We start from the raw sequence: 57,671 nt of genomic DNA on the forward strand, positions 1-57,671 counted from the left end.
TGGAGCAACCGATAAATGATGAAAATGTGGCTTTGTTGTATAACCACTTAAATAATTAAAGAAATTGGTTGCATCGACCCCAAAATCTTTTCTTGATGTAATATATCCAAAATCAGTATATAACTTCGCTGTTGCATCATTATAGTTCCCAGTTCCGAGATGTACGAATCTTTCGATTTTTCCGTTTTTTCTCCTTACAACTAGCGTAATTTTACTATGTGTTTTCAAGTGACTGACACCGTAAATAACATGACAGCCTGCCTGTTCCAATTCTTTAGCCCAGTGAACATTGTTTTCTTCATCAAACCTTGCCTTTAATTCAACTAATACCGTCACTTGTTTTCCCTTTTCAGCCGCTATCTTTAACGCCTGAATAATCGGTGAATCACCACTTACACGATATAACGTTTGTTTAATCGCAAGTACATTCGGATCGTCTGCCGCATCACGGACAAAATCAACTACCGGCTGAAATGATTCAAAAGGATGATGTAATAAAATATCATGCTCAATTGCTTTTTCAAATACATCTTCTTCATCACCTAAATCTTGAGGCGGTTGCGGAATAAGAGCTGGATATACAAGATGTTCATATAAAGGAGCTAGTTTTTTATATAAAGAAAACAAACATGTCAAATCTAATGGGCCATCCATTATATATACATCTTCATCTTTTACTTCCAGAACCTCATATAATAACGCTAATACTCTTTCATCAATGTGTTCTTTCCCAACTTCTAAACGTACAGCAGCCCCCCACTTACGCTTTTTTAATTCTTTTTCAATTACCTTTAATAAATCTCTCGCACCTTCTTCATGAATCGTTAAATCTGCATTGCGTGTAATACGGAAACGAGTAACAGATGATACTGTATATCCCGTAAATAATTTATGAGTAAAGCTACTAATTACGTCTTCTAATAAAATAAATTTATGCTTTTGCCCTTCGCTCGGTAAAATTATGAAGCGCTCAAGTAATGAAGGAACTTGTACAATCCCTAACTTCGTCCTGTTTTCTTCTTCCGCTTGCTTCTCATCATATAAAAGAGTAGCCAAATTCAAACTTTTGTTTAATAACATTGGAAATGGGCGATATGCATCAATAGCTACAGGAGTTAACACCGGAAAAATTTGCTCGTCAAAATACTCTTCTATAAATTCTCGCTGCTCTTTCGTCAAATCATTGAATGTTAAACGTTCAATTCCCTCTAACTCAAGCGCTGGTAATACATAATTTTTAAATGTATCATATTGTACTGTCATTAGTGCATGGGCTTTTATCGCAATTTTATTTAATTGCTTTTTCGGTGTTAAGCCAGCTTTATTTTCTGGTTGATTAAATCCAGCACTCACTTGATCCTTTAATCCCGCTACACGTACCATAAAAAATTCATCTAAATTCGAACTAAAAATACTAATAAATTTCAATCTTTCCAAAAGTGGATTATTTGCATCTTGCGCTTCTTGTAAGACACGTTCATTAAATGCTAACCAACTTAACTCTCGATTATTGTAATAAGCTGTATCATTTAAATTTACTGCATTCCCCTTCAATAATTCCATTCTCTTCACACTTCCCCTTGAAACTTTTTTACTATAATTTAGTTAATTTCATTTTATCAAATTACAATATTACAAAGTGTAAATTTTTCGTAAAGACATCCGTACAACCTAATGTTTTAGTTCAAATAATAAATTAATATTCGTTTTTAATACTCTTTCTAACTGTTTTTTTTGTTTTTCAGCTTGTACTTTTTCTGCTAATGCCGATTGTTCACATAAAACTTTAAACGTTAATCCCTCTTCGCTTTCTGTTATAGATATGGTATCAATAAGCGATCGTTGCCTTACATTTAAAGTAGCTGAAAACTGTAAAACAGCTCCTAACAGGCGGATTTTTTTTTGTTCGCTTTTATCAAACCAACCTTCAAATGGAGATAAATGTTGTTTAAATAACATTTTTGATTTATACGATGCAATAAGCGCTAGCCTTACTCGATCTTTATGCATCATGCCATCAATTGTCTTATTCGCTAATAAATAAAACGTATGTAAACGGCTCGCTTCTTCGTCTATATATTTGCCTATATTAAATACTTTCGCAGCTTGATGGAACACTTCCCAGTCTTTTACTGACATAGAAATAAGCCCTATTTCCTCAAGTTGTTTGCAAATTAGTCTTCCATGTTTAATAAGTTGAATAACAAATTCCATGTCCATTTCGTATTCATGTGATAGTAAATGCAAACTTTCTTCAACTACGTTCGGATAATATGAAATCCCCAAATCTTTTGTCAACTCTTCATAGAAAACACCTTCTCTTAACCCTTTTCTACTTAATACAAATGCCGGTGCCTCTATAACATGAACAAGTGTATGAAATACTTCAACCGCTGGAATAATCGTATCTGCTCGATCTTTTGCTAATCCTTCCAATTTCTGAAGTTCTATGAACGACAATTTTTCCAATTCCTCTTTTACACTTTCAACATCTTCTTCTTTCATCTTGTATAAATGTAATCCTGCTATAGGATAACATATTAAATTTTGATGGATTTTTACTAAGTTCCTAGCACTACCACCAATTGCAATAAGAGGCAATTTCTTATTGATTAACCATGGTAACGTTCGAAATTGAAACTCTAAATACTGTTGCATTCCCTCTAACTCATCTTTAGTAGGAATATCACCTTTAATAAATTGTTGCTTTAAAGAAAGTGCCCCAAAAGGAAAACTATGGTACTCTAAAATCTCTCTATTTCTAAAGTATGTAACTTCCGTACTCCCCCCACCAATATCTACCGTTATTCCTTCTGAAAACGATGTAGAATTCATAACCGCCAGGTATCCGTAACGCGCTTCCTCATACTCTGATAATACTCTAAGAGTAAAGTCCGTTTGTCCTTCAACAAGCTTTTTAATTTCCTCTTGATTCTCCGACTGTCTAATTGTTGCTGTTGCAACACAAAGTACATGATGCAACTGATGGAATCTTGTACTTTCTTGAAATTGAAATAATGTCTGTAATAATACTTCTATTCCCTCTTCATTCAATACACCATCAATTAAGTAATTCCTTAACCTAGCAACAACTTTCGTATTTTCAATCTCTTTATAAAAACCTCCATTTTGCTTTTCATAAATAACTAAACGCATTGTATTAGATCCAATATCTATAATGGCATACTGTTGTTTTAATATTTCTTTCAAACTTCTCACTCTTTCATTATCAAATTTCAAAAACATATTCTATTACTATTATACAAAATAGTTGTTTTTTGTAACAATATTGCTTTAATATTGAAAATATATACAATCACTTTTTGCGTATAATAAATACCTATTTTATTTATGGTATAATAATGAAAAATTGAAAGGAGATTCAATATGAAACCTTCACAACCACAATCTCAATTACAAAACCAACATTCTATTAATCGACTAGCTCAATCTATTTTCGTTGTGAATCGTCATGCTAAAGCAGCTACTAATCCTAAATATTTATACTGGTTAAAAAAGACAGCTTTAGAACGTTTGATTGCTGAAAAAAAAGCAATTAAAGAAGGATTGCATTTTTCTAGAAACCCACGTTTTAGCCAACAACAATCTGATGTCCTTATACGTTTAGGCGATTATTTTTTCCACATCCCTCCTACGAAAGAAGATTTTCGAATTCTACCGCATCTTGGTCATCTTGAATCCTCCTATCGAAATCCGAAAACAACCTTATCTTTAACAGTAGCAAAAAAAACACTTCAAGATTATATTGGTCCTGAAGCATTAAAACAAGAAAAAAAATTAAGTGAGCCTGTTCCATGGTATAGTCGTACTTATACAAAAAAATAAAACAGTTTGGCCAAGTGTAGGCCAAACTGTTTTATTTTTTCTCTTCTTTAATTTTAATATTTGCTTGTTTATAAAAAGCTACTTTTTCTGTATTATAAGACTTTGTAAATTCATTAAATTTATCTTTTTCTGACTCAATATCCTTATAAGATTGATTTACTACTTTTACTTTTTCACTAATATCTTTTAATTTAGTACCTTTATCTTGTAACATTGTATATAACTCTTTTTCTTGTTTTAAAGATTTGTTATAGCTGTCATACATTTTATTAAATGAATCGTGGCGTTTCTCATACGTGCTTTTCACTTTATCAGCTTGATCTTTCAATTTCTTATCTTCAATTTTCTTCACATACTTATCAGCTGACTTCACTTCTTCTTGCGCTTTATTTAAAACTTCTTTTTCTTTTGTAAGCACTTTTTCTCGTTCAGTTGTATTTTTCACTGCTTGATTCAGTTTTTCTTTAACAGTTTGATTATTATCTTTTCCTTCTTGAACAATCTGGTTATATAATTCTTGTCCTTCTTTCTCTAAAGTCTCAAGTTTTTTTGCATCTTCAAACATTGTTTTTTCTTGTTTAGCAGCGTTTTCAAACGCTACATATAATTCTTCTTCTGGTTTCGGACCGAAACAACCGGCTAATAAAATCATTGATAATGTAGTTACAATTGCTAATTTACTATATTTCAACATCTCTTCCTCCTACTTATAAACGACCATCGTGTAATATAAAAAAGTTATAAAATATGTAATTGTTCTATACACTCGCATCTTTTTTACGAAGATCATTAATATTGTTTGTACAAATTATTACTTGATATTACATTATTCTTTTTGAATTATTTAGCAATTCCATATCCATCTTTAAGTATACTACTTCGTGTTTTTTAAGGCCTGTTCACACTATGTATTACTTTAATATCCACGGAATTTCACCTCAGTCTTAATAAGACTATAATAGTTCACCTGATAAAAGGTGATCGCTCCGCTCTCACGTCTATCATTCCCTTTCCAGCTTTCTATCAATTAATCTCTTTGTTCATTTTACACAGTACAATCGATATCTCGCAACAACTTACAAATATTCTTTTCATTTCCTAAAAAGGAAAAGTGTAGAGCTTGCTTTCCTCTACACTTTTAAAATAAAACACACTGTGCAAATTGCATTGGCACTACCATCATAATTATATGCTTATTTCATATATTTTTAAAGACTTTTATTACAAACGTGGCGTTTTTTTGTAATAAAAGTCAAAAAAATGTTACAAATAAAACATCTTCCTATCATATATCTTCAAATCAAAGCTTCACTCATTTTCTTGCAAATTTCTATACTGGTACAATTGATTTTGCGACTTTCTCAACAGTTCTTCAAACGTTTTTCCTTCTACTGGATAGCTAGCTGCTCCAAATAAAAGAGTGATACTGAGTAAATCACCTTCTATTTCACTTTCAATATTTTTCATTAATCGTTTTGTTATTGTTGATGTTTCATGACCATTATCAATTGCTACAATAACGTACTTATTTTCATCCCACTTTGTAACAACATCGCCCTTCCGAATTGTCTTTACAATGGTACTCTCTAATTTTTGTACTAACACTCCCAACTTTTTTTCTTGCAACGTGTCTTTTAACCCTTCCCATTCTTTTACAGAAAGAATGTACACTGTAATATTACGAGAATCTCTTTCAGATAAAGCAGCTACTTTCCCAAAAAAATCAACAACAAAATCATTGCTTGCCATTCCTCCTACTTCCATACCCATACGCTCGTTTGTTCTTTTATCGTACCAATGTCCAAAATAATAACTTAGTATCATTTGCAATATATAAATAATAAAGACGGTATAAAATGATCGTGAATCCAGTTTTGCAATTACATCCTGAAGTGCAATCCATTCTGTAACTGCCACAGTATTGCCAAGCAATAATCCACTAATTTTTCCTTTATGTTTCATACTTTTCCCCCTTTTATACCAATATATGTTTCTATATCAATAATGTTTTTCTACAAAATAAAAAATGTACATATGCAATGTACATTTCTGCTTAAGCTTGTATACCTTTTCTACTCTATTTCATATATATAATATATAACTTTTATAGAAAGGAGTAATCTATATGCTACAAAAAGAGAATCTATCAGATGCTATGCGTTTGCTAGCTGGTTTTCTATTATCATTAAAATTATTATTTACCTCTTTCGGGATACACTTTATTACAAACGATCAAATCGACGCTATTGTTAATGTTGTTTCATTTTTATTTATTCTATACTTTGGCTACAAAAATAACTATGTAGGAAAAAAAGGAATGGAGCAAAAGAAAATACTCAAAAAACACAACCTTCACTAAAAAAGGAACCTTTTGTACAGGTTCCTTTTTATCATTGACGCACAACAACTTCATTTGTTTGCAGTGGGCCATATGATATCTCTTTATCTTGAAATGTATATGTAGCCTGAAAGAATGTTTGTTTAAGAGCTTTATCTTTATTAGCTTTTATTTTACAACGTAGTTCCACCTTCTCATTCGGTAACAAATCATCAATTCGCCATCTAACAAGCTGGAATAAAAACTCACTTATCCCCTTATCAACTTTTAAAGAATTAGGAATATAAGCAAAGTAATCTCGAATCATATGACTTACAACAACTCTCGAAATCATTTCTACCCCTTTATTTTCCACTTCAATTCGCATAATAAGTATGTCGTTTACATCGTAGGTCAATTCATACGAAAACTGTTCTGTATACATACTACCAATTTGTAATGTAACGGCTACTTGAGGAAATTCGTTTTCCTTTTTCGATCCGTCAATCCACAATACTGGTTGTAGCGGTATTGAATACTTTCCTGTATCCGAAATTCGTCCCCATATTTTCATAATATATATTCACCTCATTTCAGATGTAACATACACACAATGAATTCCCCAAATTACTAAAGCTTGCTACAAGCAATGTTTAATATTTCTCTTCCTTTTATCCTATTCGACAATATGAAGAAAAAACCATTTTTCATCTATTAACAGAAGGTGTTCTTTATGAAATTTTTTTACAATTTACTTCATTCCCTTCATAGCAATATTCAGTATGGCTTACTCGTTCTCTACTCATACGAAAGAATATTTTGACGTAAGAAAAAGTTTGCCTTATAGTCAAATTTGACTATAATATTCTTTATGGCATATCAGTGCACTTATGGAAAAGAAATTAAAATCAACTATACATTAAAATTTTTTATCCACTGCACTCAAAACTTAATATAGTTTACTTATTTCTAAAGGAGGGTTATATTTGGAAACTCAACCATTAAAAAAAGAAGCCAACAAGACAAAATTTGTTGTTGCTGGTTTACTGCTTGGTATATTAATGGCCGCAATGGATAATACAATCGTTGCAACCGCAATGGCAACAATCGTTGGAGACCTAGGAGGATTTGATAAGTTTGTTTGGGTCACATCAGCTTATATGGTAGCAACAATGGCAGGGATGCCTATCTTCGGGAAACTTTCTGATATGTACGGGCGGAAACGTTTTTATATTGGGGGCCTCATTCTTTTCTTATTCGGTTCTGCTCTTTGCGGAACAGCTTCAAGTATTGAGCAATTAAGTATTTATAGAGCTATTCAAGGGATCGGTGGTGGTGCCCTTATGCCTATCGCCTTCACAATTATGTACGATATCTTCCCACCAGAAAAACGCGGGAAGATGACAGGACTATTCGGTGCTGTTTTCGGGACATCTAGTGTATTCGGTCCTTTATTAGGTGCTTATATTACAGACTATATAAGTTGGCATTGGGTCTTCTATATTAATATTCCATTAGGACTTATCTCCTTTTTCTTCATTACTAAATACTACAGTGAGTCTCTAGAATTTAGAAAACAAAAAATTGATTGGGCTGGTGCTATTACACTTGTCATAAGTATCGTTTGCTTAATGTTCGCATTAGAACTTGGTGGTAAGGAATATGCCTGGAATTCTACTGTAATTATTGGCCTATTTACAACAGTAGTTATTACGCTTATTATTTTCTTCTTTGTAGAACGAAAAGCAACCGAGCCTATTATTTCGTTCCATCTATTTAAAAAACCTTTATTCGCAGCTAGTCAAGGAGTTGCCTTTTTCTATGGTGCCGCTTTTATTATCTGTACAGTTTATATTCCAATCTTCATTCAAGGCGTTCTTGGAGGTTCCGCCTCTAATGCTGGATTAATTTTAACACCAATGATGGTTGGTTCTGTAATTGGAAGTCAAACAGGAGGACAATTAGCTTCTCGAACAAGCTATCGTAACATTATGATGGTATCTGGTGTCTTCTTCGTTCTTGGTATTTATTTATTAAGTACTTTAACAATGGACACACCTCGTTTACTCGTAACACTATTTATGATTCTCGCTGGGCTTGGTGTTGGCTTCTCATTCTCAGTATTAAGTATGTCTTCTATTCACAAGTTGGAAATGCGGGACCGTGGTTCGGCGACATCAACAAACTCATTCTTCCGATCACTCGGTATGACTCTTGGTGTAACGATTTTTGGTACAATTCAAAATCATATTTTTACAGATAAACTAAACTCTGTATTCCCCCCTGAACTAGCAAAATTAGCTCCAAAAGGCGGAGACACAAGTTTCTTATTATCACCAGGCGCTACCGCAAAAATTCCTGCTGAAATATTAGCGGGTATTAAGGAAGCTCTCGCTACATCTATTGCGAACACATTCTTCTGGGCACTCATCCCGGCTGTACTAAGTATTATTTGTATTTTACTTATGGGAAATGAACGCCTCTTTACAGGCCCTAAAAAGAAAGAAAAACAAAAGCAAGTTAGTTAATATAAAAAAGAAGCGGCATATCCCTTTATGAAAAAGGATATGCCGTTTATAATATGTATAAAGTTTTTATATACAGGAGTTGAGACAGCATGAGCATGAAATTAGTCATTCTCGGCTTACTACTCGAAGGAGATAAACATCCATATGAAGTGCAGCATATTATGAAAGAACGACAAATGGATTGTTACATTAAATATGCTAAAGGATCACTTTATTACGCCTTCGAGCAATTAGAAAAGCAAGGGGCAATTCATATTACAAATGTAATTAGAGACACAAATCGACCTGACAAAACGATTTTTCATATAACAGAAGAAGGCAAAAAACTATTCCACACTTTACTATTAAAACAATTCGAAGCCAAAAACCAAATATATAAACCTATTTATTCAGCCTTATCTTTCGCTCACTTTAGCAATGATCACGAATTAGTTCCTATTTTAGAAAAAAAGAAAAACGATACTCTTCAATATTTACATACTATGCAAACGATATATGATTGTAATAAAGGAAAGGTTCCACGTGCACAACTATATATTTTGCAAAGTGTAATTGAGCATATTACAGTTGAATTACAATGGCTAAACACCCTCCTTAAAGATGCTATAGCAGGCCAACTTTCAGAAGTTGCTATAGATGAAGATTGAGCTATGAAAGAAGACATCCCTACTTCTTTCATAGCTCAATTTCTCTTTTCATACTGTAATATTATTCGTTACTCCAGAATATAAAAAGTCAGAATACTAAGAAATAAAAACTTTAGAATTTTCTTATTTTAAAACAGTAGACAAAATTCCAAAAATTATGTTAAAATTTGTTTCAATATCATATCGCTTGTTAAATTCCTTTCAAAAGGAAAATAGGTACACGAAAGTTTCGTTTCGTGTTTAAAAGGGAAGCTTGGTGAAACTCCAACACGGTCCCGCCACTGTAAATGCTGAGATTTCTTTTTGGTGCCACTGTGAAAACGGGAAGGTGAAAGAAATTATATGAAGCATAAGTCAGGAGACCTGCCTGTTTTAACAACACTGATAGATTCACGGATGATGATGAGGTGTTAAAACAAAAAGGAAGGCTTATTTTCTATGTCTTTGTACTTTTTGTTATAGGTATTTCCTAGTAAACGGAAATGCTTACTTTCAATTAGGGAGGAATTTAAAATGGCAATTCAAACAAGTAACTTAGGTTATCCACGTATCGGACTACAACGAGAGTGGAAAAAAACATTGGAAGCTTTTTGGTCCAATAAAATCGATGAAGAACAATTTTTAACAACAATGAAAGAAATTCGCCTTCAACACGTAAAAGTACAGCAAGAAAAAGGGATTGAACTCATTCCAATTGGCGACTTTACATATTATGATCACGTTTTGGATACTGCCTATATGCTAGGATTTATTCCATCACGTTTTTCTGAGTTTACATCTTACCTTGATGTATATTTCGCAATGGCGCGTGGCTCTAAAGATCACGTAGCTTCCGAAATGACAAAATGGTTTAACACAAACTATCACTATATCGTTCCTGAATATGAAGAGGGATTACAAATCTCTTTAAAAGATAATCGTCCACTTCGCTTATACGAAGAGGCAAAACAAGAATTAGGAGTAGATGGAAAGCCTGTTATTTTAGGACCATATACTTTCTTAAAATTAGCTAAAGGTTATACACAAGAACAATTTCCTACCATTTTAAAACAGTTAGTTGCACCTTACGTACAACTGCTTTCAGAACTACATGCAGCTGGTGCACCAGCCATTCAAGTTGATGAACCGATTTTCGCTTCTTTAACTAAAAAAGAAGTTCAACAAGCAAAAGAAATTTATGAAGCTATTCGTAAAGAAGTTCCAAATGCGACTCTTCTTTTACAAACATATTTTGATAGCGTAGAAGAAAATTATGAAGAAATTATTACATTCCCGGTATCCGGTATTGGATTAGATTTCATTCATGGTAAAGAAGGTAATCTAAATGCTATTTCAAAATATGGATTCCCAGCTGATAAAACTTTAGCTGTCGGTTGTATAGATGGCCGTAACATTTGGAGAGCTGACCTTGATGAAGTTCTTGAGTTATTTACAACGTTACAAAAACAAGTCCAAACGAAAGATATCATCGTTCAGCCTTCTTGTAGCTTATTGCATACACCAATCGATAAAACAGAAGAAACTCACTTATCGACTGAGCTGTTTGATGCGTTAGCATTTGCAAATCAAAAATTAGAAGAATTAGTTCTTATTCATTCCGCTCTCACTCAAGGTACAGAAAGCATTAGTAATGAGCTGGAAACATATCGAAACGTACATCATACAATTCGTTCATCTGCTGCACGTAACCGAGAAGATGTCAAAGCAGCACGAACAGCACTAAAAGAAGAAGATTTTTCACGTCCTCTTCCATTTGAAAAACGATACGAATTACAACAAGTTGCTCTAGAGTTACCGCTATTACCAACAACGACTATTGGTAGCTTCCCGCAAACAACTGAAGTTCGTCAAACGCGAAAAGAATGGCGTAACGGTGTTATTTCAAATGAACAATATGAACAATTTATTGAAAAAGAGACAGAAAAATGGATTCGTTACCAAGAAGAAATTGGGCTTGATGTCCTTGTACATGGTGAATTTGAAAGAACTGACATGGTCGAATATTTTGGTGAGCGCCTTGCTGGTTTCTCATTCACTAAAAACGGTTGGGTACAATCATACGGTTCCCGCTGCGTAAAACCACCTGTTATTTATGGTGATGTAGCCTTTATTAACGGCATGACTATTAAGGAAACAGTTTATGCGCAAAGCTTAACAGAGAAAGTTGTAAAAGGAATGTTAACCGGACCTGTTACAATTTTAAATTGGTCCTTCGTTCGAAATGATATTCCAAGAAAAGAAGTTTCGTATCAAATTGCACTAGCTCTTCGTCACGAAATTGAACTACTTGAATCTTCCGGAATTAGAGTAATCCAAGTCGATGAGCCCGCACTTCGTGAAGGAATGCCACTAAAAGAAAAAGATTGGGATGCTTATATTACATGGGCAGTACAATCCTTCCTTTTAGCAACTTCTTCTGTAGCAAATGAAACACAAATTCATACTCATATGTGTTACAGTAACTTCGAAGATATTGTTGACGCGATTCGCGCATTAGATGCAGATGTAATTTCTATCGAAACATCAAGAAGTCACGGAGAATTTATTGATACATTAAAACATACAACATATGAAAAAGGCATCGGCCTAGGTGTATATGATATTCATAGCCCACGTGTACCGAGTAAAGATGAAATGTATAAAATCGTAGAACAATCTTTAGAAGTATGTGATCCTAAATATTTCTGGATTAATCCTGATTGTGGTTTAAAAACGAGAAGAACAGAAGAAGTTATTCCAGCTTTAGAACATATGGTGCAAGCAGCGAAAGATGCTCGTTCCCTTTTAAAAACAAACGCATAACAAAAATGGGTTATCCTTTTCTCAGGATAACCCATTTTTTATTCTTTACTTTCAAAAAAGAATTCATATTGTATTTTATATAATTCATCATCCGTTGGCTCTTCAAGAGGAATTGCTTGTAATACAACTGTATACTCACCATTTGGAATAGGTATTTGAAATTTATTAGAAAGAATACTCGTTATAACGATACTTTCATTTTCAACTGTAAAAGGAACCGTAATCGTTCTAACTACTTCTTCTTTTTCAATATGTTTCCCTGGGGTCACTTTCACTTCACAAGTATAATCAGAAAGTGCTTCAAAAATAACAGTTCCATCTGCCTTAGCATAACCTCTTTCAAAATCTTCATCAGTCCAATCTACATAAGGCTGCTCACCGTCATAGTTCATCAACATTAATTGCGAATAAGAAATCGTTAACTCCATAGTTCCCCTTCTCCTTCATTATGAAATATACAACTACTACTTCACTTCAAATTTTACTCGCGTACCATCTGGGTATTTATCTAACTTATTCCCTACCCAAGAACCTGCTCCGCGGTTATCCGCCGGACTTATATATTCAATATGTGCTCCTTTTCCGCCTTCCTTGCACATCGCCATTGGCCATTCATCACGATCATACCCTTTTTTTGATGGATATGGTGCTAACGACAATTTCCTTCTATCTGCAGCACCACCACGATCGATTGTACAAACTTCTGAATGCCCTTCTTTTATAGCATCCGTAATATGTTTTCCTGTCTCTGGATAACGTTCTTTCGGAAATTCTAACACTTGATCATACGTATTCGTTTTCTTTACACTTGTTTCCTCTGGCACAAGTACTTCATAAACTGCTACTAAAATAGACAGAATTGCGATAATTGAAATGATAATACCTTTTAATTGCTTCATGTATACCTCCATGTTTCTACCAGTTTCTTTTCCTCCGTTATTATAACAAACTTCTCCTGTATATGTTTTCAGACATTATTTTAGTTATTCCTTGCCATTCCGCCAAAAATTTTCATTTTTTCACTAATGCTGTAGAAAACTAATAGCCTTCCGACATTCTTTTTCAAAGGAAGTCCTCATAAAAGATTGAAATGATATATACGATACTTTTTGGGGAGGAAATATGATGGAAGCTACCTATAAAACGAAAGATGTCACGAATAAAACAGGCATCCCAAAACATATAGTTCGCAAATATAGTCAACTGTTAGAAGAACATGGTTATATGATTTCCAAAACAGCTGATGCTCGTATTTATAAACTTGATGATTTAAAATTATTGAAATCTATACACGAAAGAGCTGCTACATTACAAGAAGATATTTCAGAAACGATACCGATTATTTTAAAAGAAAAAGAGGCCCCACCTGTACCAGTTATACAAGATAAGCAAGAGATACAAACGAAAGAAAAAGAAGATGGGCGTAACTTTGAGGAGTTCATGTTAAAACTTGAAATGCTAGCTCAATTAAATGAGGCAATTATTCATCAAAATTCTACTTTAATTACACAAAATCGTTTAAAGGATGAGAAACTAGACGAATTGATGCAACAAGTTTATGTAAAAGAAGGCTCTCAAGAAAAAATGCTTCAAGAGTTAGTCGATCACGCCGCTCAAACAGATGCACTGCAAAAAGAAAAGATGGACTTATTAATGAATCATATGTATAAACGAGAATCCAAACAGGAAGAAAAAATGAATAAACTTGTTAGTCAAATTTATAATAAAGACAGTAACCGTGATGCACAGCTTATGCAAGTTATTCGAGAAATTCAAGAAACAAAAAGAATGGTTGCTGCCTCAAAAGAGCAAAGCTTCTTTCAATCATTTAAAAGTTTATTTAGCCGAGCAAAACAAGAAAAAACAAATGAATAAACAATATAAAATAAAAAGTTACCTTTCATCGGTAACTTTTATTCCTTATTTTGTACAGCTGGTAATATAATAATTGCTTCAGTGCCTTTTCCACTTTCACTCTTATATTCCAATGTACCATTATGCGCTTGTAAAATACTAAATGTTACCATAAGTCCTAATCCTGTCCCTTTTTCTTTTAAAGAATAATATGGTTGCCCAAGCCTTGCTAACTGTTCATTCGTCATACCAACACCACTATCTTTAACTCTTATTATGATTGTTTCGTCTTTTTGAATAGCTGTTACTTTTAAATATCCTTTATTTCCTTGAATTGCTTCAATACCATTTTTAACAACATTCATAATAGCTTGCTTCAATTTTGTCTTATCACCAATCGTATAAAGACTTTCTGAAATTTCAACTTGTAAATATACACCTTGCATCGCTGCAAATGACGACATGAGAGTGGTCATTTCTATTAATTGGGCTGATAAACAAATGTGTTCTTTTTTCTCAATTTGCGGCCTTGCTAAATTTAAGTAATCTGAAATAATTTGTTCCGCCCGATCCAATTCAGCTAATACGAGACGCATATAATCCTTATTCTTCACATCTTCCGTACTTTCTAGCAATTGGATAAATCCACGAACAACAGTTAGTGGATTTCGAACTTCATGTGCCACACTTGCTGCTAACTCACTTACAATATTAAGCTTTTCTGATTTTTGCATCTCTGTACGTAGCAATGCATTTTCATTTAAATATTCAGTTAAATACACCTGAAATACCATTGTCATGACCATGATAAGCGAGGCAAATATAAATCCGCTATATATTTGCGAAATATACGGTGTAAATCCTGTTTCCAAAAGAACATTAATCATGCCTAATACTAAAGAAACAAGCACATAAAATGATGAAATCATAAATGCTAAAATTAATTTCTTATCCCTTGAAAAAAGAGACCATTTCTTTGATAAAAATAGCGGAACTATCAATAAAAATATTACTTCTAAAACTGGAAGAAAGCTCATTCCCTTTAGTAACCATTCATACGCAACAAAAATAACCGCTGGGATTAAACCAACAATCCCACCATATAAAAAACCACTGACAATTGGAATGGGGTGAAAGTTATACCCACACACATTGCCAAAACAAATAGAGTATGTCATGGAGAGAACGAGCGTAACGCTAGATAAAAACATAATAAAGTAACGATTTGGCTTCGGAGGCATTTCTTGATAGCGATTTAAACGAATCGCTTCATATAAAAATAGTGGCAAAATTATGATGGCAATTTGAATCAATAAATCACGGATAAGCTCCATAACCTCTCATCCCCTATATGTATTTTGATATGATTATATCATTTTATAGGTGTATTTGTTTTAAAATTTTGATTTTTCTTAACATATTTGTTAATTCTTTGTTAACAACTCATAATAATTGTTACAGATTTTCGAAATGATTGTAAACCCTGTACCAAATTTCCTTCGTGCAGTATACAATGAATACGGATTACAAAGAAAATATAAAAATACTTTTTTAGACGGACAACTATAGCAAAATACAGCATATAATCCATACTATCTATGTTTACAAATAAGTGATCATTACTTTAGTAGGAGGAAGATAAATATGGCGGGTACTACGCTTGTTTTAAAAGAAGAAAATTTGGTTGTTCTAGAAAATGTTGAAAAATCAGTATATGAAGAGTTACAGCATAAAGCGGGAGATGAAAACTGCACATGTGCTGTGAACCAATCAGTCGTTCACCTTGGCAAGGTATCCTCTGTACTCTGGAATGAAGATGAAATAGATTGGGAATACGGATATTAAAAAGTCGCTTATAGCGGCTTTTTTTCTCTTTTCTCTCTCTTTCTAAATTACATATACAAAGCGTAATCATAGAAAATATGATAAAATGAACTTAATTTTCAAACGGAAGAAAGGGAGATACAATGGAACAATTCATTAACCCTAGAGTGAAGGACATCCAAATTTCTGGAATCCGTCAATTCTCTAACATGATTCAAAACTATGATAATTTGATTTCTTTAACAATTGGACAACCCGATTTCCCTACACCTTCTCTCGTAAAAGAAGCGGCAAAACGGGCGATTACAGAAAACTATACAAGCTATACACATAACGCTGGTTTACTAGAATTACGTAAGGCAGCTTGTAACTTTGTAAAAGATAACTACGATTTACATTACTCACCTGAAAACGAAACCATCGTTACAATCGGTGCTAGCGAAGCAATTGATGTTGCATTCCGAACGATTTTAGAGCCAGGAACAGAAGTAATTTTACCTGCTCCTATTTATCCAGGTTACGAACCCATTATTCGATTATGCGGTGCAACGCCTGTTTTTGTAGATGTTCGTGAAACTGGATTTCGTTTAACAGCTGAAGCGCTTAAAAATGCTATTACAGAAAAAACAAGATGTATCGTACTACCGTATCCTTCTAATCCAACTGGTGTAACTTTATCAACAGAAGAGCTAAAAGATATTGTAGATGTTTTAAAAGATAAAAATATTTTCGTCCTTTCAGATGAAATTTATAGCGAGCTTGTATATGAACAAAAGCATACATCTATCGCTCATTTCCCAGAAATGCGTGAAAAGACAATTGTCATTAACGGTTTATCTAAATCACATTCTATGACTGGCTGGCGTGTTGGACTTTTATTTGCACCAAGCTATTTAGCAGGACACATATTAAAAGTTCATCAATACAATGTAACGTGTGCTACTTCAATCGCTCAATACGCTGCAATTGAAGCATTAACAGCAGCTAAAGACGCACCAAAAATGATGCGCCACCAATATAAAAAACGCCGTGATTACGTATATAATAGACTCACTCAAATGGGATTAACAGTTGAAAAGCCAACAGGTGCATTTTACTTATTCCCATATGTTGGTCATTTGACATCTTCATCATTTGATTTTGCACTTGATCTTGTCAAAGAAGCGGGACTAGCTGTAGTTCCTGGGACAGCATTCTCTGAATACGGTGAAGGCTACCTTCGCTTGTCCTATGCGTATAGTATCGAAACTTTAAAAGAAGGCTGCGACCGATTAGAAGCCTTTCTAATGAAAAAAGCTAAGAGTTAAACTCTTAGCTTTTTTATGCATAATGATCACAAGTTTGACGTTTTAGTAATTTATGAGGAATAATGATACACTTTGCAGTGGATTCTGCATTCTCTACTTTATCAACTAAAGCTTTTGCCGCCTCATATCCTAGCTGATAAATATTCACATCAACTGTCGAAAGTGGAGGGCTCGCAATTTCCGATAATAAAGCATTATTAAAGCTTACAATAGAAACATCTTTCGGTACAACAAATCCTTTTTTAGAAAGAGCACTTAACACACCAAGTCCAATTAAGTCATCCGTTGCCATAATTGCCGTTGGCGGTTGCTGCAGTCCCATTAATTCCTCAACAGCTTGTTGACCACTTTCCCTCGAAAAATCAAAATGTAAAATATATTCTTTTGGTAATACAATGTCTGCTAATTTCAAGGCATCACTCATACCAGCTAAACGATCTCTCGTTACAAGTAAATCTGATCCACCACCAATGAACGCGATTTGTTTATGCCCTAATGAAATTAAATATTCTGCCACTTCTCTTGCAGCTGTATAATTGTCATTATCTACATATGTAATTTCATCTTTTCGATCATATGGTTTTCCTATTAAAACAAACGGGAAATTTTGTTCATGTAAATATTGAATAATCCGATCATTCTCCCTTGAATATAAAAGAATAATGCCACCAATTTGGCGTCCTTGTACCATCTTTACGACACCATTAAAAATTTCTTCTTCCGTTTCACCTGTCGACATGTAAAGCGCATAACCTTCTACGTGTGCAAATGAACTAATCCCTCTTATAACTTCTGGGAAAAATGGATTTTGAAAAGCTTTACTTGCAGAACTTGGCATAACAAGACCAAGTGTTTTCGTCGTTTGGTTCGCAAGATTTCTCGCATTTAAATTGGGATGATACCCTAATTCACTCATCACTTTCCTAACACGGCGCTTTGTCTTTTCACTTATACTTGGATTATCAGCAATTACACGAGAAACTGTTGATGGTGCAACATTCGCTTGCTTCGCCACATCTTTAATTGTAACTGTCATAAAAATCCCCCTCCTCTCATTTCTCTGCCATTTTTCATATATTTTATCTCGCACTCATTGCAAGTCATAAACTTTCATTTCTTATATCTTGCAAAACTAATCCTATTCTCCCTCTTCATGTATTGTAAGGGATATAGCTATTTTTTCCTATACTATAATATACTATTTATTTCACTTCTTTTCACATGTGATGTCAAATCTCTTTTCATCTCCCTATAAACTTATTTATAGGGAGATGAAAAGAAAAATGGGACGTAATGTCCCATTTTTCATCCTTTTGTACCTCCAGCTGTTAAACCAGAAATAAAGTATTTTTGTAGTGATAGGAATAAAATTGAAATTGGGATCGCAATTAACACAGAACCCGCTGCAAACGTTGTAAATTCATTACCGAATTTCTTCGCAACCATTTCATATAATCCAACTGCTAAAGTATAATTTTCTGGTGTTCGCAAAATAATACTCGCTAAAATGAAATCTGTAAATGGACCAATGAAAGTAAATAACGCTACAACCGCTACGATTGGCTTTGCAAGTGGCATAATGATTTGCCAAAAAATACGAAAATGCCCTGCTCCATCCATTCGAGCTGATTCATCTAGTTCTTTCGGAATCGTATCAAAATACCCTTTCATAAGCCATGTATTCATCGGAATAGCCCCGCCTACATAAATTAAAATTAATGCAAGGTGTGTATCAATTAATCCTGTTAATTGAGCTAATACGTATAAAGCAATTAACGCTGCAAAGTTTGGAATCATTTGCAGAATTAAAAATGTTAATAAACCATTTTTTCTTCCAACAAAACGATATCTCGAAAATGCATAAGCAGTAAAGCTAATTGCTAACACTGAGAAAATCATCGTTAAAACACTTACTTTTAATGTGTTTTTATACCATAGTAAGTAATTACTATTCTCTAGATCTAATAACTTACGATAATGATCTAACGTTGCATTTTGTGGAATAATACTTGATCCAGATAAACTATCACCCGGATTAAACGATGAGCCAATAATCCATAATAACGGATAGAAAATGATGGCACACATTACGAAAATAACTAAATAACTTAATGAGAGACGTAACATCTTCTGTCTTTTAATATTCATTTACATCATATCCTCTTCTTGGAATGATTTTGTTCTCTTAAATTGCCATAACGCAACTGTAATAACGATTAACGATAATATCATTGTAAGAGCTGCTGCTTTTCCGTACTGCGCTGAAGTCATCGTTAACTTATAAATCCATGAAATTAAAATATCCGTTCCACCTGCGTCTTGTCCAGCTACAGCAGGACCTCCACCGTTAAATAGATAGATGATACTAAAGTTATTAAAGTTAAACGTATATTGCGTAATTAATATTGGTGCTGTTGCATATAACACAAGTGGCAATGTAATTTTACGAAACTGTTGCCAAGCTGTCGCTCCATCTACTGTAGCCGCTTCATATAATTCTCCCGGAATCGATTGCAGTATACCCGTTGTCATCGCAAAGATAAACGGGAACCCAAGCCACGTTTGAATCATAATTAAAGCAATCTTCGCCCAAAATGGATCTGTCATCCAAGCAATTTTTTCAATTCCGAATAAAGCTAATACTTGATTGTTAATCGCTCCGAATGTTTCATTAAACATACCAGAGAAAACAAGAATAGATACGAATGCTGGAACCGCCCACGGTAAAATGAAGATTGTTCGAATAATTGCCTTTCCTTTAATACCGGGCTGATTTACGATAATCGCTAAGAAAATACCAAGCGCAACTTGTAATGTTGTTGCAACGAATGTCCAAATGACAGTCCAAGAGAATACACTTACAAATGTCTCTCTCCACATCGGTAAAGTGAAAATATCAATAAAGTTTTTAAAGCCCACCCAATCTACTAATTTTGCTGGAGGAGAATGATATAAATCATAGTTTGTAAATCCAATTAAAATTACGAAGATGATTGGAAATACGACAACAAAGATAAGTAGTAGAAAACCTGGTGAAACCATTAAATAAGGAAAACCTTGATCTAACAAATTACGGTATTGCTCTTTTACAGAATTTAACGGTGTTCCGATATCACGTTTCTTTCCATTTTGGTATGCATCGTATAAGTTAAATGCATATATGCCGAGCCCAAAAGCGATAACGATAAGGGCCAAGATTCCTTCTACTAATAGAAAGACAGAATGGTCACGTGGAACTTCTGTACCAAGCGTTACAATACCCCATAATCCCATATTTAATAAATCAGCAAAGGCTACAATAAATGAACCTGTTAATACTAGAAAAATAAGACCTTTTACAAATTGTTTATTATACATTTGGCCCACGCCTGGAATGATTGATAACATGGTTGCCATTTTTCTATGCTTTGAATGGTTTAACCCATTTGCTGGTTCCATAGATGTTTGCATGTTCCTTCCCCCTTTTTTCTTCCTACATGGAAGGGAGAGAATTCGTGCCTCTCATATTCGAGGCACGAATTTCACCTTATTTTTTCTTGTTATGATTTTCCTCAATATTACCTTTAATTTGTTTCACTGCACTATCAAGCGCCGCTTTTGGTGCCTCTTTATCTGTAACAACTAATTGAAGCGCATCTCCAGCTGGTTTCCAAACTTCTTGCATTTCTGGAATGTTTGGCATTGGAATTCCATTTTCAGATTGCGTTGCAACTGCTTTTGCAGCTTCGTTATCTTTAATAATTGGATCTTCCATTACTGATTTTACTGGAGGAATTTCTTTTGTTTTCTCAAATCGAATTTTTGCGTTTTCTTCATTTGTTACCCACTCAGTGAATTTTGTAGCTAAATCATTTTGTTTAGAGAAACTTGTTACATGCCATCCTTTAACCCCAACAAACGTTTTCATTGGTTGACCATTTGGTAATTTCGGCATTGGAGCAACGCCATAATCAATCCCGTTCTTTTCCATTGCTTGGAACGCCCATGGGCCATTCATGATAGAAGCTGCTTTTCCTTCATTGAATAGTCCATCAGCAGCAGGCCCACCTGATTCACCGATAATACCTTTTGGGAATAATTTTTCCTTGTACCATTTTTGAAGATATTCAGCACCTTGTACTGCTCCGCTATTATTTAATCCAACATCACTTGCATTTGGCTTTCCATCTTTTTCACCAAATACATAACCGCCCATACCTGCCATGAATGCATTAGCAAAGTAGAAGTTATCTCCTAATGCTAAAAATCCGTACTTGCCATCTTTCGTAAATTCTTTTGAGAAGTTAAACAGCTCGTCCATCGTTTCTGGCGCTTTTGGCATTAGTTTTTTATTGTAAATAAAGACTGGTGTCTCAATTGCTTTTGGTAAACCATATAATTTTCCATTATATGTCTGTGCTTCTATTGATGAATTAGTAAATTTACTCTTTACAGCATCATCTGCTTTCACTTCAGAAAGTAAACCTTCTGTTACTGCATTTCCGATTTGATCGTGTGGCAATGTTACAACATCTGGTCCAGTCCCCGCTGGTCCATCAAGGCGTAACTTCTTCACTTGATCTGTCATTTGCATTTCAACAACTTTTACTTTTACTTTATATTTTTCCTCAAAGCTTTTCACTGCTGGTTCTAAACCAACACCTTTTTTATCATCTTCCCAAACAAGAAGATCATAGTCTTTTTTCGCTTTACTTTCCTCTTTTTTCCCTGAATCTTTCGGTCCACATGCAGATAACATACCAATAAATAATGCTGAAACCGTTAATAATGATAATGCTTTCTTCATCCCAAAAACCTCCCTAAATTGTCTATGTACCTCAGTAACTGAAAACGTTTGCATTTAATAGTTTAATTGAAGCGCAAACAATATCTCAATCTATGAAAACGTTTGCGCTATTTGTCTATCATTATACATTCTTTTATTCATTTTGCAAATATTAATTTAAAAATTATGTCATTATACTCTTTATACATTGACTTTATATGAAATGAATACTACTCTTATAAGCAATATTAAAGCTACGAAAAAGGCAATCGTTTGCAATATAGGCTTTATTATTACACTTAAGGGAATACTATGTATAGAGATATTGAAGGGGGATTTTCTATATGTTTAAAGAAGCTATTTATCATAGGCCGAAAGATAATTATGCATACGCTTATGATGAACAAACAATTCACATCCGAGTACGTACTAAGAGAGATGATATTCAAAGCGCCGATCTTATTTACGGTGATCCTTACGAATGGAAAGACGGGAAATGGATATCAGCAAGTACACCCATGAAAAAAACGGGTTCTACTGCATTATTTGATTATTGGTCCATTTCAATCGAACCAAAATTTAAGCGCTTACGTTATGGGTTTGAATTAAAATCTGAAACAGACACTCTTATTTATGCAGAGCGAGGATTCTTTTCTAGCATTCCAAATGATGATGTTGGTAACTTTTTCTGTTTTCCATTTATTCATGCAGATGATGTATTCAAAGCACCATCTTGGATTAAAGACACCATTTGGTATCAGATTTTCCCTGAGCGATTCGCTAATGGCGATAGTACGCTGAATCCAGAAAACACCCTTCCTTGGGGAAGTGCGAATCCAACTCCAACTAATTTTTTCGGCGGAGATTTTTCTGGTGTTATTCAAAACCTTGATTACCTTGTTAAGCTTGGCATTTCCGGAATATATTTCACACCTATTTTCAAAGCTCATTCAAACCATAAATATGACACAATTGACTATATGGAAATTGACCCACAATTTGGGACGAAAGAAACTTTTAAAGAGCTCGTTGAAGAATGTCATAAGCACGGTATAAAAGTAATGCTCGATGCTGTGTTTAATCATAGTGGATACTTTTTCGAGAAATTTCAAGACGTACTAGAGAATGGTGAGAAGTCCGTATATAAAGAGTGGTTCCACATTCATGAATTTCCGATTATAACCGAACCACTTCCAAATTATGATACTTTCGCCTTTACACCGTATATGCCTAAATTAAATACAGCTCATCCAGATGTAAAAGAATACTTACTTGAAGTAGGACGTTATTGGGTACGAGAATTCAATATAGATGGCTGGCGCCTTGATGTCGCCAATGAAGTCGATCACAACTTTTGGAGAGAATTCCGAACTGAAATAAAGACACTAAATCCTGAAGTATATATTTTGGGAGAAATTTGGCACGATGCCCTTCCGTGGCTACAAGGCGATCAATTTGATGCTGTCATGAGCTATCCTGTTACAAACGCTCTACTTTCTTACTTTGCTAACGATTCCATTAAAGCAAGTGAATTCATGAAGCAAATTACAGAATCTCTACATTCCTACTCTATGAATGTAAATGAAGCAGCATTTCATTTATTAGATAGCCATGATACTCCAAGAATTTTAACAACATGCAACGGAGATAAAAATAAGTTGAAATTGCTCTATGTATTCCATCTTTCTTTCATCGGCTCTCCTTGTATTTATTACGGAGATGAAATTGGTATGGATGGCGGCATGGACCCTGATTGCCGTAAATGTATGATTTGGGATACTAAAGAACAAGATCATGCATTATTTACCCATATACAAACATTGATTTTATTACGGAAACAACATAAAGCATTTGGAGGACATGGTACTTTTCAATTCATCGAAGCAAATGATGAACATAATTATATTTCTTATACGAAAACATATGAGGATGAAACTATCTTTTTCGTTTTAAACCCTACTAATAGTGAAGTTACAGTTTCACTCCCTCTTCATGTTACTGGTAAGAAAATAATTAACATTTATACAAACGAAGAATTTTCAGCAGAAGCAAGTGTATTACAAGTTACACTTCCTCCATATGGATTCTCCATATTAAAATGGTAATCCAAAAAAGCCTTATGCCAAGTTTGAAGTGGCATAAGGCTTTTTCTTATTTCAATTTGAACACTATCGCTTCATACGGACGTAATGGAATGTTATCTATTGATCCGATTTCTACATCGTAATTGTGTATAAATAACTCTGATTCACTATAACTAATATCCTTAGGCATTTCAAATACACTTTCATCCGCAGTAAAGTTTGCAATGACAAGTAGTTTTTCATCTCCATATGTTCTTACATAAGCAAAAATAGAAGGGTCATTATTTAATATTAAATCATATGATCCATACACAACTATTTCATTATTTTTGCGTAGTTCAATTAATTTCTTATAGTAATAAAAAATTGAACCTTCATCTTGGATTGCTTGTTTCACATTAATCTCTTTATAGTTAGGATTTACAGTAATCCAAGGTTCACCTTTTGTAAATCCAGCGTGATTCTGATCATTCCACTGCATCGGAGTTCTAGCATTATCACGACCCTTTATATAAATAGATTCCATTACTTTTTCTATATCTTCACCATGGTCTATCACTTTTTCTTTATACATATTTAACGTTTCAATATCTCGATATTCATCAATTGACTCAAATCGGACGTTCGTCATTCCGATTTCCTCTCCTTGATAAATATATGGCGTTCCTTTCATCATATGAAGAACTGTCGCTAACATTTTTGCTGATTCAATGCGATACATTCCATCATTACCAAAACGAGATACAACGCGAGGCTGATCATGATTATTCCAATAAAGGCTATTCCATCCGGTATGCTCTAATGCTTTTTGCCACTTTGTTAAATTCTCTTTTAAAGTAAGAAGTGAGCATGGTTTTACATCCCACTTTCCACCTTCTCCTGAATCTAAATCCATATGTTCAAATTGGAATACCATTTGCAATTCTTTTCGTTCTTCTCCAGTATACAATTTCGCTTCTTCTGTCGTTACACCAGGCATTTCACCAACCGTCATAATATCATAATGCGATAATACTTCCTCATTCATTTCATGTAAATATTTATGAATGTTTGGACCGTTCATAAAATGCTTATGACCTGAAACATACCCCCCTTCTTCTGTTTCAACAGCTGGTAATCCCTCTTCTTTAGAAATAAAATTAATAACATCCATACGGAAACCATCAATTCCTTTTTCTAACCAAAACTTCATCATTTCATAAACATCTTGTCTTACCTTTTCATTATCCCAATTTAAATCCGGCTGTTTTTTAGAAAACAGATGTAAATAATATTCATCTGTCATTTCATCATACTGCCATGCTGATCCACTAAACGCTGCTCCCCAGTTGTTCGGTTCTTTTCCTTCTTTCCCAGGGCGCCATATATAGTAATCTCTATATTTATTATCTTTTGATTTACGTGATTCAATAAACCAATTATGTTCATCAGATGTATGATTAACAACTAAATCCATCATCAATTTCATATTACGTTCATGCATTTCATGTAATAGCTCATCCCAATCTTCCATTGTTCCGAACTCGTTCATAATTTTACAATAATCGCTTATATCATAACCATTATCATCATTTGGAGATTCATAGACTGGTGATAACCAAATCACATCAATCCCTAACTCTTTTAAGTAATCTAGCTTTGAAATAATCCCTTGAAGATCTCCTATACCATCACCATTACTATCCATAAAGCTACGAGGATAAATTTGATATACTACACTTTCTTTCCACCATTGTTTTTCCATTATGCTACCCCATTTCATTCATCATTCATTTTTCTCTTTTTTAAGGCGCAAACGTTTTCATTAATGAATGATAACAGATTCTATCTCAATTTAAAATAGCGCTTACAATTTTTATTGTCTTTTTCTAAGAAAACATATGAAAACCACTAATAAATCTCCAATAAATGAAAACGTTTTATTTTTTTATTTATTTTTTGAATCTATTCGTTTATAATGAACTCAAAGAAAACGTTTGCATAATTATTTCTAGGGGGAAATACCATGGCAGAACTTAAATTAGAAAACATTTATAAAATATATGATAATAACGTAACAGCTGTAACTGATTTTAATTTACACATTCAAGATAAAGAATTTATTGTATTTGTCGGTCCTTCTGGATGCGGAAAATCTACAACATTACGAATGGTAGCTGGACTTGAAGATATTTCAAAAGGCGAGTTTTCAATTGATGGTAAACTAATGAATGATGTTCCTCCAAAAGATCGAGATATCGCTATGGTATTCCAAAACTACGCTCTTTATCCACATATGAGTGTATATGATAATATGGCATTTGGATTAAAACTTCGAAAAATACCAAAAGATGAAATCGATCGTCGTGTGAAAGATGCAGCAAAAATTTTAGGACTTGAACAATATTTAGATAGAAAACCGAAAGCATTATCAGGTGGACAGCGCCAACGTGTTGCGTTAGGTAGAGCAATCGTTCGAGATGCAAAAGTTTTCTTAATGGATGAACCATTATCAAACTTAGATGCTAAACTCCGTGTTGCAATGCGCTCAGAAATTTCTAAGCTACATCATCGTCTTGGAACAACAACAATTTATGTAACACATGATCAAACAGAAGCAATGACTATGGCTTCGCGTCTTGTCGTTATGAAGGATGGAAAAATCCAACAAATTGGAACTCCAAAAGAAGTATATGAAACACCAGAAAACATCTTCGTGGGTGGATTTATCGGCTCACCAGCTATGAACTTCTTCCGTGGTAAATTGACTGAAACCGATTTCGTTATAGACAATACTATAAAAATTAAAGTATCTGAAGGAAAAATGAAGATGCTACGTGAACAAGGCTATGTAAATAAGGAAATTGTTTTAGGTATTCGTCCAGAGGACATTCATGATGAACTACTATTTTTAGAAGCTTCACAATCTACTGCCTTCACAACAAAAATTGAAGTCGCTGAGTTATTAGGTGCTGAATCCATTTTATATATGAAACTTGGGAATCAAGATTTTGCGGCACGTGTAGATGCAAGACATACGTTTTCACCTGGTGACCAAATTAAATTAGCATTTGATATGAATAAAGCGCATTTCTTTGATAACCAAACTGAACAACGTATTCGCTAAAAAATTTATCTTTACTATACACATATAAAAAACCGTCCACATATATTGAGGGCGGTTTTCATTATTATACTAGGGCTTCTACTGTATGAAATGATTGTCCTTTCGTGCCAATAATACCGAAAATCGGTAAATCACTAAGCACCACTTCTTCTTGCTGTTTCATAAAAGATGACGTTAATTGTTTTATCTCTATCCAAACGTCATTAATACAAAGTACATTGGAATCGTTCTCTTGTTGGCGAGAAAAAATAGAATCTATTTTATATAAACCAGCATTTTGAAAAAGCATGTCAATGCGACTGAATGCATTCAAAGTAATGCTAATAACGCGTTGCCAATCTCCTTGCTTTTCCATATCATAGAATACAAAAAGGGCTTCTCCGCCTAGATTCGTAATTTCCTCCACTGTTGCTTGTCCACTCTCTTGATCAATGTCCGTCACAATAACTTTTGCGCCTTGTTTAGCCAACAAAAGAGCTGTATTACGTCCAATACCGATGCCACCGCCAGTTACGATAGCAACTTTTCCTGCAAGCTTCATTTTCATTACCCCTTCTATAAGTCTTACCGTCATTCAGTATACTCCTTTATGAGATTATTCTGCAAGCAAGAAAAATTGCCATTCGATTTGTAAACGTTTACTTTTTATCCTTCTTTTTTCTTACTCTTACGCTGATCAAGAACTAGACCGATAAAAATGAGAATGCCCCAAAAAATTATGCTACCTCCTGTCATCTCAACTTCCCCCTTATTATATAAAGTAAAACTTTAATCAGCCCCAAATGGTGAGATAAAGATATTATTTTTAATCATTATACCATTATCTTAATTTTCAATCTATTATAAATAGAAATGACACATTTTAGTTTTTCCTTACTGTAAATATTCACAATATACTTATAAAATAAAAAAAGACCCTTTTATATATAAAAGGGTCTTTTTTTATTTTATTATACAAGACTTATTATTTTCGTCTTTGTAATTAAGTCCTGAAAACCGCAATTATCTTTGCGGAACAACATCATATATACGTTACATATTAATGGAATTCCTAATAGCAATACGTTCGGTAATAACACTACAAAAAATCTTATAATTAATGTTTGCAACGTTAGCTTTTCACTCTTCAATGAAATTAATTTTATTCTCGTTACCTTTTTGCCAAGTGTAACACCGTTCCAAATAAAGGGTAATACAATAAAATATATCGCCATTAATATGAAAACTACTGCGAAATCATATCTAAAATCACCTAAGCTTATATTAAAGCGCTTAAACATAGCACTATAGTTTCCGGTCATAATAGCTACTACTGCACCATACATAACCGAGATTAAAAACATGTCAATTAGGGAAGCACCTATGCGATTCATTACAAGCGCTGGACGATGCATCTTTAACTTCATTTTATGTCGACTCCTTCATATCCTTCTTTACCCGTCTCATCGTACCACTTCTAAAAAACATTGTAAACTAGCGTTTCTCTTACTTTTCTTGTACAATTTGTTACAATAGCATTATAAAGGAGGTTCCCATATTGAAAAAATGGATAATCCTATTCGTCGCCTTCCTATTAACTGGTTGTGCAGGAAACACAAGTCACTTAACTTATACGGTTAACGATGAATACGAACTCATACGTACTTCTGGAAATGCATTTGAACTTTTCCCCTCGCAAGATGCTGTATATGCCACACAATACATCCCTGCAAAAATTACAGACATTGCTTGGGATGATAAATACATTATTGCAAAACAAACTGAGGAAAAATCAGATCCAAATAACCCTGACGCAGCAATTGCAAATAAAAAAAGTGAACATTATTGGATTATTGATGTAAAGCACAATAAACGTTTCGGTCCCTACAATGAAAAGCAATTTAATGAACAAAAAGATGCGTTTAAAATTAAGGTGCCTTTTCAAAATGTAGATTCATACATAAAAGAAATAAAAAAACAGTCAGCATAATATTTGTATGCTGACTGTTTTGTCTTACATTATTTTAGTGAGATGTTAAACGTTTGTGGCTCTTTTACAACATCTTGTGTTTCTGAATCTCCTGCAAGTAAATCATCAGTTGTAAACTGAATATCCTTTACCTTGTCTTTTCCATCGTCAAGTATTAAACCAATAATACCATCTCTTATTTCACCAGGCTTATAGTCTTCTCTTGATACATTTTTTGTACCAACTAACGTATCTTCGTCATATAAAAAGTTTTGAGTGGCTACTTTAAAATGTTGCTTACCATTAATCATAACATCATTCATAGAGAAAAATTGCATATTTTTATTTCCGCTATTCTCCACTTTATATGTAATCTCAACGTAACGAATTGTATTACTAATCTCTGTTCCACTTAGCGATGCATATAATTCTGCATCTTCTTGGCTTACTTTATCCCCTAATCTACGTTTTACTTCTTCAGGAGTTAGTGCCGTGTATACTTTCAATGTATTTTTTGCCTTTTCACTCATTTGTGATAAAGAGATTACTTTCACATCTTGTACGTGAATTTTCATTGGCGCTACTTCAAATGTTTGATTCACAGAATGCATCTGCTCTAACTTGAAAGTACCCCATCCTGTTTCTTTCACTTTTTGTCCTACTTTTTTCAGCTCACGCCCACCATATTCTTTCGTTTCAGGAATAGATTCTTTCTTCTTCGGTTCAGCTTTCTTTTCTTCTTGATGGAAGCAACCACTTAACATAAGAAGAAAACTACATAAAACAAAAATACTTTTCCATGCTTTCATCATTTCATTTCTCCTAACGCTATCATTCATGAATATAAAATTAGTCCCTTGCTTTGTAAACTATAGAAACAATGACAATTCCACAAAATGAACTTGTCAGTCCAGATACTATTATACCTCCAATTTGGAAAATATGAAAATAAGGATCTAGGAACGCATGCACGATAAATATAAAAGCTGTCACAATGATTATCGAAACCCAATACTTTCTTTTTTCTAAAGCTACAATCATATCTTTCCCTGTTTCATCTTTATACTTCCATAGTACGTATAATAGCAATAATAAGCCAACACATGTACTCCCATGTTGCATATATTTATACAATGGAATACTGCGTAATTCAATTTGTAACAATGCTATTTTCATAACGAAATAGCCTGTATTATGAGTAAATGCATCCAAAACGACATGCGTGAGCATACCGAATAATGCAGAATAGCAAAATACAAAGAATTCTTTCCAGGTATGTAGCCCCCACCTCTCATCTATTGCATATGAATAATAACCAGCAAACGGTTTAGGCAAATGCGTTATAAACGGCTTTTTTAAAATGTAATGATATATGTATGCGATTAGAAATACAAGCGGTAAATTTAAATATAAGAACCCAAGCCATGTATGGCCAATAACACCATAGGGTCTAAAGTGCAAAAAATATTCAAAGTCAGGCGCCATACTACCTAATATAAGAGCCGTTACTGAAATATGTTTAGAGTGCTTTTTCGCAAAAGGAAGAACTGCTGCTGGATGTGCAAATGTAAACGGCATACTTTAACTCCTTCTCACATTTTCAATAGAATACCATATATCATAACGAGAGAATGGATCTTCATGCAATATTTATTTTCACATTGGAATATGATAGTTTAAATGATATAATCCACATAAAATATTCAGAAAACAAGAAGGGATTCAGGTGTCATTAACACTTGTATTTGCTGCCTTTTTAAATTCAAAATCCGTTATGAATTGAGGTTTATATATTGATTGACGTACCCTTTTTACAAAATGTCACATTAAAAAAAGAAAATATCCCTAGTTTTTCCGCATATCCTTACTGTTTACCCGCTATTCGAACATTACAATCACTAGCTTTCCATCCAAATGTAACATTCATTATTGGAGAAAACGGAACAGGTAAATCAACATTACTTGAAGGAATTGCAATTGCGTTAGGTTTTAATGCAGAAGGTGGAACGAAGAACTTCCGCTTTAGCACAAACGATTCCCATTCATCTTTACATGAATACCTTCGAATTTCAAAAAGTTTCAATACACCAAACGACGGTTTCTTTCTTCGCGCTGAATCATTTTATAACGTTGCTTCTTATATTGATGAAATAGATGCTGATAGAGAAGCACGTGGGAATCCGGTTATCAACTCTTATGGTGGTATCTCACTACACAAACAATCACACGGTGAATCATTCTTCTCATTATTTATGAACCGTTTTTCCGGACAAGGTTTATACATTTTAGATGAGCCTGAGGCAGCTTTATCACCAATGAGACAACTTTCCATGCTCATTCGAATGCACGAACTAGCTGAACAAGGTTCACAATTTGTTATCGCGACGCATTCTCCTATTTTAATGGCTTATCCTGAATCCACTATATATTCTTTAACACAAGAGGGAATTCACGAATCCACATTAGAAGAAACTGAGCATTACCAAACGACGAAACTTTTCTTTGAAAATCGCGATCGATTATTCCATCATCTATTTGAGTCGTAAAAAAAAGAAGCAGCAATAGCTGCTTCTTTTTTATAGTGCTTCTATAAATAAGGCAACCCCGATACCGCCACCGACGCATAAAGAGGCAATTCCTTTTTCTAACCCACGTCTTTTTAATTCGTGAATTAAACTTACTGTAATACGAGCCCCTGTACAACCAATTGGATGCCCAAGTCCTACGCCACTACCGTTTACGTTCACTTTTTCACGGTCTAAGCCTAACTCTTTCTCTACAGCTAAATATTGAGCCGCGAAAGCTTCATTAATTTCAAGTAAATCTGCATCTTCCAATGACCAATCTACTTTTTCTAAACCTTTACGAATTGCTGGTGCTGGTCCAATACCCATAATTTTTGGATCTACTCCAGCTACTGAATATCCAACAATTCTAGCTAACGGTTGTAAACCTTTTTCTTTCGCTTTTTCTTCGCTCATTAATACTAGAACTGCACTCCCGTCATTAAGGCCAGATGCATTTCCAGCAGTCACTGATCCATCTTTACGGAACGCCGGCTTCAATCCAGCTAATTTTTCAGCTGTAATATCTGCACGTGGATGTTCATCCTTCGAAAATACAACTTCTTTTCTACGCTCTTTTATTGTAATAGGAACAATTTGATCGTCAAAGTATCCAGACTCGATTGCCTTCAGTGCCAATATATGACTGCGAAGAGCAACTTCATCTTGTTCCTCTCTTGTAATTTCATATTGTTCAACTAAATTTTCCGCTGTTTCACCCATCATAATATGGTGAATCGGATCTTCTAACACTTCCCACACCGTATCACGAATTTCTCCGTGCTGTAGACGTTGTCCCCAGCGGTGCTGTTTCAATGCATAAGGGCTCGAACTCATCGCTTCTACCCCACCTGCAACAACAACATCACTTACACCTAATTGGATTTGCATTGCAGCTGACATAATTGCTTGCATACCTGAAGAACATTGACGTTGGATTGTATATCCCGTAACTGTGTCAGGAAATCCTGCCGCTAATGCAGCTGTTCTCGCCGTATTTGCTTCATCAGTTCTTTGAATACAATGACCTAAAATTACTTCATCAACTTCATGTGGTTCTACCCCGCCTCGTTTTACAGCTTCCTGAAGTACAGGAACAGCTAATTCTACTGGCGTTACATTTTTTAGCGCTCCTCCAAAAGTTCCAATTGGCGAACGAACTGCAGCTGTAATAACAACATTATGCATTTTGCACTTGCCCCTCTCTTATGTACCCTAGTCAGTTTTTAGGTGAAATTCCATAAGATGTATATCTATAACTATCATACTATAAACATACTAAAAAATCAAAATATTTAATATAATAAAAATAGAAGGAATTAACCTTCTATTCTGTCAGCGCATATAAAAACTTTTGTAAAATTTTCTCTGTCGTTTCATTCAATTTTGGCAACTTATCTACTGGAAAATATTGAAGTTTTAACCCTTCATGATCGAGCTTTAATTCCCCGCTCACATGATGTGCCTGATACAGATGAATAACATTGAAAATTTCATCGCCATTCGGATAACGGAAATATACTTCTTTTCCTGATAGAACACCAAGAAATTGCATTATTTTTGCAGTTAACCCCGTTTCCTCAAATAACTCTCTACGTGCAGTTTCTTCTGTCGTTTCGCCCAGTTCCATCGCCCCACCAGGTACACCCCAATCATATGTATCTGAACGATATTGAAGCAATACTTCTTGATTATCGTTTAATATAATAATTGCTGATCCTACGAGAATAAGCGGCCTTGTACCAACGACTTTTCGTAACTCTTCAATATACCCCATATGTAAATTCCCCTTTCCCTAACCTCCCTTATCATAACAAAATTTTGCTCTTTTTGTTCATGTAATTTTAAAGAAAAAAAGAAGCTTTCGCCTCCTTTTTTTCACCTTTATTTCTTAAAACTTTCATATTTTACAGCTTCAAAAGCTTCCTCAATTTCATCATTACGATAATGGACATATGTAAAACGCCCCAATTCTACTAATCTTGCTATTTCCTGTAACGCTTTATGCTGCTCATATGTTTCTTTCAGCTTAATATGTACATAAAACTTCATTAACGGATGTTCATATAAAGGTTCTCCCACCTCTACATATACATCTTCCACCCCTTGTACAACTCTTACATAACTTGCAAATTGATAAAGAGCTTCTCTGTCTGAAACGATTTTTAATGTATACATATATTCTCCCCCTTTTCTTTACTATATCAAAAAGATGATTACACTACGTTATAGAACTATGAAATTTTTTCGACTTGTCATCTATATATTCAATAAAGAAGGCGTTTATCCATACATGACATCTTTTCCCCACATATATTATAGGAAGAACTTTTTTTCAGTTGAGGTGTTCCTTATGGATCCATACGTCAATATATGTATTTGTATTACTCCCGGCGCCGATATTTCTGATGACCGCATCGCAAAAGATTTAGCTGTTGCAGAATCAATTTGGCACCCCATTACATTTCAAATTCAAGAAGTAATTGTATTAAATGAACTTTTCCGTTTTTTTGACCGTGAAATCAGTTATAAAAATTCCATTCAAAGTCAAGAAAAGCTGGCATCCTTTTTCCAAACATGTGTAAATGAAGCTCCTGAATGCGACCTTTATATTTGTTATATTGGCAGTGATTATTTCAAAGAAACAGCAGTAATTGCCTGCGCTTACTCTTTAGCAAAACAGCAACAACTTACCGGATATATCGTTTTAACAAACTCGGCTGCTCCTATGAAAAATATATATACGCTTGCTCACGAAATCGGTCATATTTTATTTACAAGACGTGTTCACGGAAAACTTACTCACGCAGATCCTCATTCCCCAACTGGCTCGGAGCACCATCCTTCTCCAACCAATCTTATGTATCCGATAGTCCCGCGCCCTGAAAATGTTCCTATTCAGTCTCTATTGACGAACGAACAAAAAACACTCTCTTTACAAAGCTCTTTATTGCAAAGAAAAAAACAGTAACCCTCATGTTACTGTTTAAAACAACTTATTCCAATCAACAAAACAAATCCCGGCTGCTAGAAATAAAAATAGACAACTAAATGTAAATGTAATCCCTCTAAAAATCCCTATATAATATTTCTTTGGAAATAATTTTTGGTATATCCAGAGCAGCCGCTTTTTATTGAATTTCTAGTTCACACTTTTTCTTTCTTCAATTTTTAAAGACCATCTCATTAATCCATATATACTTCCATACATAAGTAATATCTTTGCAATTCCCCAAAATACATTTCTTTCTTCTAAGTCTTTAAATAAGAACATAATCGCAAGAGGAACAATTAGTACCAAAACACCCATCCAACCAAGAACATATACTTCACCAATAAGAAGTAATAAAAATATACTTACTGCTAATATATATGTCTGCATTGTCGACAATTGTAAAATTGGCGTCCCATACCATTTATTCATAAACATTAATAACACTAATAATAAAATAGGTATCATTACTATTACATAAATAATTCCAAACTCTACTAATTTACTTTTAAAAGAGACATTCTAAACGCAAAAACCGTTCCAATAATTGTAATAATTAAAACGATAGGATAACCAATTACCTGTACATTTGTTAACGTAAATTGTTGATTCGGATTTCCAAATAAAATATTGGTTAGTAACCAATACCCACCTATCCCAATAATCATTCCTAAAACACTCTTTATACTTCCGCCTTTATCCTTCTCCATCTCTTTCGCTAATTCTTCCGCATACTCTTTTGGCGAATCACCAAATATATTACTTACCGTTTTTCCTTCTTTCTCACCTTCAATTAAATGAAGTTCTGCATCTTCTAAAAAAGCGTCAATATCTTCTTCTTTAATTCCTTTTGTTATTAAATATACTTTCGTATCGATTAAGAACTTTTCTCCTTCTTTAGAAATCTGCATTATAGCCCCTCCCTTATTTAACCATTTCTCTTCTATTCGCCTTCATCATAATTTCAACAAAAATTAAAATAAATAAACTTCCGTATAAATATATAATTTGAAATAACATTGGAACAAGGTCTTCCGTTGTAAATGTTTTAAACACTAACATAATTGAAAGTGGAATGATTAAATATAAGTTTTTAAACCATCCTTCAAAATATATATTTATAGCTACTGTGATGATAAAAATCCCACCAGCCACTATATAACTTTGCACTTCGGTGAATGTGAGCATTTTTGTCGGATATATCACGTCTAATATCGTAACAGCTCCTAATAAAAACATTGGAGCGATCATAACTAAAGACCACATAGAAAACCATGTTTTTGTAAAACTTGTTACGAAGGCCATTTTGCGAAGTAGAAAATTAGGACCTATAACAACTAAAATCAATGAAAAACTATAACCGATACACTGAATAAGTGAAATCTGTAACATTCCATGATTCACTATTAAGATAGAAGCAATAATCCAAAACGATACGATATTCATTACTGTAAAACCAATTTGCTTCCACGTTTCCTGTCTATCTCTTTCCATTACTTTGACAAGTTCATTTGCATATTCTTTCGGTGAGCTTCCGAAAATATCTTCTACACTTTTCCCATCACTCTCACCCTCAATTAAATGGAGTTCCGCATCTTCTATAAAATTTTCAATATCGCTTTCTTTCACACTCTTTGCCGTCAAAAATAATCTCATATCTAACAAAAACTTTCGCGCTTCACTTGATAGCATTATTTTCTCCTTCCCTTCCCTTCAAGTAGACGTTCTACACTACTTTGCATCGTTTCCCAGCGATCCATAAATTCATCAAGTGCTTCCTCGCCTTTTTCTGTTAATGTATAATATTTTCTCTTTGGACCAGATGGAGATTCCTTCATTACGCTTGTTATTAGTCCTTCTTTTTGCATTCGTATTAATAACGGATAAATACTTCCCTCACTCGCCATTGTAAAACCATACTTCGCTAGCTTTTCACTCATTTCATAACCGTATATTTCGCCTTCAGAAATAATAGCAAGTAAGCATCCTTCTAAAATCCCTTTCAGCATTTGACTTGTCGACATAATTCAAATCCTCCTACTATCTTGCTTTACAAGATAGATAAGCGTAAGTATCTTGCTTTACAAAATAGTATAGCAAAGACTATTTTGCAAAACAAGATAGCTAACGATATTTTTTCCAAATGTTTGCAGGAATTTCATTATAGCTTCTCTAAATAGAGCACTATGAAAACTTTATTATGAAGGGATGTTTTTCATCATGGTTACAAATCGAGTTGTCTTTTTAACAGGTGCTGCAAGTGGTATTGGTTATGAAATGGGAAAGGCTTTTGCAAAAGAAGGTGCAAAAGTTGTGATTACCGATCGGCTTGAAGAACGTGCAAAAGAAGCTGCTGAACAATTACAAAATGAAGGTTTTCAAGCTATCGGTTTAAAATGTGACGTTACATCTGAAGAGGAAATTACAGCAGCAATTTCTCAAACAGTTGATCATTTCGGTTCATTACATATATTAATTAACAACGCAGGAATGCAACACGTTTCACCCATTGAAGACTTTCCAACTGAAAAGTTCGAGCTACTAATTCAAATTATGCAAATTGCTCCGTTTATTGCAATTAAGCATGCCTTTCCGATTATGAAACAACAAAAATATGGTCGTATTATTAATGTCGCTTCTATTAACGGCCTTGTCGGGTTTGCTGGAAAAGCTGCCTACAATAGTGCAAAACATGGCGTAATTGGATTAACAAAAGTTGCCGCTTTAGAAGGTGCTACGCATGGTATTACTGTTAATGCCCTTTGCCCTGGTTATGTTGATACCCCCCTTGTACGTAATCAACTACAAGACTTAGCTACTACACGAAATGTACCACTTGAAAATGTTTTAGAAGATGTTATTTATCCACTCGTTCCACAAAAGCGCTTATTACAAGTACAAGAAATTGCAGATTATGCGATGTTTTTAGCGAGTGAAAAAGCTAAAGGTATAACTGGTCAAGCTGTCGTTATCGATGGTGGTTATACCGCTCAATAAAAATAAAGTTTGCTCAAGAAGAGCAAACTTTATTTTTTATCCCGAGGATCTTCGTACTTTAGTAATTGCCGCGGGAGCTTCTCAATTGCAACAATTACCCCCTCTAATTTACTTTCAATACGGTGGAGTAAATATAATGTTACCACAATCGGAAACCCTACATTACCTATCATCTTGATCCACTCTTCCACCCTCTTCCCCTCCTTTCATTATATAAGTAAGAGAAAACACTGCATTTAGGCATAAAAAAACAAGCTATTATGTATTAGCTTGTTTTTCAAATAATGATGCAATTTCTCGTTTATAGTCCCCGCGTATAATACCTTTCTCAGTAATAATTCCTGTAATTAATTCATTCGGCGTTATGTCAAATGCTGGATTATAAACATCCGTTCCAATTGGTGCTACTTGTTTTCCAAAGATTTTCGTAACTTCTGTTTCATCTCTTTCTTCAATAATAATTTCGGCTCCAGTTTCTTTCGTAACATCAAATGTTGACAGTGGCGCAGCAACGTAAAATGGGATATTAAAGTACTTTGCTAAAATAGCTAAATTCATTGTCCCTATTTTATTGGCTGTATCTCCATTTGCGACAATTCGATCCGCCCCCACAATAATTGCGTTTATTTCTTTCGTTTGAATAGCATGAGCTGCAGTATTATCTGTTATAAGGGTCACATCAATATTTGCTTGCTTCAATTCCCACGTCGTTAAGCGACCACCTTGTAAAACTGGTCTCGTTTCACACGCATATGCATGTAAACGCACACCTTTTTCTTTTCCAATATAAAAGGGAGCTAATGCAGTTCCATATCTGGCAGTTGCGATACTTCCAGCGTTACAGATTGTTAAAATATTATCGCCATCTTTAAAACATGTTAACGCATATTCCCCAATATTTCGACACACCTCTTCATCTTCCTGTTGAATGCGAAGCGCTTCTTCTTCTAATATTTTTTGTGCTTCTTTTATTGTAGTAATCTCTCGAATAGATTCTCTCATACGATCAATTGCCCAAAATAAATTTACTGCCGTTGGGCGTGATGTCCCTAAATAGTTACAGTCTCTATTAAACTTCTTTTGAAATTCTTCGATATGTAAAGTATTATATTTTTTCGCTGCAAGCGCCAAGCCAAATGCAGCTACAATTCCAATTGCAGGCGCTCCGCGTACTTCTAACATTATGATACTTTTCCAAACCTCTTCAATAGTCGTTAATGTTTTGTATTCTGTGCTATGTGGCAATTTCGTTTGATTTAATACCGCAATTGCATCCCCTTTCCAACTTACAGATCTCGGAACAGTAACGATTGTACTCATGCTTTTACACCCCTTGAAACTGTCTGTTGAAATAATGTTCGAAACAGTTGAATATCAGCACTTTTAGATTCATATTTTATTAGTTCTTTTCCTAAGGATAGCGCTTGTTTCTTAGCTTGAATTCTTGTTTCTTTATTTTCTATTTCATCTAAATCTGCTACATGAGCTAAACCAATTGTTCTACGAATTAGTTCACATCCGGCAAATCCAACAGCATCAGTAAAGATATTTTGCAAAATAATTGGTAACCATTGTTTTTCTTTCGTATATGCTTCTACACCTTCTCCAATCCATAACTTTGTAAAAGTCTCTACAAAATAACTCCACGTCTTTTCTATATGGAAAAATAGTACACTTCTCTTTTCTTCTTCTCTAGATAACGCATTTAATAATAGATTTGCAATAAATTGACCTATGTCAAACCCAAATGGGCCATATGCCGCAAATTCTGGATCAATCACTTTCGTTTCAGAAGGTGACGAAAAAATACTACCAGTATGTAAATCACCATGAATAAGAGTTTCTTTTCTTGTTAAGAACTTATATTTATATTGTGCTACTTTTAGTTTTAAAGTTTTATCACTCCAAAGTTCATCAACCACGAGCTGTAAATCTCGCTCATAATCATTTGTATCATAATGTCCAAACGGATCTGTAAACACTAAATCCTCTGTAATTTTACAAAGGTCCGGATTTACAAAGGTACCTTCTAGTACCCTTTTCTCTTTTGACTGTAAACCAAAATCTGAAGTGTAAAATAAAACATGTGCTAGAAAACGACCAATATGCTGGGATAAAAGCGGATATTCTTCTCCGTCTATTAATCCTTTTCTTGTAATTGTTAGTCTTGATAAGTCTTCTATTACCGTTATCGCTAACTCTTCGTCATGACTGTACACTACTGGAACATAATCCGGTACATACTGCGCAAAAATTTGTAATGCCTTGCTTTCAATCGTTGCTCTTTTTATAGACAATGGCCAGCTTTCACCAACTACTTTCGCATAAGGCAGTGCTTGTTTTATTATAATGGATTTCTCTCCATCATCTAATTTAAACACGTAATTTAAGTTTCCATCTCCAATTTCATGACAAATGACATTTGCCTTCTCTTCAAAATAGCCATGATCTTTCGCATATTGTACAGCTGTTATTTCTGTTAATGAATAATATCCCATCTTCTTCTCCCCCTTTTTAAATTCAGAGGTTTTTCTAACATAGAAAAACCTCTTTCCACTAAGAAAGAGGTTTGAAGTTTATCTTCTCCCCTCTTATCTGCCAGAAAGTTTTACTTTCTGCTGGAATTAGCACCGTGCCTTTTGGCGTAATAAACGCCCCATTTCACAATGGTATTACGGTCGGTTGCTGGGCTTCATCGGGCCAAATCCCTCCACCTGCTCTTGATAAGAGTTGTATAATTTTTTGAATTTTTAACTTTATGTTGAAGACTATACCAAGAATAAAAATCACTTGTCAACATTTTATTTGTATAATTCTGGACGGCGATCCGCAAAAACTGGAATTCCTTTACGTACTTCTTTAATTTTCTCGAATTCAAGCTCTCCAAATAAAATTGATTCCTCTTCATTCGCCTCTACTACAACTTCACCCCAAGGATCCACAATTAAAGAATGACCTGCAAACACATTATTCGGATCCTTCCCTGCTCTATTACACGCAACAACATAACACTGATTTTCAACTGCTCTTGCTTGCAATAGCAAACGCCAATGTGCTAAACGAACTAATGGCCATTCAGCTACAACAAATAATACTTTTGCCCCTTTAGCAGTATGAACACGCATCCACTCTGGAAAACGAATATCATAACAAATTGTTCCAGCGCATTCAACATCATCTAGCTTAAATTCGCCCGTACCATTACCAGCTATTAAATATTTATGTTCATCCATAAGCTGAAATAAATGTACTTTACTATATTCGTTGACTAACTGTCCTTCATTATTTACAACATACATCGTATTTGTAACGCCTTGCTCTGTTTGCTTTGCTATGGACCCACCAACAATATGTACATCATATCGCTTCGCCCATTCTATTAACTTTTCTTTCGTTTCCACTCCATCCCTATCTGCAATTTCAGAAAGTCTCGTTAAATCATATCCTGTTGTCCATAGTTCTGGTAAGACGATAACATCTGGCCTTTCCTTCATAGCTTCACTTATTTTATTTTTAGCATTCTCAATATTTTTTTCTACATCTCCAAAAACAATATCCATTTGAATACATGCGACTTTCATTTTTTCAGCCCCATTCTTATTTTTCTCTTTACAAAATACTGGAAAGATTATATCATTTGTCACTAGAATTGTAACAACTTTCAAAAGAGGTGGAAAGTATGAAATTATTTCAACCTTCTGAGATAGTAACATCATTGCCAACACAATTTTTCGCTTCACTTGTTGCAAAAGTTAACAAAGTCGTTGCAGCTGGTCACGATGTTATTAATCTAGGTCAAGGTAATCCAGATCAACCAACACCGCAGCATATCGTAAAAGCTTTACAAGATGCTGCCGAAAAGACCATTCATCATAAATATCCGCCATTTCGCGGACATGAAAGCTTAAAGGAAGCCGTGGCTACATTCTATAAACGTGAATATGGCGTCGAATTAAACCCAAAAACTGAAGTTGCTATTTTGTTTGGTGGGAAGGCTGGACTAGTAGAATTACCGATTTGTTTTACAAATCCTGGTGATACGATTCTCGTTCCGGATCCAGGTTATCCAGATTATTTATCCGGGGTTGCTTTAGCAAAAGCACAATTTGAAAGAATGCCACTTATTGCAGAAAATAACTTTTTACCAGATTATACGAACATTGATGACTCTATTGCAGAGCGTGCAAAATTAATGTTTTTAAACTATCCAAATAATCCTACCGGTGCTACTGCATCAAAAGATTTTTTTGATGCAACCATTCACTTTGCTAATAAACATAATATATTAGTTGTTCACGATTTTGCTTATGGCGCTATCGGATTTGATGGTCAAAAACCTGTTAGTTTCTTGCAAGCAGATGGTGCGAAAAATATAGGAATTGAAATTTACACATTATCAAAAACTTTCAATATGGCTGGCTGGCGCATCGCTTTTGCTGTAGGGAATGAAAGTGTGATTGAAACAATTAACCTATTACAAGATCATATGTATGTTAGTATATTCGGTGCAGTTCAAGATGCTGCTCGAGAAGCGCTATTAAGTTCACAGTCTTGTGTAATAGACCTTGTAAATAGTTACGAATCTCGAAGAAACGCTCTTATTTCAGCCTGTCACTCAATTGGTTGGAATGTAGACATTCCAACAGGATCATTCTTTGCATGGCTTCCCGTTCCAAAAGGATATACCTCTGAGCAATTTTCTAATATTTTACTAGAAAAAGCACATGTCGCAGTTGCTCCTGGTGTTGGATTTGGTGAGCATGGCGAAGGGTATGTCCGTGTTGGTCTCTTACATACAGAAGATAGATTACGAGAAGCCATTAATCGAATTGATAAATTAAATTTTTTCAAAAAGTAATTGACAACACGAAAAATATCTGACAAAATTCAGTTATCTTAAAAATTTAAACATTTCTAAATACTTCTTATCAAGAGCAGGTGGAGGGACGAGCCCGACGAAACCCGGCAACCGATCTACAATTGTAGACACGGTGCTAATTCTCGCAGCATTACGCTGACAGATAAGGAGCTGGTTGTAAAAAAACCTCTCCTTAGCTGAGAGGTTTTTTTATTTAACTAGGAGGTTATAACAATGAGCGGAATTATAGCGACGTATTTAATCCATGATGATTCACATAACTTAGAAAAAAAAGCTGAGCAAATTGCACTCGGTTTAACAATTGGCTCTTGGACTCATTTGCCACACTTATTGCAAGAACAATTAAAGCAGCATAAAGGCAACGTCATTCATGTTGAGGAATTAGCTGAACATGAACATACCAATTCGTATTTACGTAAAAAAGTAAAACGCGGAATTATTAAAATCGAATATCCGCTATTAAACTTCAGTCCAGATTTACCAGCGATTTTAACGACTACATTTGGAAAGCTATCACTTGATGGCGAAGTAAAATTAATTGACTTAACTTTTTCAGACGAGTTAAAAAAACATTTTCCTGGTCCAAAATTCGGGATAGATGGTATTCGAAATCTTTTACAAGTGCATGATCGTCCCCTTTTAATGAGTATTTTTAAAGGAATGATTGGACGAAACATTGGGTATTTAAAAACGCAATTACGCGATCAAGCAATTGGTGGTGTAGATATAGTAAAAGATGATGAAATATTATTTGAAAATGCATTAACACCACTTACGAAACGCATTGTATCTGGAAAAGAAGTTTTACAATCTGTATATGAAACATACGGACATAAAACGTTATATGCCGTAAATTTAACAGGACGAACTTTTGATTTAAAAGAAAATGCTAAACGTGCAGTGCAAGCTGGAGCTGATATTCTATTATTTAACGTATTTGCTTACGGACTAGATGTACTACAATCACTTGCAGAAGATGATGAAATCCCAGTTCCTATTATGGCACATCCTGCTGTAAGTGGTGCTTATTCAGCATCCAAGTTATATGGAGTTTCATCTCCATTATTACTTGGAAAGCTACTACGTTATGCTGGGGCTGACTTTTCATTATTCCCATCTCCATACGGAAGTGTTGCGCTAGAAAAAGAGGAGGCTCTTGCTATCTCAAAATATTTAACTGAAGACGATGCATCTTTCAAGAAGAGCTTTTCTGTTCCGTCTGCTGGTATTCATCCTGGTTTCGTTCCCTTTATTGTACGAGATTTCGGTAAAGATGTTGTTATTAATGCTGGCGGCGGGATACACGGACATCCAAATGGAGCGCAAGGCGGCGGTAAAGCTTTCCGTACTGCAATTGATGCTACTTTGCAAAATAAACCACTCCATGAAGTAGACGACATAAATTTGCATAGTGCACTACAAATATGGGGAAATCCCTCTTATGAGGTGAAATTATGAGTATTCAAGTATTTTGTGATTTCGATGGCACGATTACAAATAATGATAACATTATGTCCATTATGGAAAAATTCGCACCACCAGAAGCCGAAGAAGTAAAGAATAAAATTTTATCACAAGAACTATCCATTCAAGAAGGTGTTTCTCAATTATTTCAATTAATACCTACTAATCTGCACGATGATATTATTCAATTTTTAATAGAAACTGCTGAAATCCGTAGTGGTTTTCATGAGTTTATACAATTCGTAAAGGAAAATAACATTTCTTTTTACGTGATATCAGGTGGAATGGATTTCTTCGTCTATCCACTCTTACAAGGAATCATTCCAAAAGAGCAAATTTATTGTAATGAAACAGACTTTTCAGCAGAGTTTATTACAGTTAAATGGCCTCATTCTTGTGATGATCATTGTCAAAATCATTGCGGATTATGTAAATCATCATTAATCCGTAAATTAAGTGATACAGATGACTTTCATATTGTAATTGGAGATTCTATTACTGATTTACAAGCCGCGAAACAAGCTGATAAAGTATTCGCTCGCGATTTTCTTATTACAAAGTGTGAAGAAAATCATATTGCTTATACACCGTTTGAAACATTTCAAGATGTGCAAGCTGAATTAAAACTTTTGTTGGAGGTGAAGGCATGAAACAACTTTTTCGTCAATGGTATGACTTAAGCGAGATAAAAAAAGAGTTAACAACACGAAATTGGTTCCCAGCAACAAGTGGTAATATTTCTATAAAGGTTAGTCATGAACCACTTACTTTTCTTATTACGGCAAGCGGTAAAGATAAAACAAAAACCACTCCAGATGATTTTCTATTAGTAGATCATGTAGGAGTTCCCGTTTTAGAGACTGAATTACGCCCTTCAGCAGAAACAATATTGCATACACACATTTATAACAATACGAATGCCGGTTGCGTACTTCATGTTCATACAACCGATAATAATGTCATCACAAATTTATATAGTGATGCAGTCACCCTTCAAAATCAAGAAATTATTAAAGCTCTCGATATTTGGGAAGAAGGTGCAACCATTCACATTCCTATTATCGAAAACCATGCCCATATCCCAACACTTGGAGAAAACTTCCGAAAGCATATACAAGGAGATTCGGGTGCAGTATTAATCCGTAACCACGGTATTACCGTATGGGGCCGAGATAGCTTTGATGCAAAGAAGAGATTAGAAGCTTATGAGTTTTTATTCCAATTTCATATAAAACTATTATCAATTCAAGGAGGCGTTTCTAATGGCGCAAATTCGTATTCATGAAGTAAATACTCGTATTGAAAATGAAGTGGAAGTATCTAAATTTCTACAAGAGGAAGGCGTTTTATATGAGAAATGGAATATTTCTAAACTTCCTACTCATTTAAATGAAAATTATTCGTTAACAGATGAAAACAAAGCTGAAATATTAGCTATTTTTTCAAAAGAAATCGCTGATGTTTCAGCACGTCGAGGTTATAAAGCACATGATGTAATCTCACTTTCAAGTAGCACACCTAACCTTGACGAATTATTAATTAATTTCCAAAAGGAACACCATCATACAGATGACGAAGTTCGCTTTATCGTCAGTGGTCACGGCATTTTCGCTATTGAAGGTAAAGATGGGAAATTCTTTGATGTTGAACTTGAGCCAGGCGATTTAATATCTGTTCCTGAAAATGCAAGACATTATTTTACCTTGCAAGATGATCGCCAAGTTGTAGCTATTCGTATTTTTGTGACAACTGAAGGCTGGGTTCCAATCTATTAAGGTAGTTAGTTGAATAAAAGGACTTGGACCCCCTTTTCCAAACTTTTATTCACTCTACATATATACATCCTCCTATGGAACAGGCTTATTTCATTTTGAAATAAGTCTGATTTTTTATTTACTTGAAAGTACCATTTCATCACAAATTTACACCTTAATTTTTCAAGTGCATTTTTCGAACATTTTTTGAACATTTATTGAATTTTTTCTGAAAATTCTGTTTTATATGTGATATACTACAATTAACTTAGAAGGAAAATAATATCGCAAACAGAGGGGGATAATCATGAGCTTACTTATCGCACTTATACTTGGAGTTACATGTGGAGCATTTCCTGTTATTTTAGGAGCTATTATGGAAGAGTTAGAAATTGGTGTTTTAGGATTTGTCGCATCTTGTGTAAGCGCTTTATTATTTGGTTTATTCGGCGCTATTCCTGTTTCAATTCTGTGTGCTTTTTATATAATACGCCATGCTCGTACAAAACAATTTGGTCCTAATCACATCGCACAAATTATCCCGTTCCCGGTTGAACGATGCCGACGCGCTTCTAACTTATAATTATAAAAATTAAAGATGACTAAATAAATAAAAGTCCTCAAATGAGGACTTTTATTTATTTTCTTCTAGAAATTGAAACAATTCTTGTAGATGTAGGGCATCTTCACCATAGCTAACAGATACATGAAATATACCATCAATCTCAGCTTGCATATAAAGATCCACTCCATCACGATCATATTTCAATGCCAAATAAAACTCCATTTCTTCTAACATCTTTTTTGAGGTTCGAATTACATAATGTCCCTTCTCATCTCTTCCATATTCAAATTCTGGTTCAAAATCATATTTTTGTTTAAAAGCTTCTTTTTGTTTTTCATTAATTTGCATACAAGTAGCTCGCTGTACAGTATCAATCATCTCATCAAACTTTTGAAGGTCCACCTCGTTTACCCCCTTATATATTTTTTATATAGTACTTGTGTTCCACTATTTTCTTCGCCATCCTTAATTAACTCTTCATACAATTCTTTCGCCAAACTTAAGCCTGGGACTGGTAATTGTAATTTTTCTGCTTCCTCTAAAGCAATTTTCATATCTTTCATAAAATGCTTTACATAAAATCCTGGCTCAAAGTCTCCTTTTAACATTCGAGGAGCTAAATTACTTAATGACCAGCTACCTGCTGCCCCTGTTGAAATACTCTCTAACACTTTATCTGGATTCAGTCCAGCCTTCTTCGCGTAAGCAACAGCTTCACATACTCCAATCATATTGGAAGCAATCGCAATTTGATTGCACATTTTTGTATGTTGTCCACTCCCAGCTGGTCCTTGTAATTGAATGTTTGTTCCTAACTTTTCAAGTAAAGGTAAGCATCTATCATATATTTCTTTCTCCCCACCTACCATAATTGCGAGTTTTGCTTCTTTCGCACCAACATCTCCTCCTGAGACAGGTGCATCTAACGTATATATATTTTTGCTTTTTGCAACTTCATTAATCCGTTTTGCTAAAGTAGGTGTAGATGTCGTAAAGTCAATTGCTATCGTACCTTCTTTTGCATGTTCTATAATTCCTTCTATACCAAAATACACTTCTTCTACATCATGTGGATATCCAACCATTGTCATTACAATATCAACTTGCTTTACTAACTCTTTTGGCGTATTACACCAATTTGCACCATCTTGCACTAAAGAATCTGTTTTTGCTTTCGTTCTATTATATACATATACTTTATGACCATCTTGCATTAAGTGATAAACCATACTTTTTCCCATTACGCCAATACCAATGAAACCTATTGATAAAGTTTTATGTTCCATTTTCTCATCCCCTTTGTTCTAATAAATCATTTACCATCTTTCGGAACTCTTTATTAAAGTCATCATCCATACTATTTTTCACATTTGAAAATAAAATAACAAAAGTTCCTTTTTCTTTATTAAAATTATTGAAAGTGTTCCAACCAGATAATACACCATGATTATGAAAATAATCTGGATATATATAAAAACTAAATGCATATTTCCGTTCTGCTGAAGGTGAAAACATTGCTTGTATACTTTGTTCAGAAAGAAGTTTTCCATTTATAATTGCTTCGTCTAATTTCTTCATATCTCCAACTGTCGTATACATCTCACCACAACCATATAGCCAATCCATGCCTAACTTCTGCGCTGGTACAAGCTCTTGATCTTTTTTCACATAACCCTTTGTAAAATTTTTATCTCCAGGTACCATATTTCCCATACCGGATTCATGCATATCTGCTTTTACAAATATGTTTTCTTTTATGTAATCTCCTAAAGGTTTTTTCGATATATGTTCTATTATATAAGCAAGCACCATATAATTATAATCTGTATATCTCCAACCTGTTCCTGCAGGAAATTCTAAATTTTGACGTCCAATCCAATTAATTAATTGTAAGCGGGAAGCCGCATTAATATTGCCTTTTGCGTGTTCAGGTAAACCAGAGGTATGCGTTAATAAATGATATAGCGTAATATTTTTATTCTCCGGAAATGAAGGAATATATTTATTTACATTATCTTGAATATTCAATTTCCCTTGTTCTTGCAGCTGTAAAATAGATGTGGCAACGACTGTTTTCGTAATAGAACCGATACGATATTTTGTTTGAGGCGTATTTTCTATTTTATTTTGAACATCAGCATACCCATATCCTTTATTCAATATAACATGCTCTTTATCTGTTACCAAAACTGTTCCATTGAATTGCTTTCCGACTAAATATTGATCTAATTTTTGAGATATGCTAGCATAATCAATTTGTTGCTCTTCTTTTTCTTCTATATTCCCTTGTACTTCCGATTCAATAGTAGGATTCACTTTAGTTGTTAATACAGTGTTTTCCTTTATATTGGGGCTAACAAGAAAATAGTATACTCCGCCGCCAACTATAGCAGACAGTGAAGCCACCACCATTACTTTTTTTATCATATTGATCCTCCATAATTCCTTCGCTAAAAATTGTCCCCCTATTCTATTATCAAACAATAAAAAAAAATCGCAACAATTTGTTGCGAAAAATCACATTTTTTCTTTTCTATACACACATACTTGATTCTTTCCATTTTTTTTCGCTTCATATAATGCAATATCCGCTCGTTGCATTAATTCTTCTCTTGTAGTTCCTTGTTCATATAACGCAACCCCAAAGCTAGCTGTTAACTTCGAAATTCCAGTGAATTGCTTTGTTTCAATGAAGAATCGTAATGATTCCGCAACTTGAAATGCTTCCTTTTCTACTGTATTTGTCACTAATATAATGAATTCTTCCCCTCCCCATCTTGCAAATACATGTTGCTGCTCCACTTTAGATTTCATAAGCTCTGCAAGTTGTATTAATGCCAAATCGCCAAAATCATGACCATATGTGTCATTAACTGTTTTAAAATTATCTATATCAAATAAAATAATTGCTATTTTCTCATCATTACGTATTACCTTTTCCCATTCTACCTCTAGTATTTGTTGAAACTTTAAACGATTATAAATCTCTGTCAATGAATCTATCATAGCAAGTCTTTCTTGTTCTTGATAGATTTCATCTAATTCTGTAATTTCCGTGCACTTTACAATAAATCTTGATAAATCTTCTGGCAATGGTGTCGCACGTAATAGAAAAGTAGATACTGCCCCTTCATAATTTGACATCTTAATTCTTCTACCGCTTGATAAAGTATCGTCTAGCCATGTTATATCATGCGTCGTCGAGTAGTATCCATTTTCTCTAATAAAATGTTCAGCAAATACTAAATGTTGCTCGCGATAGGCAAACAAATTTTCATATCCGAAAAACGTTAAAAAATTTGTATTACAATCAACAATTTCATCATCTTCTACTATAAATAATAAATCATTTTGAAAATCAAACATCGTTTGAAGCAGTTCCTGTTGTAAACTAACTTGCCTTACTAAAGAAAGTTGATACAAACTCTTATTCACTTCTTCTAACACTGCTTGCGGAGTTACAGGGGCTATTACAATATTACGTATTCCTAATGCAAGTACATCTGTAAATTCCTTTGTTATTTGTTGATCCCAAATGACAATGAATGTACTTTGCGAGGTATACATATTCTTTATATATTTTATTTGAGAATAATCTGTTACATACATAATTATAATGTGCGGTTTCGTTCTTTGAAATAATAGTTCGCCCTCTTCAAAACTATTTGCTATAAACATACATTTTGGATGGATATTTTCTATCGTTTGTTGATGTTTACATCCATTTTCTATATAAAGGACATTTAACTGCAGATCTTGTAACACATTTTGGAAAACCGTATTCTCTAATAAAAAATGTAGTATGTTCATCACTAGTCTTCACTCACTTCATATATCTTGTTCTACTGAATTCCTCACAAACATTTTTAAAAGACTGTTCTCCAATAAACTTTAATTTGTGAGAAATACATATTAACAAGCTAATTGAGAATGTTATCTTCCCTTTTCACTCTATAAATTCCTTTTTTAGTGTATGATTATAGGAATTATATCGTTTGTATGAATGCCCTAGCTTATTTCTTAAAACTTGACAATTAAAATAAAGATATTATATTCTTAAATTCGATAACTTACAAAATGTAAGTAATATACATTGCGTTTTCCCGATAATTTTATATACAATTTGGAGGATATATTATGACAAACGACAACTTTTTTAACGTTCTATATGAACGCACATCTACACGTGCATTCAACCCAAATAAAGAAATCTCATCTACAGAATTACATGAGATTTTAAAAGCAGCAGCACAAGCACCTTCCGCTTGGAACTTACAACACTGGAAATTCCTTGTTTTTCAAGGTGAAGATGTACAAAAACGATTACACCCAATAGCTTATAACCAACAACAAATTCTTGATGCTTCTGCAGTAGTCGCTATTTTAGGTGATTTAGAAGCTTATAAAAATGTTGAGCCAGTATATGGTCCAATTGTAGAACAAGGATTTATGAAAGAAGAAGCAAAAGAACGCTTAGCTAAAAATATTGAATCTGCATATGCTCGTGAACAATTCCCAAGAGATGCTGCCTTTTCAAATGCATCTTTAGCAGCAATGCAACTTATGCTTGCAGCTAAAGCAACTGGTTGGGATACTTGTGCTATTGGTGGCTTCAATCCACAAGCACTGACAGACGAATTTAACGTTTCATCTCGTTACGTTCCAATTATGCTTATTACAATTGGTGAATCAACTTTAAAAGGCCACCCTGCACCTCGCATGAGCGTAGAGCAAGTAAGCGAGTGGGCAAAATAATAAAAAACGAAGGCAACTACATTGCCTTCGTTTTTTTATTCCCTGTCATACTTTTGTAATATTACTACAAATCATTCGACATTTATACTTATGGAAAAGTATATTGTATTCCCTTCTCATAAATAAACGTGACGTTTCATGTCGAATTTTGTTAAGGTGTTGAAATATACCCGTGTATTTTTGTTACAATTGTGATACAATGATAACAAATAGATAACAAGAGAGGGATTTTCATTGAGTTCATACGGAAGCTTTATCGCACTTTTATGTTACATAGTAACTGTACTGCTTCTATATTTTATTGGTGATGCCGCAAACATCTCCATTTTACAATTTCCAAAAGAAGAAGCATTCCAATTAGAATCAGAAAAACATACTGCACGATCCATTGTACCACTACTCCTAGCTCTTCCTGTATATATCATCGTTTTATATAAAAGTAAAAAAGTGTAAAGGCTACCCATTTCATTTATTTCGGTGGTTTTTACATTTTTTTGTTATATTCCACCTATTTTAAACATCATTCCATACTAAACACCCAGCTAGTCATTTAAAATGAGAAAATCCCCTAGAAAAAATTCCACTCTCTGTCCAGTCACTAACTACCGAACTTACATAGATTATAAGTGTGAAGGGGGTGATGAGGATTATGTTTGGATCATTTGGATGCTGTGATAACTTTAGAGAATGTCATCATCATGAAAGAGAGCGCGACCATCGCGAGAAAGAGAGAGAGAGAGAGGTTAGACCACAACAACCAGCTGTATGTAACGTACTTGCTAGCATTTCAGTTGGAACAGAACTTTCTCTTTTAAGCATTAGAGGTAATGGTACTTTCAACAATGTAATTTTTGAAGGTTTCGCTAACGGTGTTGCTCTTTTCTCTGCTTTAGCTCGTAATGACAAAGACAACAAAGATAACAATAAAGACGATAAGAACAATCAAAATCGAAATACTTTTACTGGTATTTTACGTGTATGCCCAACTGATATCGTTGCAATCGCTATCTAATTCTGTCTCTTATCCTCGATAGTAAGCAAATAAGATTTACTTTTCTCATAGAAAAAACCTGAGACCGATTTCAAATCGACTCAGGTTTTTTTATTAATTAGATGCTTTTAACTAGTTCAACAACTTCTTCAGCAGTTGACATCATTAATGCTTTTTCTGCTAATGTTTCCATTTCTGCTTTTGACAACTTGCTTAGCTGTGTTCTTGCAGGAAGAATAGATGTTGCACTCATACTGAACTCATCTAACCCTAATCCTAATAGTAATGGGATAGCAAGTGAATCGCCCGCCATCTCACCACACATACCAGCCCATTTTCCTTCTTTATGAGCAGCATCGATAACCATTTTTACAAGACGTAAAATAGATGGGTTATATGGTTGGTATAAGTATGATACTTGTTCGTTCATACGGTCTGCAGCCATTGTGTATTGGATTAAATCATTTGTTCCGATAGAGAAGAAGTCAACTTCTTTCGCGAATTGATCTGCTAATACTGCTGAAGCTGGGATTTCAACCATCATACCAACTTCAATAGAATCAGAAACAGTTGTACCCGCTTCTACAAGTTTCGCTTTCTCTTCTAATAAAATTGCTTTCGCTTGACGGAACTCATCAAGAGTTGCAATCATTGGGAACATAATTTTTAAGTTACCGTATACGCTAGCACGAAGTAATGCACGAAGTTGTGTACGGAACACATCTTGCTCATCAAGACATAAGCGAATTGCACGATATCCTAAGAATGGGTTCATTTCTTTTGGTAAATGTAAGTATGGAAGCTCTTTATCTCCACCGATATCAAGTGTACGAACAACGACTGGTTGACCTTCTTTTACACCTTCAAGAACTGCTTTATACGCTTCGAACTGCTCTTCTTCTGTTGGAAGATTGTCACGGCCCATGTATAAGAATTCTGTACGGTATAAGCCAACGCCTTCTCCGCCATTATCGATAATACCTTGTACATCATTTGGTGTTCCGATATTTGCAACAAGCTCAACGTGATGTCCGTCACTTGTTACAGTAGCTTGGTCTTTTAATTTAGCCCATTCAGCTTTTTGCTCTTCAAATTTCGCTTTCTTTTCTTCAAACGAACGAAGAGTTTCTTCTGATGGGTTTACAATTACTTCTCCATCTAAACCGTCAATGATAACGATATCGCCATTTTGGATTTTCTCCATAACAACTTTTGTACCAACAACAGCTGGAATTTCCATAGAACGAGCCATAATTGCTGAGTGAGATGTACGTCCACCGATATCAGTAGTGAAACCTTTTGCATACTTACGGTTTAACTGAGCTGTATCAGATGGTGTTAAATCTTCAGCAATGATGATTACCTCTTCAGAAATTGTACCAGGATTTGAGAAGTTAATTCCTAGTAAATGTGCAAGAACGCGTTTTGTTACGTCACGAATGTCCGCAGCACGTTCTTTCATATATTCGTTATCCATGTTTTCAAACATAGAAATAAACATTGATGCAACTTCATCCATTGCAAATTCAGCATTTACTTTTTCGCTATTTACTTTATCTTTTACTGGGTTTACTAGTTCTGGATCATTTAACACTAATAAATGCGCTTCAAAGATTGCAGCTTTGTCAGCACCTAGCTCAGCAAATGCGTGGTCCTTAATAGCTTCTAATTCAGTTTTTGCTTTCTCAAGCGCAGCGTCTAAGCGTGCAATTTCTGCAGCTTCGTTTGTAATTGATTTCTTTTCGATGTTAAATTCAGGATTTTCAAGTCTGAAAGCCTTTGCAATAGCAATCCCACTTGATGCAGCGATCCCTTGAATGTTAAGAGTCATTATTCTCCTAATCCTTCGTTTTTCATAGTTTCTTCGATAGCTGCTAGTGCTTGAGCTGCATCATCACCATTTGCAGTGATTTTAATTTCTGCGTTTTGTTGAATGCCTAAAGACATAACGCCCATGATTGATTTTAAGTTAACGTTCTTTCCGTTATACTCTAAGTTAATATCAGAACCGAATTTGCTTGCAGTGTTTACAAGTAGAGTTGCTGGACGAGCATGAATTCCTGAGTCGCTAGTTACTTTAAAGATTTTTTCCATGATAATTTATCTCCTTTAAATTACAGTATTTTTTAGTTGTATAGACGTGAGTACTACATCATCTATTGTATATAATAGGCGATGTTCGGTCAACCACATCGCCTATTATAATTATAAACATTTTGCGTCAAATTCCTACTGAATGTCAATAATAGCGGTTTCGCCCTTCTTAACATTTCCATCTTTTTTCAATTCGACTTGTTGCCCTTGTTGTAAGTTTGTAAAGACAATCGGTGTAATGATAGATGGTGCATTTTCTTTTACAAATGCAAGATCTACTTTTAATAATGGTTGGCCTTGTTTCACCTTGTCGCCTTGTGCTACAAGCGCTTCAAAACCTTCACCATTTAATTTTACAGTATCAATACCGAAGTGAATTAAAATTTCTTTTCCGCCTTCAGATTGAATACCAATCGCATGTTTTGTAGGGAATACATTGACAATCTCACCGTTCACTGGAGAAACTACTGTTCCTTCAGTTGGCTCAATTGCAAATCCGTCTCCCATCATTTTTCCTGAGAATACTTGGTCAGGTACTTCTGTAATTGGTAAGATTTTTCCTTCGATTGGTGATACAATTGTTTCATTTTCATCAACTTTTTGAGGAGTTTCTTCCACTTTTACAGGTTCTTCTTTTTCAACATGAGGTGTACGACCTGACATAATATCATGAATTTGTGATTTTAATGTGTCAGATTTCGGTCCGAAAATAGCTTGAATGTTATTTCCAACTTCAAGTACACCAGCTGCTCCAAGTTCTTTTAAGCGGTCTTTGTTTACATTCTTTTGTTCGTTAACTTGAACACGTAAACGAGTAATACAAGCATCTAAAGAAGCAATGTTTTCTTTACCACCAAGTGCTACTAATACTTCACGAGGAAGTTCGCCTGCTTCTGCTTTTCCTGCGCCGTCATTTGCACTTGCTACTTCACGACCAGGTGTTTTTAGATTCCATTTACGAATTGCAAAGCGGAATCCGAAGTAGTAAATAACTGCTAGTACAAGACCAACAATAATTACCCACCACCATGCTGTACGGCCTGGTAGTACACCGAATAATAGGAAGTCAATTAAACCACCAGAGAATGTCATACCAATTTTAACACCTAAAATTTGCATTGTCATAAATGATAGACCAGCAAATACAGCGTGAATTCCGAATAATACTGGTGCTACGAATAAGAATGAAAATTCAAGTGGCTCTGTAATACCTGTTAAGAAAGATGTTAATGCTGCAGAACCTAAAATACCTGCTGCTAATTTTTTATTTTCTGGACGTGCTTCATGGTACATTGCTAAAGCTGCTGCTGGAAGACCGAACATCATGAACGGATACTTACCAGTTGTAAATGTACCTGCTGTTAATTCTACACCGTCTTTTAACTGTGCCATAAAGATTTTTTGGTCACCACGGATTAATTCGCCAGCTGCATTTGTATACTGACCGAATTCGAACCAGAACGGTGAATAGAAAATGTGATGTAATCCAAATGGAATTAATGAACGTTCAATTAAACCGAATATAAATGCTGCAATTGTTCTATTTGCATCAATCATTTGATGTGAGAACGTGTTTAAGCCACCTTGAATGTATGGCCAAACGAAGCACATGATAATACCTACTATTAAAGAGAATGTTGCAGTTGCAATCGGTACAAAACGCTTACCTGCAAAGAAACCTAAGTATGATGGTAATTCAATATTGAAGTATTTATTATAGCAATATGCCGCTACTATACCGACGATAATACCACCAAATACCCCTGTTTGTAGCGTTGGAATACCTAATACGTTTGCATACGCTGGATCTGCAAATCCAATTTTTACTGGGTCTGCTCCAGAACTTGTTACTTTCACTAGCTTATCTACTTCTAAGAACACACTCATCGTTTTGTTCATAATTAAGTAGCCGACGAATGCTGCTAAACCAGCTACTCCGTCTCCACCAGCTAAACCAATTGCTACCCCAACTGCGAATAATAATGCAAGGTTAGCGAAAATAATATCACCAGATTGTTCCATAATTTTTGCAACCATTACGAACCAATCTGCTTTTAAAGCAGGAATAACATTTGTTAACTGTGGATTTTGAAATGCATTACCAAATCCAAGTAAAATACCTGCCGCCGGTAAAATCGCTACTGGAAGCATTAACGCTTTTCCGACTTTTTGAAGAACACCAAAGATCTTCTTAAACATGGAAACCCTTCCTCTCTTATCTATATTGATACCTTCCGACAAACGCCAAAAAGACATGAGGAAAAAAAGATAGAACGATAGCTATACAAAGGGTAGTATATCCCTTTCTCTAGCTTACATTCCTTACTTTTCTCCACTCATGCCTGATCGAATCAGTAACACGTGTCAAAAATAGGTTTACGTATAAGTTCACTATAATTAAGGCAAACGTTTTCGTTACTCACCTTAATGTGTTTGTCGAAATTTGTATAACTTTGCAATAGTTATTATACATAACTATTGTAAGCGATTCAATCATTTTTTTTAACGTTTTCATTTTAGACAAAAATATATGACTTTTTACACATGCTCTGCCTTTACTAAGCGTTGCAAGTGCATCGTTAAATAAATACTTTCAGCTTCATATACAGGTAGTTGCAACTCTTTTTGCATGACCTTAACTAGCTTCCAAGCCAAGTTATAGCAAACTGGATACTCGGCCTTTAATAAATCAGCAAAACTTTGCGATTCCTCTACTTTTTCTCCTTTTTTCACCCTCTCAATAGCATATTGAAGATGACGAATAAGACGTAAATAATGAATGCTCTCTTGATCTAATGTAATTTGTAAGTTTGTCTCAATTAAAGATACAAGTTGTGCAATGAGACGGGAGTTTTGATTAACTGAAGATAAATCAGAATTTGTAAGCGAACTGTAAATGTGAAGTGCAATAAAACCAATTTCTCCTTCTGGCAATGTAATTTGCAAACGAGAATTTAAAAGTTCTACAACACCTTCCGCAATTTCATATTCCTTTGGATAGAGCATTTTTGTTTCAACTAAAAAAGGGTTATCAATTGTAAGTCCTTGTTTTAACCTTTTAATCGCAAATGAAATATGATCTGTTAACGCAATATGAATATGTTCATTTAGTGGCGATTTCGCTTTCCCTTGAATGTACAGCATAATATCGTTCATCAATTCAATTAATTTTTCACTAATATGCGGCACTAATAATTTGTATTGTTCACGATCACGTTCATTTTTTAAGACAAACATCTTTTCGATTTGTTCTTGCTCCAATACATCTTTCGCTTTTTTCCCAAATCCAATTCCTTTACCAATCACTACTACTTCCTCGTGTTCCGGATGGCTAGCAATGATGACATTATTATTTAAAACTTTTTTAATTTCTAGATAATTACTCATATAACACCACCCTCGTACTTAAATAGCCTACTTTTATGTTACAGAATATTCTTCTTTGTCGTCAATGTAAAACATCTGCCATTTAATAAAAATTCATTTTTTAGACATGTTTATATATGATGCGTATAATGTAAGAGCAACTGTACATAGAAAGGAGATAACAGCATGATTAAAATGTTTGTAAGTGATATCGATGGTACA

Annotated in this window: 59 protein-coding genes, 2 pseudogenes and 3 riboswitches (2 of these 64 cut by a window edge); of the genes and pseudogenes, 24 read left to right on the forward strand and 37 right to left on the reverse strand. The window is 34.4% G+C overall.

Features of this window, described 5'->3' with window-relative positions; all coding sequences use genetic code 11:
- Together DN401_RS18795 and DN401_RS18800 are read right to left on the reverse strand one after the other, a co-directional pair.
- Positions 1-1,563, reverse strand: the 5' portion of a protein-coding gene (locus DN401_RS18795; RefSeq protein WP_000421680.1) for a polyphosphate kinase. Its footprint begins 546 nt before the window's first position; the window shows 1,563 of its 2,109 coding nt (coding positions 1-1,563); its start codon is at positions 1,561-1,563; the stop codon falls past the left edge of the window.
- 108 nt (positions 1,564-1,671) lie between these two features.
- Positions 1,672-3,246, reverse strand: a complete 1,575-nt coding sequence (locus tag DN401_RS18800) for a Ppx/GppA family phosphatase (protein WP_002198132.1) — start codon at positions 3,244-3,246, stop codon at positions 1,672-1,674.
- Positions 3,247-3,387: 141 nt separating this feature from the next.
- Between DN401_RS18800 and DN401_RS18805 the strand changes: the two genes are divergently transcribed.
- The gene (locus DN401_RS18805) at positions 3,388-3,846 is read left to right on the forward strand and encodes a YkyB family protein (RefSeq protein WP_000804864.1); all 459 of its coding nucleotides are present in this window, start codon (positions 3,388-3,390) and stop codon (positions 3,844-3,846) included.
- Positions 3,847-3,877: 31 nt separating this feature from the next.
- Here DN401_RS18805 and DN401_RS18810 read toward each other — a convergent pair whose 3' ends face one another.
- Positions 3,878-4,540 carry a YkyA family protein gene (locus DN401_RS18810; protein WP_000922498.1) on the reverse strand — a complete coding sequence of 221 codons (663 nt, stop codon included), beginning with the start codon at positions 4,538-4,540 and terminating at the stop codon, positions 3,878-3,880.
- 614 nt (positions 4,541-5,154) lie between these two features.
- Positions 5,155-5,808 carry a diguanylate cyclase domain-containing protein gene (locus DN401_RS18815; RefSeq protein WP_063220780.1) on the reverse strand — a complete coding sequence of 218 codons (654 nt, stop codon included), beginning with the start codon at positions 5,806-5,808 and terminating at the stop codon, positions 5,155-5,157.
- Between the two features lie 163 nt (positions 5,809-5,971).
- Between DN401_RS18815 and DN401_RS18820 the strand changes: the two genes are divergently transcribed.
- Positions 5,972-6,205: an SPP1 phage holin family protein gene (locus DN401_RS18820; protein ID WP_000939448.1), complete on the forward strand. Its 234-nt coding sequence runs from the start codon at positions 5,972-5,974 to the stop codon at positions 6,203-6,205.
- Positions 6,206-6,236: 31 nt separating this feature from the next.
- On the opposite strand, the gene DN401_RS18825 is transcribed toward DN401_RS18820, so the two are convergent.
- On the reverse strand, positions 6,237-6,737 hold the full coding sequence (locus tag DN401_RS18825) for a hypothetical protein (protein ID WP_000708120.1): 501 nt from the start codon (positions 6,735-6,737) through the stop codon (positions 6,237-6,239).
- A gap of 412 nt (positions 6,738-7,149) precedes the next feature.
- Between DN401_RS18825 and DN401_RS18830 the strand changes: the two genes are divergently transcribed.
- The 3 genes from DN401_RS18830 to metE all read left to right on the forward strand — a co-directional run bounded on the left by DN401_RS18830 (position 7,150) and on the right by metE (position 12,140).
- A complete protein-coding gene (locus DN401_RS18830; protein WP_000449912.1) occupies positions 7,150-8,691 on the forward strand; it encodes an MDR family MFS transporter in 1,542 nt (513 codons plus the stop codon).
- Between the two features lie 89 nt (positions 8,692-8,780).
- Positions 8,781-9,338 (forward strand): PadR family transcriptional regulator, encoded by a 558-nt coding sequence (locus DN401_RS18835; RefSeq protein WP_000062061.1) that lies wholly within the window; start codon positions 8,781-8,783, stop codon positions 9,336-9,338.
- 197 nt (positions 9,339-9,535) lie between these two features.
- A riboswitch (cobalamin riboswitch) is annotated at positions 9,536-9,723 on the forward strand.
- A 128-nt stretch (positions 9,724-9,851) separates the two neighbouring features.
- Entirely contained in the window at positions 9,852-12,140 is a 2,289-nt protein-coding gene (gene metE / locus DN401_RS18840) for a 5-methyltetrahydropteroyltriglutamate--homocysteine S-methyltransferase (protein WP_001007608.1), read from the forward strand.
- Positions 12,141-12,178: 38 nt separating this feature from the next.
- Here metE and comJ read toward each other — a convergent pair whose 3' ends face one another.
- Both comJ and nucA read right to left on the reverse strand, forming a co-directional pair.
- Entirely contained in the window at positions 12,179-12,568 is a 390-nt protein-coding gene (gene comJ, locus DN401_RS18845; protein ID WP_000424030.1) for a competence protein ComJ, read from the reverse strand.
- 36 nt (positions 12,569-12,604) lie between these two features.
- Positions 12,605-13,039 carry a DNA-entry nuclease gene (gene nucA / locus DN401_RS18850; RefSeq protein WP_000811494.1) on the reverse strand — a complete coding sequence of 145 codons (435 nt, stop codon included), beginning with the start codon at positions 13,037-13,039 and terminating at the stop codon, positions 12,605-12,607.
- 226 nt (positions 13,040-13,265) lie between these two features.
- Between nucA and DN401_RS18855 the strand changes: the two genes are divergently transcribed.
- Complete coding sequence (locus DN401_RS18855) at positions 13,266-14,015, forward strand: DUF3967 domain-containing protein (RefSeq protein ID WP_000388471.1); 750 nt, start codon at positions 13,266-13,268, stop codon at positions 14,013-14,015.
- 38 nt (positions 14,016-14,053) lie between these two features.
- On the opposite strand, the gene kinB is transcribed toward DN401_RS18855, so the two are convergent.
- A complete protein-coding gene (kinB, locus tag DN401_RS18860; RefSeq protein WP_000420370.1) occupies positions 14,054-15,328 on the reverse strand; it encodes a sporulation sensor histidine kinase KinB in 1,275 nt (424 codons plus the stop codon).
- 310 nt (positions 15,329-15,638) lie between these two features.
- Here kinB and DN401_RS18865 point away from each other — a divergent pair, with 310 nt between their 5' ends.
- Positions 15,639-15,839: a hypothetical protein gene (locus DN401_RS18865; RefSeq protein WP_000929278.1), complete on the forward strand. Its 201-nt coding sequence runs from the start codon at positions 15,639-15,641 to the stop codon at positions 15,837-15,839.
- Positions 15,840-15,961: 122 nt separating this feature from the next.
- Positions 15,962-17,125 carry an aminotransferase A gene (locus DN401_RS18870; protein ID WP_000434582.1) on the forward strand — a complete coding sequence of 388 codons (1,164 nt, stop codon included), beginning with the start codon at positions 15,962-15,964 and terminating at the stop codon, positions 17,123-17,125.
- A 13-nt stretch (positions 17,126-17,138) separates the two neighbouring features.
- Here the strand turns inward: DN401_RS18870 and malR are convergent, their stop codons facing one another.
- The 4 genes from malR to DN401_RS18890 form a co-directional block, all read right to left on the reverse strand.
- On the reverse strand, positions 17,139-18,161 hold the full coding sequence (gene malR / locus DN401_RS18875; RefSeq protein ID WP_000219053.1) for a maltose operon transcriptional repressor MalR: 1,023 nt from the start codon (positions 18,159-18,161) through the stop codon (positions 17,139-17,141).
- 269 nt (positions 18,162-18,430) lie between these two features.
- Positions 18,431-19,273, reverse strand: coding sequence for a maltosaccharide ABC transporter permease MalD (gene malD / locus DN401_RS18880; RefSeq protein ID WP_001022608.1), 843 nt, complete (start codon positions 19,271-19,273; stop codon positions 18,431-18,433).
- Complete coding sequence (gene malC / locus DN401_RS18885; protein ID WP_001194993.1) at positions 19,274-20,575, reverse strand: maltosaccharide ABC transporter permease MalC; 1,302 nt, start codon at positions 20,573-20,575, stop codon at positions 19,274-19,276.
- Between the two features lie 76 nt (positions 20,576-20,651).
- Positions 20,652-21,911: an extracellular solute-binding protein gene (locus DN401_RS18890; protein ID WP_000709908.1), complete on the reverse strand. Its 1,260-nt coding sequence runs from the start codon at positions 21,909-21,911 to the stop codon at positions 20,652-20,654.
- Between the two features lie 323 nt (positions 21,912-22,234).
- On the opposite strand from DN401_RS18890, the gene DN401_RS18895 reads away from it, so the two are divergent.
- Entirely contained in the window at positions 22,235-23,995 is a 1,761-nt protein-coding gene (locus DN401_RS18895; RefSeq protein ID WP_000471783.1) for an alpha-glycosidase, read from the forward strand.
- A 46-nt stretch (positions 23,996-24,041) separates the two neighbouring features.
- Here DN401_RS18895 and malL read toward each other — a convergent pair whose 3' ends face one another.
- On the reverse strand, positions 24,042-25,718 hold the full coding sequence (gene malL / locus DN401_RS18900) for an oligo-1,6-glucosidase (RefSeq protein WP_000415181.1): 1,677 nt from the start codon (positions 25,716-25,718) through the stop codon (positions 24,042-24,044).
- A gap of 261 nt (positions 25,719-25,979) precedes the next feature.
- Here malL and DN401_RS18905 point away from each other — a divergent pair, with 261 nt between their 5' ends.
- Entirely contained in the window at positions 25,980-27,080 is a 1,101-nt protein-coding gene (locus DN401_RS18905) for an ABC transporter ATP-binding protein (protein ID WP_000818931.1), read from the forward strand.
- Between the two features lie 64 nt (positions 27,081-27,144).
- Here DN401_RS18905 and DN401_RS18910 read toward each other — a convergent pair whose 3' ends face one another.
- The 3 genes from DN401_RS18910 to DN401_RS18920 all read right to left on the reverse strand — a co-directional run bounded on the left by DN401_RS18910 (position 27,145) and on the right by DN401_RS18920 (position 28,486).
- A complete protein-coding gene (locus DN401_RS18910; protein ID WP_000218413.1) occupies positions 27,145-27,654 on the reverse strand; it encodes an SDR family NAD(P)-dependent oxidoreductase in 510 nt (169 codons plus the stop codon).
- Between the two features lie 71 nt (positions 27,655-27,725).
- Positions 27,726-27,815, reverse strand: a complete 90-nt coding sequence (locus tag DN401_RS18915; RefSeq protein ID WP_000145638.1) for a hypothetical protein — start codon at positions 27,813-27,815, stop codon at positions 27,726-27,728.
- 215 nt (positions 27,816-28,030) lie between these two features.
- Positions 28,031-28,486, reverse strand: a complete 456-nt coding sequence (locus tag DN401_RS18920) for an RDD family protein (protein WP_000769080.1) — start codon at positions 28,484-28,486, stop codon at positions 28,031-28,033.
- 131 nt (positions 28,487-28,617) lie between these two features.
- Between DN401_RS18920 and DN401_RS18925 the strand changes: the two genes are divergently transcribed.
- Positions 28,618-29,049: a DUF3997 domain-containing protein gene (locus tag DN401_RS18925; protein ID WP_000758789.1), complete on the forward strand. Its 432-nt coding sequence runs from the start codon at positions 28,618-28,620 to the stop codon at positions 29,047-29,049.
- A 29-nt stretch (positions 29,050-29,078) separates the two neighbouring features.
- Here DN401_RS18925 and DN401_RS18930 read toward each other — a convergent pair whose 3' ends face one another.
- A complete protein-coding gene (locus DN401_RS18930; protein WP_000973899.1) occupies positions 29,079-29,840 on the reverse strand; it encodes a hypothetical protein in 762 nt (253 codons plus the stop codon).
- A 37-nt stretch (positions 29,841-29,877) separates the two neighbouring features.
- Positions 29,878-30,606: a DUF4184 family protein gene (locus DN401_RS18935; RefSeq protein ID WP_001116852.1), complete on the reverse strand. Its 729-nt coding sequence runs from the start codon at positions 30,604-30,606 to the stop codon at positions 29,878-29,880.
- A gap of 215 nt (positions 30,607-30,821) precedes the next feature.
- On the opposite strand from DN401_RS18935, the gene DN401_RS18940 reads away from it, so the two are divergent.
- Positions 30,822-31,574: an AAA family ATPase gene (locus DN401_RS18940; RefSeq protein WP_000567998.1), complete on the forward strand. Its 753-nt coding sequence runs from the start codon at positions 30,822-30,824 to the stop codon at positions 31,572-31,574.
- A gap of 30 nt (positions 31,575-31,604) precedes the next feature.
- Here DN401_RS18940 and DN401_RS18945 read toward each other — a convergent pair whose 3' ends face one another.
- The 3 genes from DN401_RS18945 to DN401_RS18955 all read right to left on the reverse strand — a co-directional run bounded on the left by DN401_RS18945 (position 31,605) and on the right by DN401_RS18955 (position 33,770).
- Positions 31,605-32,780: an acetyl-CoA C-acetyltransferase gene (locus DN401_RS18945; RefSeq protein WP_000552074.1), complete on the reverse strand. Its 1,176-nt coding sequence runs from the start codon at positions 32,778-32,780 to the stop codon at positions 31,605-31,607.
- Between the two features lie 139 nt (positions 32,781-32,919).
- Entirely contained in the window at positions 32,920-33,369 is a 450-nt protein-coding gene (locus DN401_RS18950; protein ID WP_000540529.1) for an NUDIX hydrolase, read from the reverse strand.
- A gap of 107 nt (positions 33,370-33,476) precedes the next feature.
- Complete coding sequence (locus tag DN401_RS18955) at positions 33,477-33,770, reverse strand: DUF3928 family protein (RefSeq protein WP_000288330.1); 294 nt, start codon at positions 33,768-33,770, stop codon at positions 33,477-33,479.
- Positions 33,771-33,945: 175 nt separating this feature from the next.
- On the opposite strand from DN401_RS18955, the gene DN401_RS18960 reads away from it, so the two are divergent.
- On the forward strand, positions 33,946-34,563 hold the full coding sequence (locus DN401_RS18960; RefSeq protein ID WP_000371608.1) for an ImmA/IrrE family metallo-endopeptidase: 618 nt from the start codon (positions 33,946-33,948) through the stop codon (positions 34,561-34,563).
- Between the two features lie 15 nt (positions 34,564-34,578).
- Here the strand turns inward: DN401_RS18960 and DN401_RS30245 are convergent.
- From DN401_RS30245 to DN401_RS18980, 4 genes and pseudogenes are all read right to left on the reverse strand, one after another.
- Positions 34,579-34,722, reverse strand: a pseudogene (locus tag DN401_RS30245) (DNA-binding protein); the annotation flags it as partial.
- Between the two features lie 12 nt (positions 34,723-34,734).
- Positions 34,735-35,495, reverse strand: a pseudogene (locus DN401_RS18970) (DUF1129 domain-containing protein).
- Between the two features lie 13 nt (positions 35,496-35,508).
- Positions 35,509-36,276: a DUF1129 domain-containing protein gene (locus DN401_RS18975; protein WP_000952888.1), complete on the reverse strand. Its 768-nt coding sequence runs from the start codon at positions 36,274-36,276 to the stop codon at positions 35,509-35,511.
- On the reverse strand, positions 36,276-36,608 hold the full coding sequence (locus DN401_RS18980) for a PadR family transcriptional regulator (protein WP_000107982.1): 333 nt from the start codon (positions 36,606-36,608) through the stop codon (positions 36,276-36,278). Before DN401_RS18980 ends, DN401_RS18975 begins: the two co-directional genes overlap by 1 nt.
- Before the next feature lie 196 nt (positions 36,609-36,804).
- Between DN401_RS18980 and DN401_RS18985 the strand changes: the two genes are divergently transcribed.
- On the forward strand, positions 36,805-37,581 hold the full coding sequence (locus tag DN401_RS18985; protein WP_000258428.1) for a 3-hydroxybutyrate dehydrogenase: 777 nt from the start codon (positions 36,805-36,807) through the stop codon (positions 37,579-37,581).
- Positions 37,582-37,610: 29 nt separating this feature from the next.
- Here the strand turns inward: DN401_RS18985 and DN401_RS18990 are convergent, their stop codons facing one another.
- The 4 genes from DN401_RS18990 to DN401_RS19005 form a co-directional block, all read right to left on the reverse strand.
- Positions 37,611-37,772: a YvrJ family protein gene (locus DN401_RS18990; protein ID WP_000393336.1), complete on the reverse strand. Its 162-nt coding sequence runs from the start codon at positions 37,770-37,772 to the stop codon at positions 37,611-37,613.
- Between the two features lie 67 nt (positions 37,773-37,839).
- On the reverse strand, positions 37,840-38,901 hold the full coding sequence (mtnA, locus tag DN401_RS18995; RefSeq protein ID WP_000104604.1) for an S-methyl-5-thioribose-1-phosphate isomerase: 1,062 nt from the start codon (positions 38,899-38,901) through the stop codon (positions 37,840-37,842).
- The gene (gene mtnK / locus DN401_RS19000) at positions 38,898-40,079 is read right to left on the reverse strand and encodes an S-methyl-5-thioribose kinase (protein WP_000542684.1); all 1,182 of its coding nucleotides are present in this window, start codon (positions 40,077-40,079) and stop codon (positions 38,898-38,900) included. The genes mtnA and mtnK overlap by 4 nt, the downstream gene beginning before the upstream one ends.
- Before the next feature lie 90 nt (positions 40,080-40,169).
- Positions 40,170-40,311: riboswitch (SAM riboswitch) on the reverse strand.
- Between the two features lie 71 nt (positions 40,312-40,382).
- The gene (locus DN401_RS19005) at positions 40,383-41,246 is read right to left on the reverse strand and encodes a carbon-nitrogen family hydrolase (RefSeq protein WP_002204714.1); all 864 of its coding nucleotides are present in this window, start codon (positions 41,244-41,246) and stop codon (positions 40,383-40,385) included.
- Between the two features lie 14 nt (positions 41,247-41,260).
- Here DN401_RS19005 and DN401_RS19010 point away from each other — a divergent pair, with 14 nt between their 5' ends.
- The 6 genes from DN401_RS19010 (at position 41,261) to DN401_RS19035 (ending at position 46,261) form a co-directional block, all read left to right on the forward strand.
- The gene (locus DN401_RS19010) at positions 41,261-42,439 is read left to right on the forward strand and encodes a pyridoxal phosphate-dependent aminotransferase (protein ID WP_000765518.1); all 1,179 of its coding nucleotides are present in this window, start codon (positions 41,261-41,263) and stop codon (positions 42,437-42,439) included.
- Positions 42,440-42,503: 64 nt separating this feature from the next.
- Positions 42,504-42,609: riboswitch (SAM riboswitch) on the forward strand.
- Positions 42,610-42,673: 64 nt separating this feature from the next.
- Positions 42,674-43,918, forward strand: a complete 1,245-nt coding sequence (gene mtnW, locus DN401_RS19015; RefSeq protein ID WP_000014181.1) for a 2,3-diketo-5-methylthiopentyl-1-phosphate enolase — start codon at positions 42,674-42,676, stop codon at positions 43,916-43,918.
- Complete coding sequence (locus DN401_RS19020; RefSeq protein ID WP_000027461.1) at positions 43,915-44,574, forward strand: 2-hydroxy-3-keto-5-methylthiopentenyl-1-phosphate phosphatase; 660 nt, start codon at positions 43,915-43,917, stop codon at positions 44,572-44,574. The genes mtnW and DN401_RS19020 overlap by 4 nt, the downstream gene beginning before the upstream one ends.
- Positions 44,571-45,209: a methylthioribulose 1-phosphate dehydratase gene (locus DN401_RS19025; protein WP_000811341.1), complete on the forward strand. Its 639-nt coding sequence runs from the start codon at positions 44,571-44,573 to the stop codon at positions 45,207-45,209. The genes DN401_RS19020 and DN401_RS19025 overlap by 4 nt, the downstream gene beginning before the upstream one ends.
- Positions 45,187-45,699, forward strand: a complete 513-nt coding sequence (locus DN401_RS19030; protein ID WP_000057314.1) for a 1,2-dihydroxy-3-keto-5-methylthiopentene dioxygenase — start codon at positions 45,187-45,189, stop codon at positions 45,697-45,699. Before DN401_RS19025 ends, DN401_RS19030 begins: the two co-directional genes overlap by 23 nt.
- A 286-nt stretch (positions 45,700-45,985) precedes the next feature.
- A complete protein-coding gene (locus tag DN401_RS19035) occupies positions 45,986-46,261 on the forward strand; it encodes a hypothetical protein (protein WP_000054659.1) in 276 nt (91 codons plus the stop codon).
- Positions 46,262-46,312: 51 nt separating this feature from the next.
- On the opposite strand, the gene DN401_RS19040 is transcribed toward DN401_RS19035, so the two are convergent.
- From DN401_RS19040 to DN401_RS19055, 4 genes are all read right to left on the reverse strand, one after another.
- On the reverse strand, positions 46,313-46,645 hold the full coding sequence (locus DN401_RS19040) for a DUF3909 family protein (RefSeq protein WP_000365619.1): 333 nt from the start codon (positions 46,643-46,645) through the stop codon (positions 46,313-46,315).
- 5 nt (positions 46,646-46,650) lie between these two features.
- Entirely contained in the window at positions 46,651-47,529 is an 879-nt protein-coding gene (locus DN401_RS19045; protein WP_000400431.1) for an NAD(P)-dependent oxidoreductase, read from the reverse strand.
- Positions 47,530-47,533: 4 nt separating this feature from the next.
- Entirely contained in the window at positions 47,534-48,670 is a 1,137-nt protein-coding gene (locus DN401_RS19050) for a serine hydrolase (protein ID WP_000592910.1), read from the reverse strand.
- Between the two features lie 90 nt (positions 48,671-48,760).
- Positions 48,761-50,053, reverse strand: coding sequence for a GGDEF domain-containing protein (locus DN401_RS19055; RefSeq protein WP_001023185.1), 1,293 nt, complete (start codon positions 50,051-50,053; stop codon positions 48,761-48,763).
- Positions 50,054-50,380: 327 nt separating this feature from the next.
- On the opposite strand from DN401_RS19055, the gene DN401_RS19060 reads away from it, so the two are divergent.
- The 3 genes from DN401_RS19060 to DN401_RS19070 all read left to right on the forward strand — a co-directional run bounded on the left by DN401_RS19060 (position 50,381) and on the right by DN401_RS19070 (position 52,010).
- Positions 50,381-50,998 (forward strand): nitroreductase family protein, encoded by a 618-nt coding sequence (locus DN401_RS19060; RefSeq protein ID WP_000180387.1) that lies wholly within the window; start codon positions 50,381-50,383, stop codon positions 50,996-50,998.
- 234 nt (positions 50,999-51,232) lie between these two features.
- Positions 51,233-51,451, forward strand: coding sequence for a hypothetical protein (locus DN401_RS19065; protein ID WP_000100485.1), 219 nt, complete (start codon positions 51,233-51,235; stop codon positions 51,449-51,451).
- Positions 51,452-51,647: 196 nt separating this feature from the next.
- A complete protein-coding gene (locus tag DN401_RS19070; RefSeq protein ID WP_000468041.1) occupies positions 51,648-52,010 on the forward strand; it encodes a DUF3915 domain-containing protein in 363 nt (120 codons plus the stop codon).
- Positions 52,011-52,107: 97 nt separating this feature from the next.
- On the opposite strand, the gene ptsP is transcribed toward DN401_RS19070, so the two are convergent.
- The 4 genes from ptsP to glcT all read right to left on the reverse strand — a co-directional run bounded on the left by ptsP (position 52,108) and on the right by glcT (position 57,470).
- On the reverse strand, positions 52,108-53,820 hold the full coding sequence (gene ptsP, locus DN401_RS19075; protein WP_000174207.1) for a phosphoenolpyruvate--protein phosphotransferase: 1,713 nt from the start codon (positions 53,818-53,820) through the stop codon (positions 52,108-52,110).
- Positions 53,820-54,083, reverse strand: a complete 264-nt coding sequence (ptsH, locus tag DN401_RS19080) for a phosphocarrier protein HPr (RefSeq protein WP_000411080.1) — start codon at positions 54,081-54,083, stop codon at positions 53,820-53,822. The genes ptsP and ptsH overlap by 1 nt, the downstream gene beginning before the upstream one ends.
- Before the next feature lie 135 nt (positions 54,084-54,218).
- Positions 54,219-56,282, reverse strand: coding sequence for a PTS glucose transporter subunit IIABC (gene ptsG, locus DN401_RS19085; protein ID WP_000473180.1), 2,064 nt, complete (start codon positions 56,280-56,282; stop codon positions 54,219-54,221).
- Between the two features lie 339 nt (positions 56,283-56,621).
- Positions 56,622-57,470, reverse strand: coding sequence for a glucose PTS transporter transcription antiterminator GlcT (glcT, locus tag DN401_RS19090; RefSeq protein WP_000073861.1), 849 nt, complete (start codon positions 57,468-57,470; stop codon positions 56,622-56,624).
- A 165-nt stretch (positions 57,471-57,635) separates the two neighbouring features.
- Between glcT and DN401_RS19095 the strand changes: the two genes are divergently transcribed.
- Positions 57,636-57,671 carry the beginning of a Cof-type HAD-IIB family hydrolase gene (locus DN401_RS19095; RefSeq protein WP_000594247.1) on the forward strand. Its footprint extends 771 nt past the window's final position, so 36 of the gene's 807 nt are visible here — the first part of the coding sequence; its start codon is at positions 57,636-57,638; its stop codon lies off the right edge, out of view.

Source organism: Bacillus sp. BF2-3 (assembly GCF_008368795.1).
GTDB classification, from domain to species: Bacteria; Bacillota; Bacilli; order Bacillales; family Bacillaceae_G; genus Bacillus_A; species Bacillus_A cereus.

What these genes read in the sequence shown, in the direction of transcription:
- DN401_RS18800 (WP_002198132.1), bottom strand. Translation starts at nt 3,246, where the DNA reads ATGTTTTTGAAATTTGATAATGAAAGAGTGAGAAGTTTGAAAGAAATA.
- DN401_RS18805 (WP_000804864.1), top strand. Translation starts at nt 3,388, where the DNA reads ATGAAACCTTCACAACCACAATCTCAATTACAAAACCAACATTCTATT.
- DN401_RS18810 (WP_000922498.1), bottom strand. Translation starts at nt 4,540, where the DNA reads ATGTTGAAATATAGTAAATTAGCAATTGTAACTACATTATCAATGATT.
- DN401_RS18815 (WP_063220780.1), bottom strand. Translation starts at nt 5,808, where the DNA reads ATGAAACATAAAGGAAAAATTAGTGGATTATTGCTTGGCAATACTGTG.
- DN401_RS18820 (WP_000939448.1), top strand. Translation starts at nt 5,972, where the DNA reads ATGCTACAAAAAGAGAATCTATCAGATGCTATGCGTTTGCTAGCTGGT.
- DN401_RS18825 (WP_000708120.1), bottom strand. Translation starts at nt 6,737, where the DNA reads ATGAAAATATGGGGACGAATTTCGGATACAGGAAAGTATTCAATACCG.
- DN401_RS18835 (WP_000062061.1), top strand. Translation starts at nt 8,781, where the DNA reads ATGAGCATGAAATTAGTCATTCTCGGCTTACTACTCGAAGGAGATAAA.
- metE (WP_001007608.1), top strand. Translation starts at nt 9,852, where the DNA reads ATGGCAATTCAAACAAGTAACTTAGGTTATCCACGTATCGGACTACAA.
- comJ (WP_000424030.1), bottom strand. Translation starts at nt 12,568, where the DNA reads ATGGAGTTAACGATTTCTTATTCGCAATTAATGTTGATGAACTATGAC.
- nucA (WP_000811494.1), bottom strand. Translation starts at nt 13,039, where the DNA reads ATGAAGCAATTAAAAGGTATTATCATTTCAATTATCGCAATTCTGTCT.
- DN401_RS18855 (WP_000388471.1), top strand. Translation starts at nt 13,266, where the DNA reads ATGGAAGCTACCTATAAAACGAAAGATGTCACGAATAAAACAGGCATC.
- kinB (WP_000420370.1), bottom strand. Translation starts at nt 15,328, where the DNA reads ATGGAGCTTATCCGTGATTTATTGATTCAAATTGCCATCATAATTTTG.
- DN401_RS18865 (WP_000929278.1), top strand. Translation starts at nt 15,639, where the DNA reads ATGGCGGGTACTACGCTTGTTTTAAAAGAAGAAAATTTGGTTGTTCTA.
- DN401_RS18870 (WP_000434582.1), top strand. Translation starts at nt 15,962, where the DNA reads ATGGAACAATTCATTAACCCTAGAGTGAAGGACATCCAAATTTCTGGA.
- malR (WP_000219053.1), bottom strand. Translation starts at nt 18,161, where the DNA reads ATGACAGTTACAATTAAAGATGTGGCGAAGCAAGCGAATGTTGCACCA.
- malD (WP_001022608.1), bottom strand. Translation starts at nt 19,273, where the DNA reads ATGAATATTAAAAGACAGAAGATGTTACGTCTCTCATTAAGTTATTTA.
- malC (WP_001194993.1), bottom strand. Translation starts at nt 20,575, where the DNA reads ATGCAAACATCTATGGAACCAGCAAATGGGTTAAACCATTCAAAGCAT.
- DN401_RS18890 (WP_000709908.1), bottom strand. Translation starts at nt 21,911, where the DNA reads ATGAAGAAAGCATTATCATTATTAACGGTTTCAGCATTATTTATTGGT.
- DN401_RS18895 (WP_000471783.1), top strand. Translation starts at nt 22,235, where the DNA reads ATGTTTAAAGAAGCTATTTATCATAGGCCGAAAGATAATTATGCATAC.
- malL (WP_000415181.1), bottom strand. Translation starts at nt 25,718, where the DNA reads ATGGAAAAACAATGGTGGAAAGAAAGTGTAGTATATCAAATTTATCCT.
- DN401_RS18905 (WP_000818931.1), top strand. Translation starts at nt 25,980, where the DNA reads ATGGCAGAACTTAAATTAGAAAACATTTATAAAATATATGATAATAAC.
- DN401_RS18910 (WP_000218413.1), bottom strand. Translation starts at nt 27,654, where the DNA reads ATGACGGTAAGACTTATAGAAGGGGTAATGAAAATGAAGCTTGCAGGA.
- DN401_RS18915 (WP_000145638.1), bottom strand. Translation starts at nt 27,815, where the DNA reads ATGACAGGAGGTAGCATAATTTTTTGGGGCATTCTCATTTTTATCGGT.
- DN401_RS18920 (WP_000769080.1), bottom strand. Translation starts at nt 28,486, where the DNA reads ATGAAGTTAAAGATGCATCGTCCAGCGCTTGTAATGAATCGCATAGGT.
- DN401_RS18930 (WP_000973899.1), bottom strand. Translation starts at nt 29,840, where the DNA reads ATGATGAAAGCATGGAAAAGTATTTTTGTTTTATGTAGTTTTCTTCTT.
- DN401_RS18935 (WP_001116852.1), bottom strand. Translation starts at nt 30,606, where the DNA reads ATGCCGTTTACATTTGCACATCCAGCAGCAGTTCTTCCTTTTGCGAAA.
- DN401_RS18945 (WP_000552074.1), bottom strand. Translation starts at nt 32,780, where the DNA reads ATGCATAATGTTGTTATTACAGCTGCAGTTCGTTCGCCAATTGGAACT.
- DN401_RS18950 (WP_000540529.1), bottom strand. Translation starts at nt 33,369, where the DNA reads ATGGGGTATATTGAAGAGTTACGAAAAGTCGTTGGTACAAGGCCGCTT.
- DN401_RS18955 (WP_000288330.1), bottom strand. Translation starts at nt 33,770, where the DNA reads ATGTATACATTAAAAATCGTTTCAGACAGAGAAGCTCTTTATCAATTT.
- DN401_RS18960 (WP_000371608.1), top strand. Translation starts at nt 33,946, where the DNA reads ATGGATCCATACGTCAATATATGTATTTGTATTACTCCCGGCGCCGAT.
- DN401_RS18975 (WP_000952888.1), bottom strand. Translation starts at nt 36,276, where the DNA reads ATGCTATCAAGTGAAGCGCGAAAGTTTTTGTTAGATATGAGATTATTT.
- DN401_RS18980 (WP_000107982.1), bottom strand. Translation starts at nt 36,608, where the DNA reads ATGTCGACAAGTCAAATGCTGAAAGGGATTTTAGAAGGATGCTTACTT.
- DN401_RS18985 (WP_000258428.1), top strand. Translation starts at nt 36,805, where the DNA reads ATGGTTACAAATCGAGTTGTCTTTTTAACAGGTGCTGCAAGTGGTATT.
- mtnA (WP_000104604.1), bottom strand. Translation starts at nt 38,901, where the DNA reads ATGAGTACAATCGTTACTGTTCCGAGATCTGTAAGTTGGAAAGGGGAT.
- mtnK (WP_000542684.1), bottom strand. Translation starts at nt 40,079, where the DNA reads ATGGGATATTATTCATTAACAGAAATAACAGCTGTACAATATGCGAAA.
- DN401_RS19010 (WP_000765518.1), top strand. Translation starts at nt 41,261, where the DNA reads ATGAAATTATTTCAACCTTCTGAGATAGTAACATCATTGCCAACACAA.
- mtnW (WP_000014181.1), top strand. Translation starts at nt 42,674, where the DNA reads ATGAGCGGAATTATAGCGACGTATTTAATCCATGATGATTCACATAAC.
- DN401_RS19020 (WP_000027461.1), top strand. Translation starts at nt 43,915, where the DNA reads ATGAGTATTCAAGTATTTTGTGATTTCGATGGCACGATTACAAATAAT.
- DN401_RS19025 (WP_000811341.1), top strand. Translation starts at nt 44,571, where the DNA reads ATGAAACAACTTTTTCGTCAATGGTATGACTTAAGCGAGATAAAAAAA.
- DN401_RS19030 (WP_000057314.1), top strand. Translation starts at nt 45,187, where the DNA reads ATGGCGCAAATTCGTATTCATGAAGTAAATACTCGTATTGAAAATGAA.
- DN401_RS19035 (WP_000054659.1), top strand. Translation starts at nt 45,986, where the DNA reads ATGAGCTTACTTATCGCACTTATACTTGGAGTTACATGTGGAGCATTT.
- DN401_RS19045 (WP_000400431.1), bottom strand. Translation starts at nt 47,529, where the DNA reads ATGGAACATAAAACTTTATCAATAGGTTTCATTGGTATTGGCGTAATG.
- DN401_RS19050 (WP_000592910.1), bottom strand. Translation starts at nt 48,670, where the DNA reads ATGATAAAAAAAGTAATGGTGGTGGCTTCACTGTCTGCTATAGTTGGC.
- DN401_RS19055 (WP_001023185.1), bottom strand. Translation starts at nt 50,053, where the DNA reads ATGAACATACTACATTTTTTATTAGAGAATACGGTTTTCCAAAATGTG.
- DN401_RS19060 (WP_000180387.1), top strand. Translation starts at nt 50,381, where the DNA reads ATGACAAACGACAACTTTTTTAACGTTCTATATGAACGCACATCTACA.
- DN401_RS19070 (WP_000468041.1), top strand. Translation starts at nt 51,648, where the DNA reads ATGTTTGGATCATTTGGATGCTGTGATAACTTTAGAGAATGTCATCAT.
- ptsP (WP_000174207.1), bottom strand. Translation starts at nt 53,820, where the DNA reads ATGACTCTTAACATTCAAGGGATCGCTGCATCAAGTGGGATTGCTATT.
- ptsH (WP_000411080.1), bottom strand. Translation starts at nt 54,083, where the DNA reads ATGGAAAAAATCTTTAAAGTAACTAGCGACTCAGGAATTCATGCTCGT.
- ptsG (WP_000473180.1), bottom strand. Translation starts at nt 56,282, where the DNA reads ATGTTTAAGAAGATCTTTGGTGTTCTTCAAAAAGTCGGAAAAGCGTTA.
- glcT (WP_000073861.1), bottom strand. Translation starts at nt 57,470, where the DNA reads ATGAGTAATTATCTAGAAATTAAAAAAGTTTTAAATAATAATGTCATC.